This window comes from Rhizobium sp. USDA 4016, from assembly GCF_056279705.1.
Genome location: NZ_JBWCCY010000004.1, coordinates 4151542 through 4209212 on the forward strand (window position 1 = coordinate 4151542; position 57671 = coordinate 4209212).

At 59.2% G+C, this 57671-nt stretch carries 46 protein-coding genes, 1 pseudogene and 2 riboswitches (2 of these 49 only partly in view); of the genes and pseudogenes, 28 read left to right on the forward strand and 19 right to left on the reverse strand.

Annotation, left to right across the window (positions count from 1 at the left end):
* The 6 genes and pseudogenes from ACZ9DP_RS36310 to ACZ9DP_RS36335 all read left to right on the forward strand — a co-directional run.
* Window positions 1–7578, forward strand: partial view of a glycoside hydrolase family 94 protein gene (locus ACZ9DP_RS36310; protein ID WP_476205269.1) — the 3' portion only. It extends 939 nt beyond the left edge of the window; only the last 7578 of its 8517 coding nucleotides appear in the window; its start codon lies off the left edge, out of view; the stop codon is at window positions 7576–7578.
* 98 nt (window positions 7579–7676) lie between these two features.
* Window positions 7677–8906 (forward strand): OpgC family protein, encoded by a 1230-nt coding sequence (locus ACZ9DP_RS36315; RefSeq protein ID WP_074070031.1) that lies wholly within the window; start codon window positions 7677–7679, stop codon window positions 8904–8906.
* A 156-nt stretch (window positions 8907–9062) separates the two neighbouring features.
* Window positions 9063–10376 carry an MFS transporter gene (locus ACZ9DP_RS36320; RefSeq protein WP_476205270.1) on the forward strand — a complete coding sequence of 438 codons (1314 nt, stop codon included), beginning with the start codon at window positions 9063–9065 and terminating at the stop codon, window positions 10374–10376.
* A 50-nt stretch (window positions 10377–10426) separates the two neighbouring features.
* Complete coding sequence (locus ACZ9DP_RS36325) at window positions 10427–10852, forward strand: DUF6074 family protein (protein WP_476205272.1); 426 nt, start codon at window positions 10427–10429, stop codon at window positions 10850–10852.
* A gap of 278 nt (window positions 10853–11130) precedes the next feature.
* A pseudogene (locus ACZ9DP_RS36330) lies at window positions 11131–11401 on the forward strand (helix-turn-helix domain-containing protein).
* The gene (locus tag ACZ9DP_RS36335; protein ID WP_476205273.1) at window positions 11398–11607 is read left to right on the forward strand and encodes a hypothetical protein; all 210 of its coding nucleotides are present in this window, start codon (window positions 11398–11400) and stop codon (window positions 11605–11607) included. The pseudogene ACZ9DP_RS36330 and the gene ACZ9DP_RS36335 overlap by 4 nt, the downstream one beginning before the upstream one ends.
* A 130-nt stretch (window positions 11608–11737) precedes the next feature.
* Here ACZ9DP_RS36335 and ACZ9DP_RS36340 read toward each other — a convergent pair whose 3' ends face one another.
* Window positions 11738–13501, reverse strand: a complete 1764-nt coding sequence (locus tag ACZ9DP_RS36340; RefSeq protein ID WP_194728462.1) for a glucan ABC transporter ATP-binding protein/ permease — start codon at window positions 13499–13501, stop codon at window positions 11738–11740.
* Between the two features lie 305 nt (window positions 13502–13806).
* Between ACZ9DP_RS36340 and ACZ9DP_RS36345 the strand changes: the two genes are divergently transcribed.
* The 3 genes from ACZ9DP_RS36345 to ACZ9DP_RS36355 all read left to right on the forward strand — a co-directional run bounded on the left by ACZ9DP_RS36345 (window position 13807) and on the right by ACZ9DP_RS36355 (window position 18770).
* Window positions 13807–14547, forward strand: a complete 741-nt coding sequence (locus ACZ9DP_RS36345; protein ID WP_476205276.1) for a helix-turn-helix transcriptional regulator — start codon at window positions 13807–13809, stop codon at window positions 14545–14547.
* Between the two features lie 128 nt (window positions 14548–14675).
* Window positions 14676–18140, forward strand: coding sequence for a pyruvate carboxylase (gene pyc, locus ACZ9DP_RS36350; protein WP_476205277.1), 3465 nt, complete (start codon window positions 14676–14678; stop codon window positions 18138–18140).
* A gap of 69 nt (window positions 18141–18209) precedes the next feature.
* Window positions 18210–18770 (forward strand): NADPH-dependent FMN reductase, encoded by a 561-nt coding sequence (locus ACZ9DP_RS36355; RefSeq protein WP_194728459.1) that lies wholly within the window; start codon window positions 18210–18212, stop codon window positions 18768–18770.
* Window positions 18771–18951: 181 nt separating this feature from the next.
* Here the strand turns inward: ACZ9DP_RS36355 and ACZ9DP_RS36360 are convergent, their stop codons facing one another.
* The 4 genes from ACZ9DP_RS36360 to ACZ9DP_RS36375 form a co-directional block, all read right to left on the reverse strand.
* Window positions 18952–19758: a class I SAM-dependent methyltransferase gene (locus ACZ9DP_RS36360; protein ID WP_476205278.1), complete on the reverse strand. Its 807-nt coding sequence runs from the start codon at window positions 19756–19758 to the stop codon at window positions 18952–18954.
* Window positions 19759–20244: 486 nt separating this feature from the next.
* Window positions 20245–21006, reverse strand: a complete 762-nt coding sequence (locus tag ACZ9DP_RS36365; RefSeq protein ID WP_476205279.1) for an amino acid ABC transporter ATP-binding protein — start codon at window positions 21004–21006, stop codon at window positions 20245–20247.
* A complete protein-coding gene (locus ACZ9DP_RS36370) occupies window positions 21003–21683 on the reverse strand; it encodes an amino acid ABC transporter permease (protein WP_476205280.1) in 681 nt (226 codons plus the stop codon). Before ACZ9DP_RS36370 ends, ACZ9DP_RS36365 begins: the two co-directional genes overlap by 4 nt.
* Window positions 21684–21787: 104 nt before the next feature.
* Window positions 21788–22561 (reverse strand): amino acid ABC transporter substrate-binding protein, encoded by a 774-nt coding sequence (locus ACZ9DP_RS36375; RefSeq protein WP_194728457.1) that lies wholly within the window; start codon window positions 22559–22561, stop codon window positions 21788–21790.
* Window positions 22562–22802: 241 nt separating this feature from the next.
* Between ACZ9DP_RS36375 and ACZ9DP_RS36380 the strand changes: the two genes are divergently transcribed.
* From ACZ9DP_RS36380 to ispG, 3 genes are all read left to right on the forward strand, one after another.
* The gene (locus ACZ9DP_RS36380; RefSeq protein WP_476205281.1) at window positions 22803–23585 is read left to right on the forward strand and encodes a DeoR/GlpR family DNA-binding transcription regulator; all 783 of its coding nucleotides are present in this window, start codon (window positions 22803–22805) and stop codon (window positions 23583–23585) included.
* A gap of 55 nt (window positions 23586–23640) precedes the next feature.
* Window positions 23641–24834 carry an MFS transporter gene (locus tag ACZ9DP_RS36385; protein ID WP_476205282.1) on the forward strand — a complete coding sequence of 398 codons (1194 nt, stop codon included), beginning with the start codon at window positions 23641–23643 and terminating at the stop codon, window positions 24832–24834.
* Between the two features lie 94 nt (window positions 24835–24928).
* Window positions 24929–26179: a flavodoxin-dependent (E)-4-hydroxy-3-methylbut-2-enyl-diphosphate synthase gene (ispG, locus tag ACZ9DP_RS36390; RefSeq protein ID WP_476205283.1), complete on the forward strand. Its 1251-nt coding sequence runs from the start codon at window positions 24929–24931 to the stop codon at window positions 26177–26179.
* Window positions 26180–26228: 49 nt separating this feature from the next.
* Here the strand turns inward: ispG and ACZ9DP_RS36395 are convergent, their stop codons facing one another.
* Window positions 26229–27143 (reverse strand): polyprenyl synthetase family protein, encoded by a 915-nt coding sequence (locus tag ACZ9DP_RS36395; RefSeq protein WP_476205284.1) that lies wholly within the window; start codon window positions 27141–27143, stop codon window positions 26229–26231.
* A 136-nt stretch (window positions 27144–27279) separates the two neighbouring features.
* Between ACZ9DP_RS36395 and mtgA the strand changes: the two genes are divergently transcribed.
* The 4 genes from mtgA to ACZ9DP_RS36415 all read left to right on the forward strand — a co-directional run bounded on the left by mtgA (window position 27280) and on the right by ACZ9DP_RS36415 (window position 29644).
* On the forward strand, window positions 27280–28026 hold the full coding sequence (gene mtgA / locus ACZ9DP_RS36400) for a monofunctional biosynthetic peptidoglycan transglycosylase (protein ID WP_283072414.1): 747 nt from the start codon (window positions 27280–27282) through the stop codon (window positions 28024–28026).
* Window positions 28027–28100: 74 nt separating this feature from the next.
* On the forward strand, window positions 28101–28748 hold the full coding sequence (locus ACZ9DP_RS36405) for a glutathione S-transferase family protein (RefSeq protein ID WP_476205285.1): 648 nt from the start codon (window positions 28101–28103) through the stop codon (window positions 28746–28748).
* A 155-nt stretch (window positions 28749–28903) separates the two neighbouring features.
* On the forward strand, window positions 28904–29089 hold the full coding sequence (gene rpmF / locus ACZ9DP_RS36410) for a 50S ribosomal protein L32 (protein WP_003543812.1): 186 nt from the start codon (window positions 28904–28906) through the stop codon (window positions 29087–29089).
* Window positions 29090–29236: 147 nt separating this feature from the next.
* A complete protein-coding gene (locus ACZ9DP_RS36415; protein WP_039846462.1) occupies window positions 29237–29644 on the forward strand; it encodes a hypothetical protein in 408 nt (135 codons plus the stop codon).
* Window positions 29645–29647: 3 nt separating this feature from the next.
* On the opposite strand, the gene phaR is transcribed toward ACZ9DP_RS36415, so the two are convergent.
* A complete protein-coding gene (gene phaR, locus ACZ9DP_RS36420) occupies window positions 29648–30220 on the reverse strand; it encodes a polyhydroxyalkanoate synthesis repressor PhaR (protein WP_074070018.1) in 573 nt (190 codons plus the stop codon).
* A gap of 237 nt (window positions 30221–30457) precedes the next feature.
* On the opposite strand from phaR, the gene ACZ9DP_RS36425 reads away from it, so the two are divergent.
* On the forward strand, window positions 30458–31639 hold the full coding sequence (locus ACZ9DP_RS36425; protein WP_476205286.1) for an acetyl-CoA C-acetyltransferase: 1182 nt from the start codon (window positions 30458–30460) through the stop codon (window positions 31637–31639).
* A 65-nt stretch (window positions 31640–31704) separates the two neighbouring features.
* Window positions 31705–32430 (forward strand): acetoacetyl-CoA reductase, encoded by a 726-nt coding sequence (gene phbB / locus ACZ9DP_RS36430; RefSeq protein WP_039846460.1) that lies wholly within the window; start codon window positions 31705–31707, stop codon window positions 32428–32430.
* Here the strand turns inward: phbB and ACZ9DP_RS36435 are convergent.
* From ACZ9DP_RS36435 to ACZ9DP_RS36445, 3 genes are all read right to left on the reverse strand, one after another.
* A complete protein-coding gene (locus ACZ9DP_RS36435; RefSeq protein WP_476205287.1) occupies window positions 32427–32573 on the reverse strand; it encodes a hypothetical protein in 147 nt (48 codons plus the stop codon). The genes phbB and ACZ9DP_RS36435 overlap by 4 nt on opposite strands.
* Window positions 32574–32746: 173 nt before the next feature.
* Entirely contained in the window at window positions 32747–33013 is a 267-nt protein-coding gene (locus tag ACZ9DP_RS36440; protein WP_074070015.1) for a YMGG-like glycine zipper-containing protein, read from the reverse strand.
* Window positions 33014–33039: 26 nt separating this feature from the next.
* Window positions 33040–33195, reverse strand: coding sequence for a DUF3309 family protein (locus ACZ9DP_RS36445; RefSeq protein ID WP_022717477.1), 156 nt, complete (start codon window positions 33193–33195; stop codon window positions 33040–33042).
* Window positions 33196–33982: 787 nt separating this feature from the next.
* On the opposite strand from ACZ9DP_RS36445, the gene ACZ9DP_RS36450 reads away from it, so the two are divergent.
* From ACZ9DP_RS36450 to ACZ9DP_RS36470, 5 genes are all read left to right on the forward strand, one after another.
* Window positions 33983–37045: a helicase-related protein gene (locus ACZ9DP_RS36450; RefSeq protein WP_074070013.1), complete on the forward strand. Its 3063-nt coding sequence runs from the start codon at window positions 33983–33985 to the stop codon at window positions 37043–37045.
* A gap of 3 nt (window positions 37046–37048) precedes the next feature.
* Window positions 37049–37453 carry an RNA-binding S4 domain-containing protein gene (locus ACZ9DP_RS36455; protein ID WP_476205288.1) on the forward strand — a complete coding sequence of 135 codons (405 nt, stop codon included), beginning with the start codon at window positions 37049–37051 and terminating at the stop codon, window positions 37451–37453.
* Window positions 37454–37647: 194 nt separating this feature from the next.
* Window positions 37648–37986, forward strand: a complete 339-nt coding sequence (gene fdxA / locus ACZ9DP_RS36460; protein ID WP_028739996.1) for a ferredoxin FdxA — start codon at window positions 37648–37650, stop codon at window positions 37984–37986.
* 399 nt (window positions 37987–38385) lie between these two features.
* Entirely contained in the window at window positions 38386–38958 is a 573-nt protein-coding gene (locus ACZ9DP_RS36465; protein ID WP_022717473.1) for a CarD family transcriptional regulator, read from the forward strand.
* A gap of 370 nt (window positions 38959–39328) precedes the next feature.
* Window positions 39329–40192, forward strand: a complete 864-nt coding sequence (locus ACZ9DP_RS36470; RefSeq protein ID WP_022717472.1) for an RNA polymerase factor sigma-32 — start codon at window positions 39329–39331, stop codon at window positions 40190–40192.
* A gap of 51 nt (window positions 40193–40243) precedes the next feature.
* Here ACZ9DP_RS36470 and ACZ9DP_RS36475 read toward each other — a convergent pair whose 3' ends face one another.
* The 4 genes from ACZ9DP_RS36475 to thiB all read right to left on the reverse strand — a co-directional run bounded on the left by ACZ9DP_RS36475 (window position 40244) and on the right by thiB (window position 45406).
* On the reverse strand, window positions 40244–41788 hold the full coding sequence (locus ACZ9DP_RS36475; protein ID WP_092586641.1) for a M48 family metalloprotease: 1545 nt from the start codon (window positions 41786–41788) through the stop codon (window positions 40244–40246).
* 252 nt (window positions 41789–42040) lie between these two features.
* Complete coding sequence (locus ACZ9DP_RS36480) at window positions 42041–42760, reverse strand: thiamine ABC transporter ATP-binding protein (protein WP_194728445.1); 720 nt, start codon at window positions 42758–42760, stop codon at window positions 42041–42043.
* Window positions 42747–44384 carry a thiamine/thiamine pyrophosphate ABC transporter permease ThiP gene (thiP, locus tag ACZ9DP_RS36485; protein ID WP_476205289.1) on the reverse strand — a complete coding sequence of 546 codons (1638 nt, stop codon included), beginning with the start codon at window positions 44382–44384 and terminating at the stop codon, window positions 42747–42749. Before thiP ends, ACZ9DP_RS36480 begins: the two co-directional genes overlap by 14 nt.
* A complete protein-coding gene (thiB, locus tag ACZ9DP_RS36490) occupies window positions 44384–45406 on the reverse strand; it encodes a thiamine ABC transporter substrate binding subunit (protein WP_074070008.1) in 1023 nt (340 codons plus the stop codon). The genes thiP and thiB overlap by 1 nt, the downstream gene beginning before the upstream one ends.
* A 48-nt stretch (window positions 45407–45454) precedes the next feature.
* Window positions 45455–45568: riboswitch (TPP riboswitch) on the reverse strand.
* A gap of 96 nt (window positions 45569–45664) precedes the next feature.
* Here thiB and ACZ9DP_RS36495 point away from each other — a divergent pair.
* Window positions 45665–46315 carry a thiamine diphosphokinase gene (locus ACZ9DP_RS36495; RefSeq protein ID WP_476205290.1) on the forward strand — a complete coding sequence of 217 codons (651 nt, stop codon included), beginning with the start codon at window positions 45665–45667 and terminating at the stop codon, window positions 46313–46315.
* Window positions 46316–46318: 3 nt separating this feature from the next.
* Window positions 46319–48145 (forward strand): ABC-F family ATP-binding cassette domain-containing protein, encoded by a 1827-nt coding sequence (locus tag ACZ9DP_RS36500; RefSeq protein WP_476205291.1) that lies wholly within the window; start codon window positions 46319–46321, stop codon window positions 48143–48145.
* 487 nt (window positions 48146–48632) lie between these two features.
* Here the strand turns inward: ACZ9DP_RS36500 and ACZ9DP_RS36505 are convergent, their stop codons facing one another.
* The 5 genes from ACZ9DP_RS36505 to ACZ9DP_RS36525 all read right to left on the reverse strand — a co-directional run bounded on the left by ACZ9DP_RS36505 (window position 48633) and on the right by ACZ9DP_RS36525 (window position 55034).
* Window positions 48633–49793: an ABC transporter permease gene (locus ACZ9DP_RS36505; RefSeq protein WP_476205292.1), complete on the reverse strand. Its 1161-nt coding sequence runs from the start codon at window positions 49791–49793 to the stop codon at window positions 48633–48635.
* A 55-nt stretch (window positions 49794–49848) separates the two neighbouring features.
* Complete coding sequence (locus tag ACZ9DP_RS36510; protein ID WP_476205293.1) at window positions 49849–50598, reverse strand: ABC transporter ATP-binding protein; 750 nt, start codon at window positions 50596–50598, stop codon at window positions 49849–49851.
* A 1-nt stretch (window position 50599) separates the two neighbouring features.
* Window positions 50600–51940, reverse strand: coding sequence for an efflux RND transporter periplasmic adaptor subunit (locus ACZ9DP_RS36515; protein ID WP_476205294.1), 1341 nt, complete (start codon window positions 51938–51940; stop codon window positions 50600–50602).
* A 268-nt stretch (window positions 51941–52208) separates the two neighbouring features.
* Window positions 52209–52526, reverse strand: a complete 318-nt coding sequence (locus ACZ9DP_RS36520) for a hypothetical protein (RefSeq protein ID WP_476205295.1) — start codon at window positions 52524–52526, stop codon at window positions 52209–52211.
* 672 nt (window positions 52527–53198) lie between these two features.
* A complete protein-coding gene (locus tag ACZ9DP_RS36525; RefSeq protein ID WP_194728441.1) occupies window positions 53199–55034 on the reverse strand; it encodes an ABC transporter ATP-binding protein/permease in 1836 nt (611 codons plus the stop codon).
* 154 nt (window positions 55035–55188) lie between these two features.
* A riboswitch (SAM riboswitch) is annotated at window positions 55189–55266 on the forward strand.
* Window positions 55267–55328: 62 nt separating this feature from the next.
* On the opposite strand from ACZ9DP_RS36525, the gene metA reads away from it, so the two are divergent.
* The 3 genes from metA to ACZ9DP_RS36540 form a co-directional block, all read left to right on the forward strand.
* Window positions 55329–56252: a homoserine O-acetyltransferase MetA gene (metA, locus tag ACZ9DP_RS36530; protein ID WP_039846449.1), complete on the forward strand. Its 924-nt coding sequence runs from the start codon at window positions 55329–55331 to the stop codon at window positions 56250–56252.
* Window positions 56253–56376: 124 nt separating this feature from the next.
* A complete protein-coding gene (locus ACZ9DP_RS36535; RefSeq protein ID WP_476205296.1) occupies window positions 56377–57399 on the forward strand; it encodes an aldose epimerase family protein in 1023 nt (340 codons plus the stop codon).
* Between the two features lie 111 nt (window positions 57400–57510).
* Window positions 57511–57671, forward strand: the start of a protein-coding gene (locus tag ACZ9DP_RS36540) for a GntR family transcriptional regulator (RefSeq protein WP_074070003.1). It continues 613 nt past the right edge of the window; only the first 161 of its 774 coding nucleotides appear in the window; it begins with the start codon at window positions 57511–57513; its stop codon lies beyond the right edge, outside the window.

Consider the following 57671-nt stretch of genomic DNA (forward strand, 5'->3'; position numbering starts at 1 on the left):
CTCTGGGAGAATTCCGATTACGGCATCCTCGATTCGGGATCACGCAACAAATACCGCAAGCAGATCGAAAAGCTCGCCAAGCGCTCGCCGCTGACGGAAATGGAAGTCGCCCAGTTGGCGCTCGACATGACCAGCGAAGCCAGAGCCTCCGAGGAGCCGCAACCGCATGAGCCGAATGTCGGCGGCTTTCTTGCCGGCATGCACCGGCCGAAGCTTGAAGAACGTGCCAATTATCGTCCGACCTTCGTCCAGCATTTTGTTCGAACAGTCCGCAAGTTCAACTGGCTGTCGATTGCCCTCCCCGTCATGCTGCTTACCGTCATTGCGATGGCGATCGTCGGACGCTTCATGGCCAATGCCGGCATGGGCACGTTGGAAATCGCCGTATTGCTGATCATGTTCTCTCTTCCGGCATCGGAGGGCGCGACCGGTCTTTTCAACACCTTGCTGTCCTTCTTCGTGACGCCGTCGCGGCTTGTCGGCTACGAGTTCAAGGAAGGCATTCCGGAAGATGCACGCACGCTGCTTGTCGTGCCCTGCCTGATTTCGAACCGCGACAGCGTCGACGACCTGGTTCGCAATCTCGAGGTTCACTATCTCGCCAATCCGCGCGGCGAAATCTATTTCGCGCTGCTGAGCGACTGGCCCGACAGCGACGTCGAGGAGACGCCGAACGACCTGGAAGTGCTGGACTACGCCCGGCGTGAAATCGCCAATCTTTCGGCACGTTACGCCTATGACGGCAAAACGCGCTTCTATCTCCTGCATCGCCGCCGCCTCTACAACCCGTCAGAGGGCGTCTGGATGGGCTGGGAGCGCAAGCGCGGCAAGCTGCACGAGCTGAACATGCTTTTGCGCGGCGACAGCGACACGACCTATCTGCCGGGCGCCAATATTGTGCCGGCTGGCGTTCAGTATATCATGACGCTCGATTCCGACACGCGCCTGATGCGCGATGCCGTGACCAAGCTTGTCGGCAAACTCTATCATCCGATCAACCGTCCGGTGATAAACCCGAAGACCGGCCGCGTCGAAAGCGGCTATGGCGTGCTGCAGCCGCGCGTGACCCCGTCGCTGACAACCGGCAAGGACGCTTCGGTCTTCCAGCGCGTCTTCTCGATCAACCGCGGCCTCGACCCTTACGTCTTCACGGTTTCCGATGTCTATCAGGACCTCGCCGGCGAAGGCACGTTTACCGGCAAGGGCCTTTATCATGTCGATGCCTTCGAAGCTTCGCTGAGGGATCGCATCGATGAGAATTCGGTGCTGAGCCACGATCTTCTCGAAGGTTCGATGGCGCGCTGCGCACTCGTCACCGATCTCGAGCTCGTCGAAGACTTCCCGATCCGCTACGAAGTCGAGGCCTCGCGCCAGCATCGCTGGGCGCGTGGCGATTGGCAGCTTCTGCCATATATGTTCAATCCAAAATACGGCGTCACCGCTCTCGGGCGCTGGAAGATGTTCGATAACCTGCGCCGCTCGCTGACGCCGATCGCCTGGTTCTTCGCTTCCGTGCTCGGCTGGTATTTTATGGGCCCGCTTGGCGCACTCGTATGGCAGATCCTCCTGATCTTCTGCCTTTTTGTTGCGCCGACGCTGTCGCTCATCCACGGCATCATTCCACGCACCAGCGATATCGTTGCACGGGCACATCTTTATACCGTGTGGTCGGATATCCGCGCTGCGAACGCCCAGGTGGCGCTTCGTATCGTTTTCATTGCCGATACGGCTTGCATGATGGTCGATGCGATCGGCCGCTCGCTCTACCGTCTTCTCGTCAGCCACAAATTGATGCTGCAATGGCGCACTGCTGCCAGCGTCCAAGCGGGCGGGCAGGGAACGATCCTCTCCTACTACGGCGCGATGTGGCACGCCCCGGTGCTCGCGCTGCTCGCACTCGGCTTTGCAGCACTTCCCGGCGACAACGCATTCCTCGTCGGCATCCCGTTTGCCCTGCTGTGGACCCTGTCGCCGCTCGTTGCCTGGTATGTCAGCCAGTCGGCAGAGACCGAAGACCGCCTGGAAGTCGCCGATTCGGTCTCAAGCGAGCTCAGGAAGATCGCGCGCCGCACCTGGCGTTATTTCGACACGTTCACCACGGCGGAACAGAATTACCTGCCGCCGGATAACATTCAGGAGACGCCGCACGTCATCGTCGCGAGCCGCACCTCGCCGACCAATATCGGCGTGTATCTGCTCTCGGTCGTTTCCGGCCGCCAGTTCGGCTGGTTTTCCTTCGAGGAAACGATCGAGCGGCTGGAGCAGACGATCGGCACCATCGACAAGATGGAGAAGTATCGCGGCCACCTCTTTAACTGGTACCACACCGATACGCTTCAGACCCTTGGGCCGCGATACGTTTCGGCTGTCGACAGCGGCAATCTCGCCGGTCACCTGATTGCCGTTTCATCGGCTTGCCGCAATTGGGCCGAGGCCCCGTCGGCGCATATGCAGGGCAATCTCGACGGCGTCGGCGACACTGCCGGCATCCTCGGCGAAGTACTGGCCGACCTTCCGGACGATCGCAAGACGGTCCGTCCGCTCCGCCGTCGCCTGGAAGAACGGATCGTCGGCTTCCAGAACGCGCTCGCCGCCGTTAAGCGCGAGCACGAGTTTGCCTCGATCCGCGTCATCAACCTTGCGGTTCTTGCGCGTGACATCCAGAAGCTTGCGGCAAATCTGGATCACGAAGTGAAGTCGGCACTCAGCGGCGAACTTACCCGTTGGGCCGAAGCACTCGTCAAGATTTGCGAAGCGCATATTTCCGACAGCACATTCGACCTTTCGAATATCGATGCTTTGCGGCCGCGGCTGATTGCCCTTCGCGACAAGGCCCGCGATCTCGCCTTCTCGATGGATTTCAGCTTCCTGTTCCGTCCGGAACGCCGCCTTCTTTCGATCGGCTATCGCGTCGAAAGCGGCGAGCTCGACCAGGCCTGCTACGACCTTTTGGCGTCGGAATGCCGGCTGACCAGTCTCTTCGGCATCGCAAAGGGCGACTTGCCGACGGAGCATTGGTATCGCCTCGGCCGGCAAGTCGTGCCGGTCGGTTCGCGCGGCGCTCTGGTCTCTTGGTCCGGCTCGATGTTCGAATATCTGATGCCGCCGCTCGTCATGCAGGAGCGCGGCGGGGGTATTCTCAATCAGACCAACAACCTGGTCGTGGTCGAGCAGATGAACTACGGACGCAAGCTCGGTATTCCGTGGGGCATTTCGGAAGCTGCCTTCAATGCTCGCGACCATAACCTCAACTATCAGTACACGAACTTCGGCGTGCCTACGCTTGGCCTGAAGCGCGGCCTCGGCCACAATGCCGTCATCGCGCCTTATGCCTCTATCCTCGCCAGCCAATACGACCCGCAAGGGGCACTCGAAAATCTGCAACGCCTGCGCAAGCTCGGTGCGCTCGGCAAATTCGGATTCCACGATGCCGTCGACTTCACGCCGACCCGCGTGCCGGAAGGCAAGAAATGCGCTGTTGTCTATAACTACTATGCGCACCATCACGGCATGTCGATTGCGGCGGTTGCCAATGTTGCTTTCAATGGGCATCTGCGTGAGCTCTTCCACTCCGATCCGGTGATCGAAGCAGCCGAACTGCTGCTGCAGGAAAAGGCGCCGCGCGACATACCCGTCATGAGCGGCAAGCACGAATCGGATACGCCCGCCAGCATTCAGGAAGATCTGCTGCGGCCGGAGCTTCGCAAGATCGCCGATCCGCTTTCGCGCGATCGCGAACTCATGTTCCTGTCCAACGGTCACTATTCGATGATGTTGACGGCGACCGGTGCCGGCTACGCACACTGGAACGGCCAGGCCGTTACCCGCTGGAAAGCCGACCCGACGGAAGACCGCTGGGGAAGCTTCATCTTCCTGCGCGACACGGCGACCAACGAATGGTGGTCGGCCACCGCCGAACCAAAAAGTGTCGAGGGCGAAAAGGTCAATGTGTTCTTCGCCGACGAAAAGGCGGAATTCACCAAGGTTGTTGGCGACCTCAGCAGTGAATTGGAATGCATCGTTGCGACTGAGCATGATGCGGAAGGCCGCAGGCTGACGCTTCTCAACATGGGATCGGAAGACCGCTTCATCGAAGTCACCTCCTATCTGGAGCCGGTGATCACATTGGATGACACGGACAATGCGCATCCGGCTTTCGCCCGCATGTTCGTGAAGACCGAATTCGGCAGGCGCGGCGACGTCATCCGTGCCGAACGCAACAGACGCGATCCGGGCGAACCGAACATGAGCATCGCCCATCTGATCGTCGACAGTGCCGGTCCTTCCCGGCAAACGGAGTTTGAGACCGATCGCCGCAAATTCCTCGGCCGCGGCCGTAGCCTTGCAGATGCCGCAGCCTTTGATCCTGGTGCGACGCTTTCGGGCACCGACGGCTTCACGCTCGATCCGATCCTTTCGCTGCGCCGCACGGTTCGTGTGCCGGCTGGCAAGAAAGTCAGCGTGATCTTCTGGACGATCGCTGCCCCTAGCCGCGACGAGGTGGACAAGGCTGTCGAGCGCTATCGGCACGCCGATGCCTTCAACCATGAGCTTGTTCAGGCCTGGACACGCACGCAGGTGCAGATGCGCCATGTCGGCGTGACGTCGCAGCAGGCTGCCGCCTTCCAGTATCTCGGTCGGCATTTGGTCTATCCGGACATGGACTTGCGCGCCGATGCTGCGGCAGTACGAGCCGGCATGAAGTCACAATCGTCGCTGTGGCCGCTTGCGATCTCCGGCGACTTCCCGATCTTCATGCTGCGCATCGATGACGACATGGATCTCGATATCGTTCGCGAGGCATTGCTGGCGGAGGAATATCTGCGCTCGCGTGGCGTGACGGCCGATCTTGTCATCATGAACGAGCGTGCATCCTCCTATGCGCAGGACATGCAGCATGCCGTGGACCAGATGTGCGAAAACGTGCGCCGCATTGGCCAGGCCGATGGCCTTCGGCAACATATCTTTGCCGTCCGGAGGGATTTGATGGAGGAGGCGACCTATCATGCCCTGATCGCCGCTTCGCGCGTCACCTTCCATGCGAAGAACGGCAAGGTTGTCGATCAGATCAACCGCGCCATCGCCCTTTCTGCGCCGTCCAAGGACGACCTGCCGGAAATGGAACGCGAGCAGCGTAAGACCCCGGTCAAGCGCGTGGCGCGTGTCGTGCAGCCCAGACCGCCGGCGCTCGTGATTGAGGAGGAAGGCGATCTCGACTTCTGGAACGGCTTCGGTGGTTTTGCCCGCGACGGCCGCGAATATGTCGTTCGTCTTGCTGGCGGCACGGCAACACCGCAGCCCTGGATCAACGTGATCTCGAACGAGAAGTTCGGCTTCCATGTGTCTGCGGAAGGCGCGGGTTTCACCTGGAGCGTCAACTCGCGCGACTATCAGCTGACCTCCTGGTCGAACGATGCCGTCGTCAATCGCTCAGGCGAGGCGATTTACGTCACCGACCTGGAAAGTGGCGCGCTGATGACGCCCTTTGCTGGGCTTTCGCAGCGGAGCGATGTCCGCTTTGAGGCACGCCATGGTCTCGGCTACTCAGTCTTCTCCAGCGAGCAGAACGATATCGCGCTCGAAGTTATACAGACGGTCGATCGCCTAAGGCCGGTCAAGCTGCAGCGCGTCCGGTTGCGCAACATGGGCACCACGACGCGCAAACTGCGGCTCTATGGCTATGTCGAGTGGGTTCTCGGCAACAACGCCCAGCGCTCGGTGCCCTTCATCCTCTCATCCCTTGACGAGGAAACCGGCGCACTCCTTGCCGCCAACCAGTACAGCATCGACTTCTCGAACCGGGTATCCTTCTTTGCCGCCAGCGTGAAGCCGTCGAGCTTCACTACAAGCAGGCGCGAGTTCATCGGCAAGGCCGGCACGATCCGGGCTCCGCAGGCACTCAAGCCACCCGTTGCGCTTTCCGGCGCCACGGAACTTGACGGCGACCCGGCAGCGGCTCTCGCAGTCGATATCGAAATCGGTGCTGGAGAAGAGCGTGACGTCACGTTCTTCCTAGGCGACACGGCGTCGAGGCAAGAGGCCCAAACCTTGATCGCCGAGATCCGCAAGACCGCTGTCGAGGACACTGTTCAGGCAAACCGCGATTTCTGGCAGAGCTTTACGGGCAAGGTTCAGATTTCGACGCCGAACCAGGCCATGAACAATCTCGTCAATGCCTGGCTGCCCTATCAGAGCCTTGGCTGCCGCATCATGGCACGGTCGGCCTTCTATCAGGCAAGCGGCGCCTTTGGCTTCCGCGATCAGTTGCAGGATACGCTGGCTTTCGTGCTTCAGGAGCCATCGCTCGCGCGCAACCAGATCGTCAACGCTGCCTCGAGGCAGTTCCGCGAGGGCGATGTCCAGCATTGGTGGCTGCCGGGAACCGGCGCGGGTGTCCGTACGTTGATTTCGGACGACGTGGTCTGGCTCGCCTATGCGATCCATCACTATTGCAGCGCAACGGGCGACAAGAGCGTGCTTGACGAGGAATTGCCGTTCCTCGAGGGCCCGGCGTTGCTCGAAGGCCAGCACGACTCCTTTTATCGTCCGGAAGTCTCGGACGACAAGGCCAGCATCTACGAGCATGCCGCCTTGGCACTTGATCTCGCGATCAAGCGCAAGGGCTCAAACGGCCTGCCGCTGATCATGGGCGGCGACTGGAACGACGGCATGAACCGTGTCGGCATCCAAGGCCAGGGCACAAGCGTCTGGCTTGGCTGGTTCCTGGCAGGCGCGCTGCGGTCCTTCATTCCCTATGCGCAAGAGCGGGGCGACGCTGCTCGCGTCGAGCGCTGGACGAAACATCTCGGTGAACTGAAGGCCGCGCTCGAAAGTGAAGGTTGGGATGGCGGCTATTATCGCCGAGGCACATTCGACGACGGCAGCCTGCTCGGTTCGAAGGAAAGCCTGGAATGCCAGATCGATTCGATCGCGCAATCCTGGAGCGTGCTTTCCGGCGAAGGCAATCCGGATCACGCGGTCAAGGCCATGGACGCTGTTTTGAACCGCCTTGTGGACAAAGAAGCGCGAATCATCCGCCTATTTACCCCGCCTTTTGCCACGTCGGTCAGGGATCCGGGTTATATCAAGGCCTATCCACCCGGTGTTCGCGAGAATGGCGGCCAGTACACGCATGCGGCTACCTGGGTGGTTATGGCGCTTGCTGAGCTCAACCGGGGCGATGATGCATTGGCCTGCTTCGAACTCCTGAACCCGATCACCCATGCGCGCGACAAAGCTTCTGCCGAGCACTATCGAGTCGAGCCCTATACGGTGGCTGCCGACGTCTACGGCGAAGGTGCGCTCAAGGGCCGCGGCGGCTGGACGTGGTATACGGGGTCCGCGGGCTGGCTCTATCGTGCCGCAGTCGAAGGGATTCTGGGTATCCGTTTGAAAAACGGACGGATTTTTGTTCGTCCAGCACTGCCGAGCGGTTGGGACGGCTTTTCGGCGGAGATCGAACATTCAGGTGTGAAATATCGCATTTCGGTCTCAAAATCGTCCCATCCGGACGGCTACACTCTGGTCATCAACGGCAGCGAAGTCGCCAATCCCCATGAGGGATATTCGGTCGGATAGCAGCATTTTCGACGCTCACACTCCGGCGATTCGTTGCAGCCAAAAGGTGAAACTTTTTGGCTGCAACCGCGTTTGCAGATCGAAACAGGAGAAACATCATGGCGGCTACGCCGGAAAACGCCATCGGCGCTGAGCGCTTGCCTCAATCTGCAGTGCGACCGGCGCGCGATACGAGGCTTGATGTTCTGCGTGGCCTTGCCCTCATCACGATTTTCATCAATCACGTTCCCGGCCAGATATTCGAGTATGTGACGACGAAGAATTTTGGCTTCTCCGACGCCGCGGAAGCCTTCGTGCTGATCTCGGGCATTGCGGTCGGACTGGCCTATGGCTCCGGCTTCAAGGTCGGCAGGCGACTAGACATGGCGAAGAAGGCGATCAAGCGCGCCTTCACGCTCTATCTCGCCCATATGATCACGACCTTCATAACGCTCGCGCTGTTCATTTGCGGCGCCTGGCTGTTCCACCGGCCGGGATTGCTGGTCGAAATCAATATCCTCGCCGTCTTGATGAACTTGACGGAGGGAATACCCGCCCTGCTTCTGCTTGGCCACCAGATCGGCTACAACAACATATTGCCGATGTACGGCGCGCTGATGCTCATGGTACCGGTCATCTTGCTTCTTTACTCGGCCCATCCGCTTCTGGCGCTTGGCGTTTCGGGTGCTGTGTGGCTGCTTGCGGGCATCTATCAGATCGCGCCGCACAACATGCTCATCGCCGACTACTGGTTCCTCAATCCACTCTCGTGGCAGTTCTTGTTCACGATCGGCGCCGTCGGCATCATGCATGTCAAGCGTGGTGGCAAGCTGCCGGAACACCCGATTTTGTTCGTGCTGGCTTCCGGCTACGTAGCGCTGTCCTTTGCTTGGGTTGTCGGTCACCTCTGGGACCTCGGCAATGTACTGGCAGCGCTTGGCTTGCCGCCTGTGCTTACCGGTTTCGACAAGACTTTCCTGTCACTGCCGCGGCTGCTGCATGTGTTGGCGCTCAGCTACCTCGTTATCAATATTCCCGTGCTGTCTCGTATCCTGCGCCGTCCGTCGGATCATGCGCTGACCATCATTGGCCGTCACTCGCTGAATATCTTCGTGGCAGGGACAATCCTTGCGATGGCGGGCCAGGTGCTGCTCTACATTACCAATCATGACCAGATGATCGGTGCGCTCTTTGTCGTCGCAGGCATCTCCGGTCAGTTCGCTTATGCCTACCACCTCGAGCGCAAACGCATCGACGGTACCGTGAAGGCCAGGTCGATGGGGCGTGGTGCTTCCGTTCCCGTCGCCGTCCGCGTCGCGGATGGCCGAAAGCTCTATAGCGACAAATAGCTCTCTTTTTTGCGATATCAAAACCGGCTGGCGAACCCGCCAGCCGGTTTTGTCAATCGGCCTTGGCCTGCAGTTCGGCCACCGGCCGACAATTGATGATGGCAAGCTTGCCGTATCTATTCCCCGCCCAGATGCAATTGCCCCGAGGAGAAATTCATGGTCGACGAAAAGCAACTGATTGTCAAAATCACGTGGCGGCTCATGCCGTTCCTAGGCATTCTTTATCTCATCGCCTATATCGATCGCCAAAATGTCAGCTTCGCCAAGCTGGAAATGGTCGGCGCGCTTGGCATGAGCGAATATGCCTACGGCCTCGGCGCCTCGCTCTTCTTCATCGGTTATTTCCTGTTTGAAGTCCCGAGCAATCTGCTGCTCGAGCGGTATGGCGCCAGCAAATGGTTTGCGCGTATTTTGCTCTCGTGGGGCGCAGTTACGATCGCCCTGGCCTACACGCAGAATGCGACGATGTTCTACATTCTCCGATTTCTTCTTGGCGCCTGCGAAGCCGGGTTCTTTCCAGGCGTCCTTTATCTGCTGACACTTTGGTATCCGTCCGCCTATCGCGGCACGATGGTCGGACTGTTCATGATCTTCAGCGCTCTTGCCAATGCCGTCGGCGCGCCGCTGGGCGGCATGCTGCTCGATCTCGACGGGCTTTATGGTATCGCCGGCTGGCAATGGGTGTTCATCGCGACGGGTATTCCCGCCGTCATAGCAGGCGTGGTCACGCTGCTTTACCTCTCGGATCGCCCAGAGAGTGCGAACTTCCTGAGCGATGCGGAGAAGAGCTGGCTAAAACGCAGGATTGAGGCGGAAAATGCAGACATGGACAAGAACGCGGAGAATGGCTTCAAGGCGCTCATTAATCCGAAGGTACTTCTTATGGCATTGTGCTACGTCGGCTTTCCTCTTGCAGCCTACGGCCTCAGCTATTGGCTCCCGACCATCGTCAAGGAATTCGGCGTCGGCAACACGGCCAACGGCTTTCTGAACATCATACCCTGGGTCCTCGTGGCGGTGGCGCTTTACATCGTCCCGTCGATGGCAGACAGGGCAGCTTCGAAGACGCCTTACATCGTCATTCCGGCACTGCTGGGCGCCATATGCCTTGTCCTTTCTGCTGTTATTCCGGACCATGGCGTCCAGTTCGCATTTCTGTGCATCGCTGCAGCGGGCATCTTCGCCGGCCAGCCGGTTTTCTGGAGCCTGCCGTCACGTTTTCTGAGAGGCGCTGGTGCGGCGGCCGGGCTCGCCGCAATCAACTCCGTCGGCAATCTCGGCGGCTTTGTCGCCCAGAACGTCGTGCCCTGGATCAAGGACAGTACGGGAAGCACGATTGCGCCAATGTTCTTTCTTGCCGCGTGCCTGGCTGCCGCCGCGCTGCTGGTGCTCGTGGTCGGACGCGTGATGTCGCGTACACAGATTCCTGCCGAAGAGAGCGGAACTGTGCAACAGCGCGCGCAATCCTAACAATGCCAAGCCAAAGTCCCAGCAGAACAATCGGCTGCTGGGACCTTGGCTTGAGGTCCATTCAGTCGGTCAGCAACGGCATTATTCCGCGAGAGAAGGTAATCGTTAACCAACACAAGCCTAACAGTCTGATGGAAACATGGATTGATTCGATGGCATCTTCTTTCGACACCTCTCTCGCCGCGCTGACCGCAAGCGAAATCGTGATATTTCCAAGCATCCCCCAGCCTGGCGATATCGAGCGCTGCGCCGCGACGCTTGATGATCTGCACGGAGAACCGGCGGTCGCGTTTTGGAAAGCCGAGTGCCGTTTGCTGGCGGACGAGCTTGCGCGATGTGGCTTGCGCGAGGAGAAGATCCGGGAGCGCGTCTTGTCCTTCCAGGCTGCGGTTCAAGCCGCTCTGGTAGAGAGACATCAGCTGCGCGCTTTATCCGAAAGCCGCGCGCGGCAAGGCAGAAGGCGCCGTCGCCTCTGACGCGATAAACTGTCCGCTGCCGCAGCTGTCACGGCATCAAGGCCTTGAGACCCGTCTGAGGTTACTCAGCCCATATCGATTTATAATTCGTCAGCCGTCACTGAACAAAGTCCAAACAAATCAAAGGCCGAAGGCCTCAGCCTCACAGCTTTGCACGGTAAAAACTTCCGATCGGTACGTTTTTATCGCCTCCCTGCCGAATGACTTCCCGCTCGGTAAGAAGCGCATTGAAAATTAAAGAACCTTCCTGAACGGTAAGCCGACACAGGAGATGCTGGATGTTCAAGTCTGCACGTGATTTCGGCTGCCGTCAGAGAAAAACGCAAAGGCCTCGGCTGGACCCAGACCGAGCTTGCCACCCGTTCCGGAACGGGCGAGCGTTTCATTGTCGAACTCGAATCCGGCAAGCCGAGCTGCCAACTCGAAAAGGCGCTGATCGTCGCGCGCACGGTGGGCATTGAGCTCGGCGACCTGACGACAGCCCAAGCGTTACCAGCAGCATCCGAAGATGATCTCGGCTTCCTGCCGAACTTCGGTGATGGTCGATGACGAAGATCTTCTACGAAACCTTCCCCGTCGCACAGATGACTTTCGAAGGCGAATGGCGGCTCGAATACGATCTCCATCCTGGGAAGCGCGCCGCTCCGCCTTCCCCATTTCGTTCATTGGCTCAAGGCGGTCCGCGATTGTTACCAAAAGGCCTGGGCAGTAGCGGACAGGAGCTCAGTACCCCGAAAGCCATAGCGTTATTTTAGCATCGAATTCCACTTCGCGGCGGCGGGAGTCGGCAAAGACCTCACTTGCAGCGCGTCCCGAGTTTCTAACCCCGATAAAAAAGGCCGGAAGGTTTTCCCTCCGGCCTTGCAATTTGGTTTTCGAACCTGGTTAAGCAGCTTCGGTCGTATGAGCCTTGCGGACTTCCTCGTCCGTCAGGATACCGCTGGCGCGAAGCAGCGCTGCAAAGCGGCCGTTGCTGTGGCTGAGTTCATCGAAACTACCCTGTTCGACGATCCGGCCATTGTCGAGGAAGAGCACCTTGTCTGCTTCACGAACCGTCGAGAGGCGGTGCGCGATGATAAAGGTGGTGCGGTTCTGGCGAAGGTTGTCGATTGCAGCCTTCACGCGGTTCTCGGTCTCCACGTCGAGCGCACTGGTCGCCTCGTCGAGAACCAGGATCGGCGCATCCTTGAGGATGGCGCGGGCGATGGCCACACGCTGGCGCTCCCCGCCCGAGAGCCTGTTGCCACGCTCGCCGACATGCGTGTCATACTGTTCCTCGCGCGTCTCAATGAAGTCCGCCGCGGCTGCCGCTTCGGCAGCACGGCGCATCTCTTCTTCGCTGGCACCTTCGCGGCCAAGGCGGATATTGTCGCTGATCGAACGGTTCAGCAGACCCGCATCCTGGAACACGGTGGCGATATAACGGCGCAGCGACCTGCGGGTGACCTTGGTGATGTCGTGGCTATCCACCAGGATCTGGCCGCTGTCCGGATCGTAGACGCGCTGCAGCAGATTGACGAGCGTCGTCTTGCCCGCACCTGTCGGGCCTACGATCGCGACTGTCTGGCCAGCCTTCACCGAGAAGGAGACATTGTGCAGGCCCTGCGACGAGTTGCCGAAGCCGAAGGAGACGTCGCGGAATTCGACTTCGCCCTTGACGTCCTTGATGTCGGCATTGCCCGCCGGTTCCTCGCGCTCGCGAACGGAGTCTTCGAGCGTATAGAAGTCTTCAAGCTTCGCGCGGGCTTCGAAAATCTGCGTGGCGAACTGGCGCATCTGGTCAAGGCGCGAGATCAAAAGGTTTGCAAAGCCAATGAAGGCTATGACGTCACCGATCCGCAGTTCGCCGGCCTGCACCAGAAGCGTGCCGATCACAAGGATGATCATCATGGCGATGGTCGATGCCATTCGGTTCAGAGCACCGGCAAGGGCCCACCAGTCGAGGACCGGGTACTGAGCCTGCAGCAGACGGTCGGCAAAGCCCTTGAGCGCCTTGGTTTCAGCTTCAATGCGGTTGTAGCTGTGCAGCACCGAAACGTTGCTGATCGAGTCGCTCACATGCGAGAAAACGGTGTGATAGTGGTCCTCGACCGAAGCCTGTCCGTCCTTCGTGCGGCTCATGACCAGACGGCCGATCAGCCAGTAGGCAAGACCAAGCACGACCAGCACGCCGGACAATCTCAGGTCCATGGCCATGGCGGTCGGCACCAGAAGCGCAATGGCGACGGCGGTCGAGAGGTGATTACGCATGAATTCGAGCCAGAGGCCGAAGAGCGTTTCGCAAGCGCGCAGCAGGGTATGCAACGCGTTCGACGTGCCGCGCTGGTGATGCCAGGAGAGCGGCATCGAGATGATGCGGCCAAATGCTTCCGTCAGCAAAGTCGCGCGCCGGCCATGGGCCAGCCTGTCCGCCTCGCGGGCGACAAGAACGAAGGCGATCGTATTGAAGACGGCAAATCCAGCCCACATGAACAGAATGGGCTTGACCTCGCCATTGCCTGAAATGGCGTCGATGATGCGACCAAACAGAACAGGCTCCGCAATCGTGATCGCAGCCAGAACAATGTTCGCAACGACCACCAGGGATACGCGGAGCTTGTAAGCGCCAAGGTAGCGCAAAGCTCTTGCATAGACCTTGAATAACGACACGGCGGTACCTCTTGTGTGCATCTGCAAAAAACGGAATGGCGCGATGCTATGAAAAAACACCTGAACCGACGATTAACGGCGCATTCAGGTGAGGTGTTTTCTGCAGGATGCGACAGGACAACCGCAGCGCAAAGCTGCTCAACCGATTGGGAGTGCAACAATTTCCACTTGTATTTAAACCAAGCTTTAGCAATCCATAATCCTTATATGAAGCCAGCTTGTTAATCGAAGACCGTCGTTGCCGCGTTCAGGTGGTCCGACCGACGGACTTCACCGATCGCCCATTGCCGGGCAAGGGGCTTTTTGTGAATATTCATTCTTTGGTTCAATTGCTCGTCGTCATAGAGGAATGCACGAAGCCCGAAACCGTCGTTGAGGAACTCCGGCGGGCCGTTCATTCCTATGGCTTCGAGTATTATGGATTGCTGCGTCACCTGAAGCAGAGCCAAGATCCCTGGGGTCTCGTACTTGCCGGGCATTGGCCCGAGAAGTGGCCGCAAAAATATGTTGCAAAAAAATATGTCCTCATAGATCCAACAGTCCGGTATCTGGCGCAGGCGCAAAGGCCATTTCGATGGAAGGAAAGCCTTGCCGCCTACCGCCGCGATCCGCACCAGCGGCGAATGGAACAGATGATGGCGGATGCCCATGCCCACGGCCTCCGCGACGGTTACATCTTCCCCATTCACGGCAAGAGCGGCGTGCTCGGAAACTTGAGCGTCGGCGGTGGGCCCGTCGAATTGTCGCCGGTCGAGATGTCGTTGTTCGAAACGGTTGCCCGCAAAGCGTTCTGGCGGCTGCTTGATCTCAAGGGCGAAGCGAAGGCACTCGAAAGCGCTTCATTGCTCAATATGCCGCTGACGCGCCGCGAGCTCGAAATCCTGCACTATTTGGCCGACGGCCTGACCTCGATGGAGATCAGCAAGGTGCTCAGCATATCGAACCACACGGTCGATTGGTATATGAATGGGTTGCAGGACAAGCTGAAGGCCAAGAACCGCCAGCAGGCGGTGGCGCTGGCTTTCCGGCACGGGCTCGTTACCTAATTTCGCGCGCGACCCTCGCATTTGGGAAATTCTATTTCGCAAGGGAAATTGAACTTTCTGTAACGGCGCGTTAAGAATTTCCTTCGCGGGTGCAGCATTGCCCGCTTCGATGCCGTGAGGAGAGCGCATTGCCCATATCCAAGATACTCGTTGCCAATCGTTCCGAAATTGCCATCCGCGTGTTCCGCGCGGCCAATGAGCTGGGAATAAAAACGGTCGCGATATGGGCGGAAGAGGACAAACTGGCGCTGCACCGCTTCAAGGCGGACGAAAGCTATCAGGTGGGCCGCGGGCCGCATCTCGACCGCGATCTCGGGCCGATCGAAAGCTACCTTTCGATCGATGAAGTGATCCGCGTTGCCAAGCTATCCGGCGCCGATGCCATCCATCCAGGTTATGGCCTGCTGTCGGAGAGCCCCGAATTCGTGGATGCCTGCAATAAGGCCGGCATCACCTTTATCGGCCCGAAGGCCGATACGATGCGCCAGCTCGGCAACAAGGTGGCCGCGCGCAATCTGGCGATCTCGGTCGGCGTGCCAGTGGTTCCGGCAACCGATCCGCTTCCGGACGACATGCAGGAAGTCGCCCGCATGGCCGAGGAGATTGGCTATCCGGTCATGCTGAAAGCTTCCTGGGGCGGCGGCGGGCGCGGCATGCGCGCCATTCGCGACCCGAAGGATCTTGCCCGTGAGGTGACTGAAGCCAAGCGCGAGGCGATGGCCGCCTTCGGCAAGGATGAAGTCTATCTCGAAAAGCTCGTCGAGCGCGCCCGCCACGTCGAAAGCCAGGTGCTTGGCGATACGCACGGCAATGTCGTGCACCTCTTCGAGCGCGACTGCTCGATCCAGCGCCGCAACCAGAAGGTCGTCGAGCGTGCGCCGGCACCGTATCTTTCGGAAGCGCAGCGCCAGGAGCTCGCCGCCTATTCGCTGAAGATCGCCAAGGCGACGGACTATATCGGCGCCGGCACCGTCGAATATCTGATGGATTCCGATACCGGAAAATTCTACTTCATCGAAGTCAATCCGCGTATCCAGGTCGAGCACACGGTCACCGAAGTCGTGACCGGCATCGATATCGTCAAGGCACAGATCCATATCCTCGATGGCTACGCGATCGGTACACCGGAATCGGGCGTTCCCAAGCAGCAGGATATCAAGCTCAACGGCCACGCGCTGCAGTGCCGCATCACGACGGAAGATCCGGAACATAACTTCATCCCGGACTACGGCCGCATCACTGCCTATCGCTCGGCCTCGGGTTTCGGCATTCGTCTTGATGGCGGCACGTCCTATTCGGGAGCGATCATTACCCGCTATTACGATCCGCTGCTCGTCAAGGTGACGGCCTGGGCCCCGAATCCGCTCGAGGCAATCTCTCGAATGGACCGGGCGCTGCGTGAATTCCGCATTCGCGGTGTGGCAACCAACCTCACCTTCCTTGAAGCGATCATCGGACACCCGAAGTTCAAGGACAACAGCTATACAACCCGGTTTATCGACTCGACGCCGGAGCTTTTCCAGCAGGTTAAGCGTCAGGACCGCGCGACGAAGCTTTTGACCTATCTTGCCGACGTGACCGTCAACGGCCATCCCGAAGCCAAGGACAGGCCGCGGCCGCTGGAAAACGCTGCAGAGCCGGTCGTTCCCTATGCCAACGGCAGCAAGGTCCAGGACGGCACCAAACAGCGTCTCGACAAGCTCGGCCCGAAGAAATTCGGCGAGTGGATGCGAGGCGAAAAGCGCGTGCTGATCACCGATACGACGATGCGCGATGGCCATCAGTCGCTGCTCGCGACGCGCATGCGCACCTACGACATCGCTCGCGTCGCCGGGACCTATGCCCACGCGCTACCGAATCTGCTGTCGCTGGAATGCTGGGGGGGTGCGACTTTCGACGTTTCCATGCGCTTCCTGACGGAAGATCCATGGGAGCGTCTGGCGCTGATCCGTGAAGGCGCACCGAACCTCCTCCTGCAGATGCTGCTGCGCGGCGCCAACGGCGTCGGATACAAGAACTATCCGGACAATGTCGTCAAATACTTCGTCCGGCAGGCCGCAAAGGGCGGCATCGACCTCTTCCGCGTCTTCGACTGCCTGAACTGGGTCGAAAACATGCGCGTGTCGATGGATGCGGTCGCTGAAGAGAACAAGCTCTGCGAAGCGGCGATCTGCTATACCGGCGATATCCTGAACTCGGCGCGCCCGAAATATGATCTGAAATACTATACCGACCTTGCTGTTCAGCTCGAAAAGGCCGGAGCTCACATCATTGCACTGAAGGATATGGCTGGTCTGCTGAAGCCTGCTGCTGCAAAGGTGCTCTTCAAGGCCCTGCGTGACGCGACAAGCCTGCCGATCCATTTCCATACGCACGATACGTCCGGCATTGCGGCTGCGACCGTGCTTGCAGCCGTCGATGCCGGCGTCGACGCGGTCGATGCTGCCATGGATGCGCTTTCCGGCAACACCTCGCAGCCCTGTCTCGGTTCGATCGTCGAAGCGCTGCGCGGTTCCGAGCGCGATCCGGGGCTCGATCCGGAATGGATCCGACGCATCTCCTTCTACTGGGAAGCGGTGCGCAACCAGTACGCAGCCTTCGAAAGCGACCTCAAGGGGCCGGCATCGGAAGTCTATCTGCATGAAATGCCGGGTGGCCAGTTCACCAATCTCAAGGAGCAGGCCCGCTCGCTTGGGCTGGAGACGAAGTGGCACAAGGTGGCGCAGGCCTATGCCGACGCCAACCAGATGTTCGGCGATATCGTCAAGGTGACGCCGTCTTCCAAGGTGGTCGGCGATATGGCGCTGATGATGGTTTCCCAGGACCTCACGGTTGCCGATGTCGTCAGTCCGGAGAAGGAGGTGTCGTTCCCGGATTCGGTCGTCTCGATGCTGAAGGGCGATCTCGGCCAGCCCCCGTCCGGCTGGCCGGAAGCGCTGCAGAAGAAGGCGCTGAAGGGTGATAAGCCCTATACCGTGCGTCCGGGCTCATTGCTCGAGGAAGCGGATCTCGATGCCGAGCGCCGGGAGATCGAGACCAAACTTGAACGCACGGTGAATGATTTCGAATTTGCCTCCTACCTCATGTATCCCAAGGTCTTCACCGACTTTGCACTGGCTTCCGACACCTATGGCCCGGTCTCGGTTCTGCCGACGCCCGCCTATTTCTACGGTCTGGCGGACGGAGAGGAACTCTTTGCCGATATCGAAAAGGGCAAGACGCTGGTCATCGTCAATCAGGCGATGAGCGGCACCGACAGCCAGGGTATGGTGACGGTGTTCTTCGAGCTCAACGGCCAGCCGCGCCGCATCAAGGTGCCGGATCGTGCGCATGGCGCTTCCGGCGCCGCTGCCCGCCGGAAGGCCGAGCCTGGAAACGCCGCCCATGTCGGCGCGCCGATGCCGGGCGTTATTTCTCGCGTCTTTGTTTCACCGGGCCAGGCAGTCAGCGCCGGCGACGTGCTTGTCTCGATCGAGGCCATGAAGATGGAGACGGCGATCCACGCGGAGAAAGACGGCACGATTGCCGAAGTGCTCGTCAAGGCCGGTGACCAGATCGACGCCAAGGACCTGCTGGTAAGCTATGCCGGCTAACCGGAAGCCGAAGGGCTAGGGTGGCCTACCCGGGCCGCCCTTGCGTGTAATGGACAGGAAAGGCCGAAAATGAACAACCTCAAGATTGCAGTTGTCGTTGGAAGCACGCGCATCGGCCGCTTTGCCGATCATCCGGCGAAGTGGATTGCCGAGATTGCCGCGCAGCGGCCGGAGTTTGAGGTCGAGGTGGTCGATCTCCTCGACTACCCCATGGCTTTCTTCGGTGAAGCACGTGCGCTGGAAGCTGAGAGCAAGACGGCGGAGCGCTGGAAGAAGAAGCTGCGCGAGTTTGACGCCTTTATCTTCACCGTTGCCGAATACAATCACGGCCCGACGGCCGTGCTCAAGAATGCCATCGACCTTGGCGAATTCATCCACAAACCGGTTGCCTTCGTTGGGTATGGCGGTGTCGGCGCTGCGCGTGCCGTCGAACAGCTTCGCGTGATCTTCGTAGAAATGGGCGCGGCTTCGGTGAAGACGGGCGTCCATATTTCTCTGCCCGAATATATCGGCGTTGCCAGGGAAGGTAAAAGCCTCAACGACTACCAGCACCTTATCGATGCCGCCGGCAAGCAGCTCGATCAGCTGGCCTGGTGGGGCAATGCGCTGAAAGCGGCGCGATCGAAGTAAACGAGCGCTGCGGCGCGGGGCCGAGTGGTGAAAATCTGACGCTTGAAACCGTAGCCGAAAAATCATTTTCGGGGCCGGCCTTCCAGCGGACAAGCGTTTGAGCTGTCGGAGCTGGATCGCGCACGAAATCCTATCTTTTCATCCCGGAAATGCGCCCCAAACCGGCAGCGCTTGTCTGGAGCTACGCGCGCCGGGCGGTATAGATTGCAGTTGTCATGTTGCGATCTACGCGGCCCGCAAACTGCCCTGTAACAATCTCGGCCAAAGCATCGAGCAGATGGGCCTGCTCTGTTGGAACAAGGGCGGAAACATTAGAGTACGTGGCATAAAGGCTGCGCACGCCGGACGCATCAAGCCTCAATGTCCAGCGGATAAATTCAGGAGGATCGGGTATGAACCCAGCATCCGTCATCTCCCGAATTCGTGCATCCGCATCAAGCGCATAAGGAGAACTGTCGGGCCCGCCCGCTGACAGGCTGGCACAATGGCCAACGAACAAATGCGTGGTGGCATCATGAAAGGGATCGGGCCGACTTTCATCGCCAAAGACGTTCCACCAAAGGGCGACGGCGCCGCCCGGTCGCAGCAATCCATGAATTCGTTTCAGAGCAGGCGCAGCGTCCAGCCAGTGAAAAGCCGTCGCACTTGCAACCAGGTCGAACGAGGCAGGCTCCAGATTTGCGTCTTCAAATGGCAGCGCGAGCACCCGCAAGCAGTCAACCGCGATCAAGGTTCGCAGGAAGTCTGCCAGCCTCATGTCAGGTTCAACCGCTGCCAGCAGCCGCGGCTTGTGCGCCAGCAATTCTGCCGTTGCATGCCCAGTACCAGCGCCGATCTCCAAAATATCAATGCCGGGTCCAAGGTCAGAACGCTCGCGCAACAGCTGCCATGTTTCTTCAGGATAGCGCGGTCGGGCAGCATGATAATTGGACGGATCGGCCCCGAAAGCCACACGGCCAAACACACGATCCAGTGTTGGAACTGTCATCGCGTCTCCAAGGGCACAGACCACTCAGACCTTTTTCGCCCGTGATGTGCATATTATTCAAGTAGCATGAGGGCGGCTATTGGTGGACAGAGCCGAAAATAATCACGGTTTCGAGGGTTTGAACCGAGCGGGACAGGAAAAGATGCGCCATCCATGCTCGCTAGCTAGATTTTGGTTCCTCAATAGCGAACTTGTTCGGGGCGTGGTGCTGGGGCTGCTATTTTTCACAGAGCCGCCGCTCGCAATAGTACGCGTCCAACGACACTTATGAAACGGTCAGGTGCCATCGACTCCACCTGACTTATTGGGTGGAAATGGATGGATGAATGGATGAACGCGCTCGATACCTCCACGATACGGATCACCCAAGAAATCCTATACCCCATCGCGGAGATCGATGAATTCAAGGGGCTCTGTGCGAGGATAGCTCACGCAATCCTCGATACCTGCATATTGTGAAACGGGTCACCCGGCCTTAGGCGTAGTCTAGATATCGTAGGTATGTGCGGCGTTGATCGTCGAGATGAAGCGTTTGGTGCGCTCGCGTTCCGGCGCCGTGAAGATGGACTTCGCCGTGCCGGTTTCGACGACGTTTCCTGCTTCCAGGAACACGACGTTGTGGGCGATCTTCGAGGCGAGCCGCAGATCATGTGTCGCCATGACCATGGTCGTGCCTTCGCTGGCCAGCCGGCCGAGAACATCGACGACTTCCGCCGAAAGTTCTGGATCGAGTGCCGAAGTCGGCTCGTCACAGAGAAGGACGCGCGGCGACGGAGCCAATGCACGGGCGATCGCGACGCGCTGCTGCTGGCCGCCGGAAAGTGTCGAGGGCCAGGCATCCGCCTTATGCGCCATATCGACCTTGGTCAGCAGTGCCATAGCGCGGGCGTGCGCCCTTTCTTTCGGCCATTTCAGGACCGTCACCAGGCCTTCCATGACGTTTTCGATCGCGGTTTGATGCGGGAAGAGCTGGAAATTCTGGAAGACCATGCCTGTCTGGCGGCGGATCTTCTGGATCGCTTGCCAACCAACCCGCCTTCCCGGCACAAGATCCAGCGTCTCTTCGCCAATCCTGATCGAGCCAGCTGTTGGAATCTCAAGCAGGTTGATGCAGCGAAGCAGCGTGCTCTTGCCGCCGCCGGAGGGACCCACGAGAGCAGTGACGGTGCCTTCCGGGATGCGGATGCTGATATCCTTTAGGATGATGGCATCGCCGAAGCGCTTTTCGATGTTGGAAAGCTCGATCATGCATTGGCCTCCAGCATGCCACCGTAGCGCGCGAAGCGGCGCTCGAGCCGTACCTGCAGCGCTGAGAGAACGGAGCTCAAAACGAGGTAGATCAGCGCTGCCTCGATATAAAGGATCAGCGGCTCATAAGTTGTCGCAACGATGCGCTGTGCAGCCTGGAAGAGCTCCGGCACGGTGATTGCTGCCGCCAGCGACGTATCCTTGACCAATGAAATGAAGGTATTTGAAAGCGGCGGCACGGCGACACGACCGGCCTGCGGCAAGATCGTGCGGCTCATCGCCTGCCGCCAGTTCATGCCGATCGAATAGGCAGCTTCCCATTGTCCCTTCGAAACGGAGGAGATGACCGCCCGGATGATTTCGGAGCTGTAAGCGCCGATGTTCAGCGTGAAGCCGATCAGAGCCGCCGGAAAAGCATCGAGCAGAATGCCGAGGCTCGGCAGGCCATAGAAGATGACGAAGAGCTGCACGATCAGCGGCGTGCCGCGGATGACCCAGACGTAGAACCGCGCGATTGAGGCGATGGGAGCCGGGCCGAAGAGGCGTGCCACGGCAGTCACCAGCCCGAGCGCCAGGCCGAAGACGAAGGAGAGCAGGGTCAGCGGTATGGTGAAGATCAGTCCGGCCCACAAAAGCGTGGGGAGCGATTCCGCCATCAGTTGAAGCCAGTGCGGCACGGGTGTGTTTCCTTAATGAAAGGGCGTCCAGCGGGTTTTCGCTGGACGCTCTTCAGCAGATATAGAGGATGTGCCAGCGGCAGGAAACCGCCCATTCGAAGCGCTTACTTCGATACGTCCTGGCCGAAATATTTATCGGCGATCTTCTTGTAGGTGCCGTCTGCCTTGATGTCTGCCAGTGCCTTGTTGATCGCCTCGAGAAGTTCCGGCTCTTTCTTGCGGATGATGATGCCGGAGTAGTCGGCGTTTTCCTGCTCGGCCGCAATCTTCACATTTGCGTCCGGCTTGTGCTTCTTGAAGTCCAGGAAAGAGAGGCTGTCATTGATCGTTGCATCGGCGCGGCCGGTCAGCACGAGCTGGATCGATTGGTCGAAGCCTTCGGTACCGACGAGCTCTGCGCCGGACTGCTCGGCGAGCTTGCCGAAGTTGCTCGTCAAGGACTGGGCAGATTTCTTGCCCTTCAGGTCGGCGAAGCTCTTGATGCTGTCGTCGTCTGCACGGGCGATGAGCACCGCCTTGGAGGCGATATAGGGCTCGGAGAAGTCGTATTTCTGCTTGCGGGCTTCGGTGATGCCGACCTGGTTGATGACGGTGTCGTAGCGCTTGGCGTCGAGGCCGGCAATCAGGCCGTCCCACTTGCCTTCAACGAACTCGGCCTTGACGCCGAGCTTGGCGGCAACCGCTTCGCCGATCTCGACGTCGAAGCCCACGAGCTTGCCGCTTTCGTCATGGTAGGTGAATGGCGCATAGGTGCCTTCCGTACCGATCTTGAAAACGCCTGCGGACTTGATGGCGTTGAGATTTTCGCCGGCCTGGGCGGAGACGGAGGCAGCAGCCGAGATAAAGGCTGCGGCAGCGATGGTCTTGAGGAGTTTCATGTTTTGCGGGTCCATGTGGGAGGAATTCGATGACAGATAGATCGCAGAAAATAGAGCGTGGTGAAGCGTAGAAAACTGCAAAGAGATTGGGCAACTGCGAATATTTTTCTCATTTATCTGGCTTTTGACGCGGCTTGTTTCAAGGCGTCAGGAAATGTGTGGCCAATGCCTATTGTGTGCACGTTCATATACGTTTATGCACGTTTTTCAGGAACTGGCGCCAATTGCGAGCTAAACAGGCATGAATACGACCGAGATGCTGTTGAAGGAGCGGCAGAACATCATATCCGGCAAGCTTCAGGCGAACGGCCGTGTGCTTGCGGCTGAACTCGCGCTGGAATTCGGGGTTTCCGAAGATACGATCCGCCGCGATCTGCGCGAGATGGCAGCTGCCGGCCTCTGTGAGCGGGTCTATGGCGGTGCGTTGCCGGTTTCGCCTGCCGGCGGGAGCCTCAAGCAGCGAATGGGCATTGCCCTCGATCGCAAACAACTGCTGGCCCAAGCCGCCGTCTCGCAGATTGCGTCCGGGTCGACGGTATTTTTTGATGCCGGAAGCACCAATCTGGCGATTGCCAAAGCCCTTCCATCAGACATGACGCTGACGGCTGCGACGAATGCTCCGGCAATTGCCGCAGCGCTGATAGACAACGGCGGCATCGATGTCATCCTGATCGGCGGAATGGTCGACCGGCAGGTGGGCGGCGCGCTCGGCGCCAAGGCGATGCGGGACATGGAGCAGATCTCGCCGGACCTTTGCATTCTCGGCGCCTGCGGCATCGATCTGGAAGCGGGCGTCACGACATTCGGTTTCGAGGACGCGGAGTTCAAGCGGTTCGCGACGTCGCGAAGCCGGAAGGTGCTGGTTGCGGTGACCTCGGATAAATTCGGTACAGCGGCGCCGCACGGCGTCCTGCCCGTCGCGCATTGCGAATGCCTCGTCGTGGAGCACGACGCCGACGAGGCGCTGCTTGCGGCCTATCGCGAGCGGGGCTGCCGCACTGTCAAGGCGCGCAAGGCGCGATGAATAATCTTTGAGTCGGATCCTAAAGGGGCCGACTGCAGGAGGAGACGGGAATACAATGGATAATCCGATGAATGTGGCCCAGGGGGTCCGGCGTGGCTTCCTGCCGAAGAGCAGGGTTGCGGTGTCGCTGCTCTTCTTGATGAACGGCTTTGTCGTCGGTTGCTGGGCTCCGAAGATTCCGGATTTCGCGGAGCGTCTGGAACTGACGAAATTCCAGCTCGGGCTGATGATCCTGGTGTTCGGCCTTGGGTCGTTGACATTGATGCCGATTGCCGGCGCGCAGATCGCCAAGCATGGCTCGCACGTAGTGTCGCGGGCAACTGCGGCCTGCGTACTGCCAATTCTTCTGGCGCTGACGCTGGCGCCGAATATTGTTACCGGCGCAATCGCGCTCTTCCTGTTTGGGGGGGTCATCGGCGCAATGGACGTCGCAATGAACGCCAACGCGGTTGCCGTCGAGAAGTCGATGCGCCGGGCGATCATGTCGTCCTGCCATGCCTTCTGGAGCCTTGGCGGCCTGATCGGTTCGGGCCTTGGCGGCTTCGTCATCGCCAAGCTCGGCGTTCTTGGCCATGCGCAGCTCGCCACCGTGCTCACGTTGATTTTCCTCGTGATCGCCTGGCCGATGATCCTTGCCGATCCGCCGCATCCCGATGAGAAGAAAGAAAAAACACGCCTGCCGATGACGCCTCTGCCATGGTTGCTTGGGCTCATGGCGCTCTTTTCGATGGTTCCGGAAGGTGCTGTGCTCGACTGGGGTGCGCTCTATCTCCGCCAGGAAATGAATGCATCCGTGGCTCTTTCCGGTTTCGGGTTTGCGGCCTTCTCGCTGACGATGGCAATCATGCGTTTCGCCGGCGATCTGGTGCGCGACAAGCTCGGCGGCGTCAAGACGCTGCGCGTCTGCACCCTCTTTGCCATCGCCGGCATGCTGATCGCAGCCCTTGCGCCGAATGCCGAGCTTGCCATTGTCGGCTTTGCGTTCTGCGGCATCGGCATTTCGAACATGGTGCCGATCGCCTTTTCCGCGGCAGGCAATGTCCCTGGTCTGAAGGCCGGGATCGGCCTTTCGGTCGTGACGACCATGGGCTATTCCGGCATGCTGGTTGCACCCTCTGCAATCGGCTTTGCAGCCGAGCATGTCGGCTTTAGCGCCGTCTTCATGGCGCTGCCCGTCCTGCTGGTCGTGGTGCTGATCTTTTCGAAGCTTGCCCGCTACGCGGACGGCATCTCGGGCGGCGGCCACTAGCTCAGCCAAGCAAAAGTGATGCTTTGGGCGTTGACAAGAAAGCGGGTATGATCCACCTGAAAGGCACGAATTCAAGGGTTCAAGAGCTCTGTCTATGTCTTCACCTACCGATTTTGATCCGAAACCGCGCCGCGCTTCCGTCGCGGTCGACGTGGGCGGCGTCGTCGTCGGCGGCGGTGCGCCGGTTGTCGTGCAGTCGATGACAAATACGGATACGGCGGATATCGATTCCACTGTTGCGCAGGTTGCCGCCCTCTTCAAGGCGGGGTCGGAGCTCGTGCGCATCACCGTCGATCGTGACGAAAGCGCTGCTGCCGTTCCGAAGATTCGCGAGCGGCTCCTGCGCCTCGGCATGGATGTGCCGCTCGTCGGCGATTTCCACTATATCGGCCACAAGCTGCTTGCCGATCATCCGGCCTGCGCCGAAGCATTGGCGAAATACCGCATCAATCCTGGCAATGTCGGTTTCAAGGACAAGAAGGACAAGCAGTTCGCCGAAATCATCGAGACAGCGGTCCGCTATGACAAGCCGGTGCGTATCGGCGTCAACTGGGGTTCGCTCGACCAGGACCTGCTGACGGCGCTGATGGACAAGAATGCCGAGGCGGGTTCGCCGCTTTCGGCACGTCAGGTGACGCGCGAGGCGATCGTGCAATCGGCGTTGATCTCGGCCACCCTTGCCGAAGAAATCGGCCTGCCGCGAAACCGCGTCATCCTGTCGGCCAAGGTCAGCCAGGTCCAGGATCTGATCGCTGTCTATTCCATGCTTTCCGAGCGCTCGGACCATGCGCTGCATCTCGGACTCACCGAAGCAGGAATGGGCACCAAGGGCATCGTCGCCTCGTCGGCTGCCATGGGCTACGTTCTGCAGCACGGCATCGGCGATACGATCCGCGTTTCGCTGACGCCGGAGCCGAATGGCGATCGTACACGCGAAGTGCAGGTGGCACAGGAACTGCTGCAGGTTATGGGTTTCCGACAGTTCGTGCCGGTGGTCGCCGCCTGTCCCGGCTGCGGCCGCACGACATCGACGGTTTTCCAGGAACTGGCGCAGAATATCCAGAACGATATCCGCAAGAACATGCCGGTCTGGCGGGAGAAATATCCGGGCGTGGAAGCCCTGAACGTCGCCGTGATGGGCTGCATCGTCAACGGGCCGGGCGAAAGCAAGCATGCCGATATCGGCATTTCGCTGCCTGGCACCGGCGAGACGCCGGCCGCTCCCGTTTTCATTGATGGCAAGAAGGCGCTGACGTTGCGCGGGCCGAACATTGCTGCGGATTTCGAGGCGCTTGTCATCGACTATATCGAAAGGCGCTTCGGTCAGAAGACCGCTGCTGAATAAGCTCATCAGCCGCTAGATGCCAAGAGGTATCTCGCCTGCCGCTGCTGCGTCAGCTTTTTCGAGCGGCAACAAAATGCGCGGTGGCGGCGAGCGTCACAGCGGCATCGCCGTAAGGCGCCAACAGCCGTGTCGCATCCTCGACGTGCCGCCGGAGCTCGGTTTCGGCCCATCCGATACCACGCAGAGAGACGAGGGTACCTTTGCCGCGGCCCACGTCCTTGCCGGTCGCCTTGCCCATGGTGGCGGCGTCTGATGTGACATCAAGAAGATCGTCGGCGAGCTGGAAGGCAAGACCGATCTTTTCGCCGAAAGCGCGCAGGCGCTTGCGATCACCGCTCGAAGCGCCGGCGATCATTGCGCCTGCTTCGCAAGCAAAGCGGATTAACGCTCCCGTCTTCATAGCCTGCAATGTAACGATGCCGCGTTCATCCGGTGTGTTTTTTTCCGCAGCGAGATCGAGTGCCTGTCCGCCAGCCATTCCGCCCAGGCCAGCGCTGCGCGCAAGCGCAAGGATCAGCCCCACCTTGCTTTGCTCCGGAAGTCTCGTCTCGTCGGCGGCGATAATGTCGAAGGCGTAGGTCAGAAGGCTGTCGCCTGCAAGGATCGCGGTCGCCTCGTCGAAAGCTATGTGCACCGTCGGTTTGCCGCGGCGTAGCTTGTCATCGTCCATCGCTGGAAGATCGTCATGAACGAGCGAATAGCAGTGAATGCATTCAAGTGCTGCACCCACTCTCAAGGCCGCCTCTTTGTCTCCGCCGAGGAGCAGCGCGCTCTCCACGACGAGAAACGGGCGAAGCCGCTTGCCACCGTTCAGCACCGCATAGTGCATCGCCGCCCTCAGGCTATCAGGACGGGCTATCTCATCTTCTCGCATGTCATCGGAAAGCAGCGCGTCCAGCAACGCCTCGATCTCTTGGGCGTTGGTCTTCAAACGGATATCGAAGGCTTCGGAGCTCGCGACCATGCGCGCTCTTTGGCATGAGCAGTGGCGCCGTTGCAACGGAATTGTCAATGATCACAGCAAGATTTCCTTTGCATCTGGCCTTCACGACCAGCAAACGCTATGAGAGCGAAGGGAACAGGTGTTGGGCTTACACGTATTGGACATATCGCCGGAAAGAGAGGACAGCATTGCGATGCCGGCTCATCGCCGTTTGTTCGCTTGGCTGCGCAGCCGGTCGATCATGACGCGCATCGTCCTTGCGACCGCCGGATTTCTAGTCCTGCCCTATGTTCTGATCTTTGTTTATCTGATCCCTTTTATTCATCCCGTCTCGACGCTGATGCTGCGCGACATCGTGCTCCTGCGCGGCTACGACCGGCAATGGGTCTCTTTGGACGACATCTCGCCGGTTCTCGTTCAGTCCGTGATGATGTCCGAGGATGGTCAATACTGTTTCCACGGCGGGGTCGACTGGGGTGAAATGCAGGAGCTGGTCGCAGAGACCCTCGACGGCGAAGCGACCCGCGGCGGCAGCACAATCCCCATGCAGACGGCCAAGAACCTGTTTCTGTGGAATGGCCGCTCCTTTGTGCGCAAGGCACTTGAACTGCCGCTGGCGGTCGCCTCTGACCTCGTCTGGACCAAACGCCGGCTGATGGAGATCTATCTCAACATCGCCGAGTGGGGACCGGGTATCTACGGCATCGAGGCGGCGGCGCGCTATCATTTCAAGGTACCGGCTTCCAAGCTCTCGCGACGCCAAGCAGCGCTTTTGGCCGTTTCTCTTCCGAACCCGATCGACCGGAACGCCGCAAAGCCCCGCCGCGGCCTTCGCACGCTTGCCTCGGTCATCGAGCGCCGGGCTCAAGGTTCCGGCGATTACATCAGATGTCTTTATGATTGAGGCATGAATTATTCATTGGTCGCTTTAGCCGGGCGCCGCTAAATTCGGCTGCGAAATCAATTTGCGGATGCTTCATGGATAGCCTTACCCTCTATATCGGAAACAAGAATTACTCCTCGTGGTCGTTCCGGCCATGGATTGCGATGGAAGCAACGGGCATTCCGTTCGAAGAAATTCTGATCCCCTTTGATTTTCCCGCAGGCAATCCGCGCATCAGGGAAATCTCTCCCACGGGCAGGGTGCCGGTTCTACTCCATGGCAGCCTGCGAGTATGGGAATCGCTCTCGATCATCGACTACCTCTCCGACCTTTATCCCGAGGCGGGGCTTTGGCCCAAGGATCGCGCACAGCGCGCGGTGGCGCGTTCGGTCTCGATGGAGATGCTTTCGGGTTTCGGAGCGCTGAGAGGCGCCTGTCCGATGAATATCCGGCGCGAGCGAGGCAAGATCGCACTTGCGGATGGCGTGATGGCCGATGTCGTGCGCATCGAAACCATTTTTCGCGAGTTGCGCGGCCGCTCGGGCGGACCGTTTCTGTTTGGCGGATTTTCGGCAGCCGACGCGATGTTTGCGCCCGTCGTCAGCCGCTTCGATACCTATGACCTTGTAACTGCCAGCAATACGTTGAGTTATATGTCGGCGCTAAAGGCGCATCCTGCCTGGCTGAAGTGGGAAGCTGCGGCTCGGGCCGAACCCTGGAGCGTGCCGAAAGACGAGGTCTGAGGTTGAATTCACGAGAATCGCAAAAAATCTGTTTGGGGACTGGTCAACGACCTTCAGGGCATGTATAAGCGCGCAAAATTTCCGAAATCGCGATACGTCCGTTTCGGCCGCCAGCTTGGCCGGGAATGTGTTGCCTGTGAATTGGAGTACGTAAAATGGCTGTACCGAAGAGAAAAACGAGCCCGTCCAAGCGCGGTATGCGCCGTTCTGCAGACGCCCTGAAGGCTCCGACCTACGTGGAAGACAAGAATTCCGGCGAACTGCGCCGCCCGCACCATATCGATCTGAAGACCGGTATGTATCGTGGCCGCCAGGTTCTGACGCCGAAGGAAAGCGCATAAGCTTCCAAATTCTGGCACAGCCAGGATTCGAAAAGGCCGGCTTCAAACGCCGGCCTTTTTGCTTTTGAGCATTATTGTATTTCCGATGCCTTGAAGTGGTGCTGTGATCTGCTGCAGTATTCCCGTCGAAATAGGGGACATGGCTCAATGATCGCTGTAATGCCGCTGATGGTAATCCCGTTTATTCTTTACAACATGACGATGGCCGGTTTGATGGGTGGCGGAGGCATTCCCGCGCTCCAGCATGACATCATGGTGCTTTCGATGATCTCCGGTGCGATCTGGAGCATGGCGCTCGGCGATCTCTTCATCGTCGTGGCGCTGGTCATCCTGTTCTTCGAGATATTGAAGGCCACCCGCAACGGATCCGGCAGCCTTGTCAATCACATGCTGTCGATGCTGGTCTTCATCGCTTTCCTGGTCGAGTTCCTTCTCGTCCAGGATGCGGCAACACAGGTCTTCTTCATCTTGATGACGATTGCGCTGATCGACGTGATCGGCGGGTTTGCAGTCTCGATCCGCAGTGCCGGCCGCGATGTTTCGATCGGGCTTTGAACCTTAGAGATTGTCGAGCTTGTTCTGCAGGGCGCGCAGCTGTTCCTTCAACTCGTCGATATCCTTCGCCTCGGCCTTCTTCGATTCCTTGGCGGGAGGGGTCATGAAGGGAGAGAACATCTGCATGGCCTTCTGAAACATCTCGGTGTTGCGGCGGACCTGGTCCTCGACCATCTGCATCGGCAGCTGCAGGTTCTTGCCGAGCGGTGACTCGCCGAAGGCGCGGTTCACCTGTTCGCGCATCTGCGCCTGCTGTTCGGTGAAGGCGCGCATGGAATGTTCGAGGAAGCTCGGAACGACCATCTGCATCTGATCGCCGTAATAGCTGATGAGCTGGCGCAGGAAGGAAATCGGCAGCAGCGTGTTTCCGGTTTTTGATTCCTGCTCGAAAATGATCTGGGTCAAAACGGAATGTGTGATGTCATCACCGCTCTTTGCGTCCTGTACCGTAAAATCCTCTCCCTTCTTCACCATCTCCGCCAGATCTTCCAGCGTCACATAGGTGCTGGTGCCTGTATTGTAGAGGCGGCGGTTGGCGTATTTCTTGATGACTATTTGACCCTCGTTCTTCGCCATATCAGTCTCCTGAACCCCGTCTGATTGTCATGGATATTCCTCCGTAACAGACTGTAGACGCAAAAGAAGCCTGGTGACAATCTCTTTGTGCGATGCGGCAACCCCTTTGAGAAAAGGGATAATTGGCATGTTCGCAAGCCGCAGCGAAAATTGCCGCAATCGCCTTCTCGTTTGACTTAGGGCTGAAGCTTTGCCAGTTTCGACCTATGTATGCTGAAGGAAAACGAGGAGGCCTTTATGAGCAGTTCATCCATCGTCATCGCCAGCGCGGCCCGTACAGCGGTCGGCTCTTTCAATGGTGCATTCGCCACGGTTCCGGCGCATGAGCTTGGGGCTGCCGCCCTCAAAGCTGTGCTCGAACGCGCAGGCGTCGACGCAGCCGAGGTCGACGAGGTTATCCTTGGCCAGGTGCTTCAAGCAGGCGAGGGCCAAAATCCAGCGCGCCAGGCGGCCATAAAAGCGGGCGTTCCGAACGAGGCTACCGCCTGGAGCGTCAACCAGCTTTGCGGTTCGGGCCTTCGGGCAGTCGCCCTCGGAATGCAGCAGATCGCGCTGGGGGATGCGAAGATCATCGTCGCCGGCGGCCAGGAATCAATGTCGATGGCTCCGCATGCCGCGCATCTGCGTGGCGGTACGAAGATGGGCGACATGAAGATGGTCGACACCATGATCAAGGACGGCCTGACAGACGCTTTTTACGGCTACCACATGGGCACCACCGCCGAGAACGTCGCCCGCCAGTGGCAACTTTCCCGCGACGACCAGGATCAGTTTGCGGTTTCATCTCAGAACAAGGCGGAAGCGGCACAGAAGGAAGGCCGCTTCAAGGATGAGATCGTTCCCTTCGTCATCCAGACACGCAAGGGCGATGTGACGGTGGATGCGGACGAGTACATCCGTCACGGTGCAACACTCGATGCGATGGGCAAGCTTCGTCCGGCTTTCGACAAAGAGGGCACGGTGACGGCTGGCAATGCATCGGGCCTCAATGACGGCGCGGCAGCCGCGATCCTGATGACGGAAGCGGAGGCCGCCAGGCGCGGCATCCAGCCGCTGGCGCGCATCGTTTCCTGGGCGACGGCTGGTGTGGATCCTCAGGTCATGGGTACTGGCCCGATCCCTGCGTCGCGCAGGGCGCTCGAGAAGGCTGGCTGGTCCGTCGGCGATCTCGACCTGGTCGAGGCGAACGAGGCCTTTGCCGCTCAAGCTTGCGCTGTGAACAAGGATCTTGGCTGGGATCCGGCGATCGTCAACGTCAATGGCGGCGCAATCGCGATCGGTCATCCGATCGGTGCGTCCGGAGCGCGGGTTCTCAACACGCTGCTGTTCGAAATGAAGCGGCGCAGTGCCAAGAAGGGTCTTGCGACACTTTGCATCGGTGGCGGCATGGGTGTCGCCATGTGCTTCGAGGCACTTTGAATAGTATGCGATTGATGATTCGAGAACGCCTGATCAAAGGCGAATGACCGAGAGGGGAGCGAAGCATGAGCAGAGTGGTTTTGGTCACCGGTGGCACGCGCGGCATCGGTGCCGCCATTTCGATGGCACTTAGGAATGCGGGCTATAAGGTCGCCGCCAGTTATGCCGGCAACGACGAGAAGGCGAGGGCCTTCCATGACGTGACCGGCATCCCGGTCTTCAAGTGGGATGTTTCCGATTACGTCGCTTGCGGCGAAGGGGTCGCAAAGGTGGAGGCAGAACTCGGCGGCATCGAGGTGCTGGTCAACAATGCGGGCATTACGCGCGACGCAATGTTTCACAAGATGACGCCGCAGCAATGGCATGAGGTCATCAATACAAACCTTACCGGCCTCTTCAACATGACGCACCACGTCTGGGGCGGGATGCGCGACCGCAGCTTCGGACGCATCGTCAACATCTCGTCCATCAATGGCCAAAAGGGCCAGATGGGGCAGGTGAACTATTCGGCTGCCAAGGCGGGTGATCTCGGCTTTACGAAAGCACTTGCCCAGGAGGGGGCAGCGAAGAACATTACGGTGAACGCCGTCTGCCCTGGCTATATCGGCACGGAAATGGTCCTCGCCGTTCCGGAGAAAGTGCTCAACGAGCGGATCATTCCCCAGATTCCGGTCGGGCGCCTTGGTGAGCCGGAGGAAGTCGCGCGCTGCGTTGCCTTTCTCATCTCCGACGATGCCGGCTTTATCACCGGCTCGACGCTTTCGGCGAACGGCGGGCAGTTCTTCGTTTAGTTGCCGCGCGGACGCCTGATATTTGCCCTGACTGCTACTCTTTGCGTACGGCTGTCACCGCCGCAAAGCGCAGCAGAGGCTGTCGTGAGAAACGCTGCCGCAACAAGAACGGCGACAGCGGCATTCAAAATGATCTGAACCATGGAAGCATTCCTTGCCTAAGCGGCAATTGTTGCCGTGTTATGGAAGGAATATGCGCCTCATCCCTATGGTAGAGTAGATTTGACTTTCGCGACCGATCGTCAACATGCTGTTGACGACACGCAACAAAAAACGGGCGCCGAGGCGCCCGTTGCATTCATTTAAACGGCAATACTTAGTAACTGCGCGGGCAGCGTGCTTCGTAGCGGCGGCCGTAGCGGTCGCGATAGACGCAGTAGCCGCGGCGTTCCACGGACTGGCCGATAAGAGCACCAGCAAGGCCGCCAGCAACTGCACCGACTGCAGCGCCACCCCAGCTGTCGCTAACAGCACCGCCAATGATTGCGCCGGTACCAGCGCCAATGGCCGTTCCTCTTTCCGTCGGCGTGCAGGATGCAAGGGCGCCTACAAGGGCGGCTACAATCGCAATTTTTTTCATCATGACTTTCACTCCCAGTTACCTAACCGTTAAATCCGGCCCATTAAGACAAGGATAATTATGATGATGAGGACTAGCCCCAAACCCCCGGAAGGTCCATAGCCCCAACCACGGCTGTATCCCCAATTCGGGAGAGCACCAATCAAAAGCAGAATAAGGATAATGAGAAGTATCGTTCCGAGCATGTTGCGATTCCTTCAACTCATCGTGAGTCCGAATGGACAATAAACACGCATCCGCGATTTTTGTTCCCGGCTAAGCTCCGCAATATGCAAGCGGCGGCGGTTTTCTGCTTAGGACGAGGATCAAGAACGGTGATCAAGAGAAGCGACGATCGTTAAAAGGACCGCCGATGGCCGTGCCGAGCGACCAACGCTTCGGAGTGGTTTTATGGTTAAAATTCGATTTCAATACAATATGTTGCGGTGAACGAACCGGGAAAATCGCGATGTCGCTGATTCGTCAGCGATTCGTTCCGGATTTGATCGAAATGTTAATGCGATCGCGTGAAGCGTTAGTCGAATATGAATCCGGCTTCCGAAACCGGAGGCAACGTTGCCTTTGCGGTTCGCCGCCGATCGTTCCGGCTTCGGGCCGCAGCATCAATTCCGGGCAGTTTTCCCAGCTGTTTCTCGTCCATGTTCGCTCTCGGCAATGAACGTTAACGCGAGCGGCATTTCGAGCTATCCAGCGCCTGATGCCGATTCAGCATCTAGTAGGAAAAACCGATTCAAAACCAATACGTAGCCGTGAACAAAAGCTGAATCACCGCGAGTCACCGATTCGTCGCTGATTCGTTCTCGCGCTGTTCCGAATCTTAAAACAGTCACTTAGCGGCATTTCCTGAATCAAGTTTGCAGCTGATTTTAGAAGACGGCTCTTGCGTTTAGCCGGCCGGCTGTCCATGTGTTGTCTGCTTCGGGAACGGAGCGCACTTGACCCCGAGGCTCCCCCGCCTCACTTGCATGGACAATGACACTGACATCGCAGCCCATGATACTGAGCGGGCGCGGCGTGACCGCGGTGCTCGGCCCTACCAATACCGGCAAGACCCATTACGCCATCGAGCGCATGGTAGCCCACGGCACCGGCGTGATCGGCCTGCCGCTGCGTTTGCTGGCACGTGAAGTCTATACGCGTGTCGTCGAAAAGGTGGGCGTGCAGAATGTCGCCCTCGTGACCGGCGAGGAGAAGATCTCGCCGCCGACTGCGCGCTTTTCGGTTTGCACGGTCGAAGCCATGCCGCGCGAAACCAAGGCCGCCTTTGTCGCGATCGATGAGGTCCAGCTTGCAGGAGACCTTGAGCGCGGCCACATCTTCACCGACCGTATTTTCCATTTGCGGGGCCGCGACGAAACGCTGCTTCTAGGCGCCGACACGATGCGGCCGATCCTGCAGCAGCTCCTGCCGGGCATCACGGTCGTTGAGAGGCCGCGGCTTTCGCACCTCTTCTACGCGGGTCAAAAGAAGATCACCCGTCTTCCTCAGCGCTCGGTGATCGTCGCCTTTTCGGCAGATGAGGTCTACGCCATTGCCGAATTGATCCGCCGCCAGCGAGGGGGTGCTGCGGTTGTTCTCGGTGCCCTCAGTCCCCGCACCCGAAATTCTCAAGTTGCGCTTTATCAGGCCGGCGATGTTGAATATCTCGTCGCAACCGATGCGATCGGCATGGGCCTCAATCTCGATGTCGATCACGTGGCGTTCGCGCAGGACCGCAAGTTCGACGGCTATCAGTTCCGCAATCTCAATCCTGCCGAACTCGGCCAGGTTGCCGGACGTGCCGGCCGCCACGTGCGTGACGGTACATTCGGGGTAACAGGCCAAGTGCAGCCGTTCGATGAGGAATTGGCGCAGCGGATAGAAGCGCACGAGTTCGACAATGTCAGGGTCTTGCAGTGGCGCACGAAAGAGCTTGATTTCTCGTCGATACAATCATTGCGGGCGAGTCTTGAACGTCCGCCGAGCGCTGAAGGTTTGACGCGGGCTTTGCCCGCCGTCGACCAGCAAGCGCTTGAGCATCTGACGCGCTATCCCGAAATCATAGATCTGGCTACAAATCCGCAGCGCGTGGAGAAGCTTTGGGAAACTTGCGCACTGCCTGATTATCGGCGTATCACCCCTGCACAGCATGCTGACCTGATCTCGACGCTCTTTTCCGATCTTGTGCGCTATGGCACGGTGAACGAGCAGTTTCTCGCGGAGCAGGTGCAGAGAGCCGATCGCACGGATGGCGAAATTGACACGCTTTCGGCGCGAATCGCGCAGATAAGAACATGGACTTATGTGTCGAATCGGCCCGGATGGCTTGCCGATCCGACACACTGGCAGGAAAAGACGCGGGAAATCGAGGATCGATTGTCCGATGCGTTACATGAAAGGTTGACGAAACGCTTTGTTGATCGCAGGACATCTGTGCTCATGAAGCGCCTGAGAGAGAATGCGATGCTGGAAGCTGAAATCAGTGTGAATGGCGATGTCTTTGTTGAAGGACATCATGTGGGGCAGTTGTCCGGGTTCCGGTTTACCCCAATTTCGGGTGCGGACGGATCGGACGCCAAGGCGATCCAAACGGCATCGCAAAAGGCGCTTGCCCTGGAATTCGAGGCACGCGCCGCGCGCCTCCATGCTGCGGGCAACAGCGATCTGGCGATCAGCGCCGACGGCCTCATCCGGTGGATCGGCGATCCGGTTGCGCGCCTTGCGGGCAGCGAGCACGTCATGCGTCCTCGCGTCATCCTGCTTGCCGACGAACAGCTGACGGGCAACGCGCGCGAGCACGTTGCAGCCCGCGTCGAACGCTTCGTCAATCACCATATCAGCACGGTTTTGAAGCCGCTCGATGATCTTTCGCGTGCTGAAGACCTACAGGGCCTTGCCAAGGGCCTCGCCTTCCAGCTCGTCGAAAATCTCGGCGTGCTCTTCCGCCGCGATGTGACGGAAGAGGTGAAGTCGCTGGATCAGGACGCGCGCGCCTCCATGCGCCGTTATGGTGTTCGCTTCGGCGCCTACCACATTTTCGTCCCTGCGCTTTTGAAGCCGGCTCCGGCTGAACTCATCACGCTGCTCTGGGCCTTGAAAAATGACGGCCTCGAAAAACCGGGCTATGGCGACCTCATTCCGGTGCTGGCTGCCGGCCGCACGTCCGTCGTGACCGATCCGGGCTTCGAGCGCACGTTCTATAAGCTCGCCGGCTTCCGTTTTCTCGGCAAGCGTGCCGTTCGCATCGATATTCTCGAGCGGCTTGCAGATATCATCCGCCCGTTGCTGCAGTGGAAGCCGGGTCAGGCGAACCGGCCGGAAGGCGCTTATGATGGCCGCCGCTTCACGACCACCACTGCGATGCTTTCGATCCTCGGCGCGACGCTGGAGGACATGGAAGAGATCCTCAAGGGCCTCGGCTATCGCGCCGATGCCGTGACGGCCGAGGATGCGGCAGCTCATCTTGCTGCCCACGATGCTTCCGCTGCCCCGGCAGCCGAAACCTCTGGGGAAGAGGCCGCCGAGAAAGCCGATCATGACGATGCCGACAGCACATCGGAAGAAGCTGCTTCCGTGGCGCCGGCTGCAGAAGAAAAACCTGCTGTCGAGCCCGCGGCGAGCGAAGCATCCGCGACTGAATCTGCGGAAGCCGCTGAACCTGTCGAACCGAAACCTGTCCTTTTGTGGCGTCTTGGCGGACGCAACGACAATCATCGCCAAGCACGCGGTCCGGGGGAACGCCGCGGTGGTGACCGTCAGCAGCAGGGCAACCGCCGCCACGGCGGGGGTGAAGGCGCAGAAGGCAATCGTGGCGAAGGCCGGGACGGCAAACGCCGCGACGGCGGCAAGCCGCACCAGGCTCGGGGCGATCGCAACGAGCAGCGGGGCGATCGTCAGGATCGCGGCGACCGCAAGGATCGCAACGACCGCAACAACAATCGCAACGGCTCGCAGCCGTTGCGCTTCGAGGCAAAGGCGCCGCGCAAGGAAAAGCCGATCGATCCGGATTCTCCTTTCGCAAAGCTCGCTGCCTTGAAGGAGCAGATGAAGAAGTAGCCGATGAGCGGGGAGACACAGCCAGGAAGCGGTTCGCGTCAGCGCATCGACAAGTGGCTGTTTTTCACGCGCATGGTGAAATCTCGCTCTCTGGCGCAAGGCCACATCCAGTCAGGCCACGTTCGCATCAATGGCGAGCGCGTCCAACAACCCAGCCAGACCGTGAAGGCGGGTGACCGTGTCGATCTTAAGCTGGATCGCCGGGATGTGGTTCTGATCGTGAAGGCATCAGGCGAGAGGCGTGGGCCCTTCGAAGAGGCAAAACTGCTTTACGATGATCTGACGCCGCCCCAGGGTGAGACAAAACGTCTCACGCCCTACGAGCAGGCCATCCGTTCGACGGGCGCCGGCCGGCCGACGAAAAAGGAGCGGCGCGCAGTCGATAGGCTGATGTCGGACGAGGATTAGAAAACTCTGTCCATCAGGCCCTGATCGACAGATCGTTTATTCTTGAAATTCGACCACAAAGCCGATACGTGACAGTCAACTTGCCGGACAGTGTGCTTGCCTCCCAAGCCTGTCCACGCTGTCCTCCGGCCAGGGGAAAGGCGCGACGTTCCAGGTTGCCCGGCCCCGCTTGCGTGAAAATCCTGGAGTTCTTCATGACCTATGTCGTGACCGACAATTGCATTCGCTGCAAATATACCGACTGCGTGGAAGTCTGCCCTGTCGACTGCTTCTATGAGGGCGAAAATTTCCTCGTCATCCACCCGGATGAGTGCATCGACTGCGGTGTCTGCGAACCGGAATGTCCCGCCGAGGCCATCAAGCCGGATACCGAGCCTGGGCTCGACAAGTGGCTCAAGATCAATGCTGAATACGCCAGCAGCTGGCCCAACATCACCGTCAAGAAAGAACCGATGGCGGAAGCCAAGGAAATGGACGGAGAGGCCGGCAAGTTCGAGAAGTACTTCAGCGAAAAACCCGGTTCCGGCGATTGATGATCATTTTGCCGGCGTAGCCTCGAAATCGGAGCCGAAGGCGGGCGTAAACGTTTATAAGATGCTCTGCTCATATGGGTGCCATGTGTTGCCCACATGACTCACGTTAAGCAAATTATTGATTTCCTCATATTTTTATGATAGGTTTGCCACACTGATCCATTTGAGGCACGAAGCGTGCCCAAAACCATCACGAAAGCAAAAGAAATCCGTACGCGGTTCCCCGTGAGATATCAACGCCTTGAGCTGTTCGATCATTGATCGCGCGCAAGGAGATCTTTTGCTTCTGTCTGGTGGGACCAGAGTGAAGTCACCCGACGGAGCTGATCCGTCTCATCCGGGCCTGACTGACCCGGCTCCGGCCGCTGCCGGACGCGTAACAGGGAGTTTTTGATTAGTATGACGACCCAGCAGAAAAAACCTTCAGCAGCACGCCATGGCTTCAAGACCGGTGAATCGATCGTATACCCCGCTCACGGCGTCGGTAACATCACTGCTATCGAAGAGCAAGAAGTCGCCGGCATGAAGCTCGAGCTTTTCGTTATCGATTTCGAGAAGGACAAGATGCGCTTGAAAGTTCCGGTTGCCAAGGCAATGAGCATCGGCATGCGCAAGCTCTCGGAAACCGATTTCGTCGAGCGCGCCCTGAAGGTCGTGCAGGGTAAGGCACGTGTCAAGCGTACCATGTGGTCCCGCCGTGCGCAGGAGTATGATGCCAAGATCAACTCCGGTGACCTGATTTCCATCGCAGAGGTCGTTCGCGACCTCTATCGCGCTGAAAATCAGCCCGAGCAATCCTATTCCGAGCGTCAGCTCTATGAAGCGGCGCTCGATCGCATGGCGCGCGAAATCGCCGCAGTGAACAAGATGTCGGAAACCGAAGCCGTCCGTCTCGTCGAGATGAATCTCAACAAGGGTCCGAAGCGCGGCAAGGCAATCGAAGAAGACGATTCGCAGGACGAAGCCGCTTAATACTGCATTGTTTTCCTTAACAAAAAGCCCGGCCTGCGAGCCGGGTTTTTTTGTGGAACTTTTTCCGGCCAGCCGCGTTTAGACACTGTACGTGCGGATTGCATCGGGAAATATCTGCCTGATCGAACGTTCGCATTCCTGTCAACGTTCGATGAGGAGCGGATCATGCCTTCCACAATTTGCCAGGCCGGCAACTTGAAGAAACGGGTCCAACCTTACCTGCGACAAAGAGATAGGGCCTCCTCCTGAAAAATCCAGGAGCGGGGCCTTTATGCATTCACACGCTGGATTGATCCGGGCAGCTTTGGTCCGGGAGTAACCTGATTGTTTTCTTTCAAGGGCACGAGGCCTGATTTTTAGGAGACCGATTATGAAGAACATGTCTGCAGACCGGCGCATGATCAAAATCGCCATGGCGGCTCCCTATCTTGCTCGCGAAGAAGAACATGATCTCGCTATTCGCTGGAAGGACAATGAGGATCGCGGTGCCCGCAACCAGATCGCGATGGCTCACATGCGCCTCGTCATTTCGATGGCGGGCAAGTTTCGCAATTTCGGTCTGCCGATGAGCGATCTTGTCCAGGAAGGTTATGTTGGCCTGCTGGAAGCGGCCGCCCGCTTTGAGCCGGAGCGCGAGGTGCGCTTCTCTACCTACGCAAGCTGGTGGATTCGCGCGTCGATCCAGGATTACATCCTGCGCAACTGGTCGATTGTCCGCGGCGGTACGAGCTCCGCCCAAAAGGCTCTCTTCTTCAATCTGCGTCGCCTGCGCGCCAAACTTGCCAGAGGCGACTCGCATCTCACCCTTCAATCCATCCATCAGGAGATCGCGGCTGCCCTCGGTGTCAGCCTCGCCGACGTCCAGACGATGGATGCGCGCCTTTCCGGCAATGACGCCTCGCTGCAGGCGCCTTCGGTTTCCGGCGATGCCGACAGCGCCGAGAAGATGGATTTCCTTGTCAGCGACGATCCGTTGCCGGATGAGCAGGTTTCCAACATGATTGATGGCGAACGTCGCCGTATCTGGCTGACATCGGCGCTGAAACATCTCAATGAGCGCGAGATGAAGATCATTGCGGCACGCCGCCTTGCCGAAGAAGGTGCGACGCTCGAGGAACTCGGCGCCGATCTCGGAATTTCGAAGGAACGCGTTCGCCAGATCGAAAGCCGCGCCATGGAAAAGTTGCGCAGCGCGCTGGTGAGCGCAGATCCCCATATGGCGGCTCACGCCTAAAAACTCTTACTTCCAGCAGCACAAACTGGCCCGGCGAAAGCCGGGTTCTTTTTATTCGGAAATGATTTTCACGCGGTCGCCGGGCGAGACCGTGCCGCCAGTTGGCAGGGCATTGATCAGTTTGAAGAGGTCGAGCTTACGATCCGTGCCCAGCATTCGGGCCGCCAGCGTTGCGACGTTTTCGCCGGGACGGACGCTGATGACGCGGATTCTCAGAGGCTTCAGCGTTGCCGCTTCCTGCGGTGTCATGCGGCGGAAGCTGGCGCGCAGCACGTCTGCTGTCTGCTGCAGGACGGCACTGCCCTTTGGAACGGCGGTCAGGAAGCGGAAGATCTGCGAATTGTTGCGCACCACGGTCACGTCGAAATCCCAGCGATCCGCGGTTGCACGGGCCGTTGCCGCTTCCATGCCGTTGACGGTGATCGGCCGGATCGTCGAAGGATCGAGGCCGGTGACCCAGCCGCTCGATATGTAGTTCGTCAAGCTTTGGTTGTCGTTGTCGGCAACCCCGTCGAAGCGGATCGCCACGTCTCCCGGACCGGTTGCCATGACGGCTTCGACTTTATTGTCGATGCTGAAATCCGGCGGCACGTCGAAGCGAATGCCGAGACCACCGTGCAGGAAGGTCTGGCCACGAACATAGCCTTCCTCCGGACTGTCGCCATAGAGAAGACCGTCGATGCCATCGAGATAATAGCCCCGGCCCTTGTCTCCGACCGTCCCCTCCTGGCCGAAGGCGCGGGCGTGATCGCGCGCAAGCTCGATACGCTGCACCGAGTTCGGGTGGCTCGAAAGGAAGTCCAGGCTTTGGTCGGCCTCAGGATCGGCGGACATGAAGCGGCTATAGGCCGCCATGGAATCGAGGAAGCGAGTGGCGGCGTAAGGATCGTAGCCCGCTTCACCGAGCATGCGCACGCCGATCACATCGGCCTGCAGTTCCTGCTGGCGCGAGAAGGCGGCGAGACGCAGCTTGCCGCGGGCAAGCGCCTGCTTGCCGGCGATGTCGCTCGACAAAACTTCGGCGACGACGCGGCTTGCGATGACCTCCGCCTCTTCGCGCTTCTGGCGTTCGATGCCGTGATTGGCCGTAACGTGACCCATTTCATGCGAAAGAACAGCCGCGACTTCGGAAGCGTCGTTGGCAAGCGCCAGCAGACCACGGGTCACATAGAGATAGCCGCCCGGCAGCGCGAAAGCGTTGATTGCCGGCGAATTCAAAATCGTGATTCGGTAGGACTGGCTCGGATTCTCCGAAACCGCCGTTAGCGCACCGGCAATGCGCGCAACGAGGCGTTCAGTCTTGGCGTCCTTGTATTCGCCGCCGTAGCTTGCAACGATACGCGGATGTTCGCGCGCGCCCATGGCGGCACGCGGATCGTTCTTCTGGACTTCATCGACGATCTGCGGGCTGGCAGAGGGCGAGACCGTCGGCTGATAGGATTGCTCGAGAATCGACTGGCAGCCATTGAGCGCGACCGCGGCCGCAGACACCAGCAGCGCATGGCGGCTCCACCGGTATGGCGCAGAAAGCACGTTACTGGAGGGCGCGGGGCGTTTCCACGTCGTCATGCTGTCCAGTCTGGCTCTCCGAGTCATCTTGCTTTTCGGCCGGTTTACCGCATGTCCGATCCGGCCGCTTCCAACGGGGTTCAACAGTCGTCCATCCCGGTTCTCGCACTGCACAGCGGGAAGACACAAGCCATTGCTGTAACTGATTTCCGCATCGGTTGCATAGCGAGACTCTGTTTAATTGTAGCGCCGTTGTATTTTAGCAAGCGTGGCGTCGTTAGGGCGATCTTTCGCTCGGATGAAATTGTGGCGAAAGTGCCATCGCAAGTATGAGATTCGTCAACCGTGCAGAAATCGCCTTAGCGCGGGCATATCTTCCCGCGCGAGATACTCGGTGAGTGGCGCGGCAAGAACGATCGCGCCTTTATCGATAAAGACACCGTAATCGGCGATCCGGCGCACCTCGTCGGGATCGTGCGAAACCATGATCACCGTGTTTTCGGTTTCCATGTGCAAACCAAGCAGCAGTTCGGCCATGCCTGCGCGCAAGCCCGGGTCAAGTGCTGCAAAAGGTTCATCCAAAAGCAGAACGGCGCGCTTTCGCACCAGCGCCCGCGCAAATGCGGCTCGCTGCCGCTCTCCACCGGAAAGCGTTGCGGGCATGCGCCTTTCGAAATTGGCGAGGCCGACCTTCTCAAGCGCTTGGGAAATTTTTCTCCGGTCTTCGGCGGCAAGCTTCAACGCCGGATCGATCCCCAGGCCGACATTGGTGAAGATATCAAGATGGGCAAAGAGATTGTTGTCCTGGAAGACGACAGAGATCGGACGTTCCGCCGGATAGGCGGCCGTCACATCGGCGCCGTGCATCAGAATGCGGCCGCTGTCGGGTCTTTCAAAACCGGCAAGCAGGTTGAGAAAGGTTGACTTCCCGGCGCCGGAAGGGCCGCTCACCGCGACGACCCGGCCAGCCGGCAGGCGGCAATCGAAATGGAAAGCGTGCGTGCCGAGCATCAGGCGCACGTCCTGCATTTCGATCTCGTCTTGATCAGCGATCGCCATCGCCATTCTCCCGTGTCGGCTGGCCCGCTGTTCCGGCGATTGTCAGCAGCAGGCAAATGATGCCGAGGATCAGCGCAAGGCCGTCGGCATCATTCGTCCGGTAGCTGCCCATGCGGCTGTAGACGAGCCAGGGCAATGTGACAAAACCTTCAGAGCCGAAGAGAGCAACGGCCCCGAGATCGCCGAGCGAGAGCGCCATGGCGAACGACAAGGCGGTGAGCAGCGGCTTCTTCAAGCCCGGCCAATCGATCAATCTCAATCGAGCCGCGCGCGCAATACCCAGGCTTGCGGCCAGTTTCTGCGTCCGGCGCTGATGCACAATATAGGCCGGCTCCAGTACGCGCATGACAAAGGGAAGTGCCATGAGCATATTGATGAGAACGACGAGTACGGCTGCAAAGCGCGTCGCATCGCCGAAAGGCCGCAGTGCCATGAACCACCCGGTTGCGAGTACGATTGGAGGCACGAGCAGGACCATCGATGAAGCACCGCCCATGGCTGTGAAAAAGGACCTGTCGGTAACTCCGCGCCGCCGCTTCGATAAGATTGCATGCCGGGCACGAATCATGGCCATCGAAAGGACGATCGAGAGCAGAGCGGCCGAAAGCGAGATCGCCAAGCTCATCCCGGCTGACTGCCAGAAGATCGGCTCCTGCAGCAGCTTTATGAGATCGGCGTGCAACCCGGCGGCGATGATCGACACAAGCGGGAGGCCGAGGAAGAGCACGGCGATCAGCAAGAGCAGACTGTCGGCCAATCTGGCACATTGCCTTTTGCCATCAAGCCGCTTGATGTCTCTGCCTTCGGTCAGGCCCTCGTCTCCGGCAGGCGGAAAAAGTGCCATCGCGCCGAGAATCATCGCCGTCAGCGCGATCTGCAGGAGCGACAACGCGATTGCGCGGCCGGGGTCGAAATCGAAACGGAGCGACTGGTAGATCGCGACCTCGATCGTGGTTGCTGCCGGGCCGCCACCGAGGGTTAGCACCAACGTGAAGCTGGTGGCGCAGAGCATGAAGATCAATCCGGCTATCCCAGGAATGAGCGGGCGGATCGCCGGCCATTCAATGAAGCGGAAGACCGAGCGGGGCCGCATGCCGAGGCCGCTTGCCATCAGCCAGTATTCGGCGGGCACGCGTTCGAGACCTGCAAGCATCAGGCGGCAGGCAAGCGGCAGGTTGAAGAAGACATGGGCGAGAAGAATGCCGGTTAGCCCATAGATGCTCACCGGTTCGTCAAGCCCGATCTTCATCATAAGCGAGTTCAACAACCCCTGCCTGCCCCATATCCCGATCAAGCCGAGTGCGCCGATCAGAACCGGCAGCCCCATAGGAACCGCCATCAGGCGGATGATCCAGATGCGCCCTAGAAAATGCGGCTGGCGAGCGAGCGCGCGTGCGACCGAAATCGCGAAGACGATGGAAAGTGCGGTCGAAAGCAGCGCCTGCAGCAGCGTGAAGCGCAGCACACGCAGAATATAAGGATCGAAAAGAATGCCGACGATGGCAGCGCCGCCTCCGGCAAAAAGCAACGAGAACGCTGCAAGTCCGACAAACAACGTGACGGCGGCGAGGCTGATCGCCCCGCCGGTCAATGCACGCTGCCGTTCGGCTGCGGTCTGCAGCATCAGTTCATGCTCATCGCCGCAAGCCACTCGTCGATCCAGGCCTTGCGGCTTCTGGCGACCTCGTCGGAGCTCATCAGGAAGGTCTTGGCCGGATTGACGAGCTTGCTAAAGGCATCCGGCAGCGGCTTGGAGGTTGCGGAAACGGGCATCATCCAGTTGTTCGTCGGGATGGTATCCTGGAAGCCGGGCGTTATCATGAATTTCAGGAAGTCGCGGGCAAGATCCTTGTCCTGCGCATTCTTCAAAAGGCCCGCGACTTCGATCTGGATATAGTGGCCTTCCGAGAAGGCTGCGGCCTGGTAGCGATCGGTATTCTCAGTCACCATGTGATAGGCAGGGGATGTGGTATAAGACAGCACCATCGGCGCCTCGCCCTTGGTGAACAGGCCATAGGCCTCGGACCAGCCGGGCGTGACCGTCAGGATGCGGTTCTTGAGTTTGCCCCAGGCTTCCGGCGCCTTGTCGCCGTAAATGGATTTGACCCAGAGCAGCAGGCCGAGGCCCGGCGTCGAGGTTCGCGGATCTTCGATGACGATCTTCTGCGAAGGATCACCTTCGACCAGATCCTTCATGCTCTGAGGCGGGTCCTTGATCGTTTGCGTATCATAGATGATCGCGAAGTGACCGTAGTCGTAGGGAACGAAGACATCGTCCACGAAGCCGCCCGGCACCTTCAGCGCGCCGACATCGACGCCACTTGCGTCGAACAGGCCGGTCTCCTTGGCTTCGGTGACGAGGTTCGTGTCGATACCGAGGACGACGTCAGCCTTGGTGGAAGCTCCCTCGAGCTTCAAGCGCGAAAGCAGGGCGACGCCATCGGCGACGCTGACGAAATTGACCGTGCAGCCGCATGTCTTCTCGAAAGCGTCCTTGACCTTCGGCCCGGGTCCCCATTCGGACGTGAAACTTTCGTAAGTGTATATGGTGAGCGTCTTTTCCGCGCCGTGCGCGGCAGACAAGCCGAGCGTCGCGGCGAAAAATGCTGCGGTCAGCGAAGAGATGATCGATGTGCGGCCGGACATGGTGCGCCTCCTTCTTGAGTTTCTTTTGAAGGGGAAAAGGGCGTTGCCGAATGTCACGCGTCTAATCCCTCCGCCGGTGTTAACCGGATCAGGTTCCGCGGGTTGGCTCGATGCCTCTCAGCCGGTATCCTTGCGGACATCCAGGCACCCCGTTAGAGCGTCGGCAGATGTATCGCCATGAAGGCTTTATGACAAGGGCGAAGCGCGCTGACCGTAGCCCCTTTCCCTTGGCCCCTGCTTTGCGCTATGGGCAATGCCATGAGCCAATCCACTTTCACGATCCTGCTCGGCGGCGAACTCGCCCTGACCGAGCGCCTGCGTTCTGCCGTTTCAGGCAGCCGCTTCATCGCCGCCGACGGCGGTATGCGGCATGCAGCAGCGCTTGGCGTGGTGCCGGAGCTTTGGGTCGGGGATTTCGACTCGACGCCGCCGGATCTGGAGGACGCATTTCCGCATGTCCCGAAACAGCCCTACCCGGCCGCCAAGGCCGCAACGGATGGTGAAATCGCCGTGTCGGAGGCGATTGCGCGCGGCGCACGGCGACTTGTCCTTGCCGGTGCGCTCAGTGGCGAGCGCTCGGACCACGCGCTGCAGCTCCTGCTTTACGCCGTCAGCCTTGCCGAACAGGGTTTCGACATTCTGTTGACTTCCGGAACGGAGGAGGCCGTGCCGCTTCTCGCTGGTAAAATTGAGCTCGATTTACCGAGGAACAGCCTGTTTTCGGTGTCCGGCTTCAGCGAACTGCATGGTCTTTACATCGAGAATGCCCGGTATCCGCTCATCGATTTTCATTTGCCCTTCGGCTCCTCGCGCACCATTTCCAACGTCGCGGAAGGCAAGGTTCGTTTTACGCTCGGCAGCGGCCGGGCGATTGTCCTGGCCCGCCCTTATGATTTTTCCGGAGTCTGATTTTTGGCCCCTCCCATCCTGAAACTCGACGATATCTTCCTAAGCTTCGGCGGAACGCCTCTCTTGGCCGGCGCGGCCCTGCAGGTCGAGCCGGGCGATAAGATCTGTCTGGTCGGCCGTAACGGGTCGGGCAAATCGACCCTTCTGAAGATTGCGGCCGGCATCGTTGAAGCGCAATCGGGCGAGGTTTTCCGCCATCCATCCTCGACGGTGCGCTATTTGGAGCAGGCTCCGGATTTCGCCGGTTTCAAGACGGTGCAGGCTTATGCGGAAGCCGGTCTTGGGCCGGGCGATGATCCTTATCGCGTGAGCTACCTCCTCTCGCATCTCGGCCTTACTGGCGAAGAGGACCCGAAGAACCTCTCCGGCGGCGAAGCGCGACGCGCAGCGCTTGCCCGCGTGCTGGCGCCTGAACCGGATATTCTCCTGCTTGATGAGCCGACGAACCATCTCGACCTTCCGACCATTGAATGGCTGGAAGGCGAACTTCAGAAAAGCCGCAGCGCGCTGGTCCTGATTTCCCACGACCGCCGTTTCCTCGAAAAGGTGTCCACGGCGACCGTCTGGCTCGACCGGGGTATGTCGCGGCGGCTCGACCGTGGCTTTGCCCATTTCGAAGCCTGGCGCGATCAGGTGCTCGAGGCGGAAGAACTGGAGCAGCACAAGCTCGGCAAGGCGATCGAACGCGAGGAGCACTGGCTGCGCTATGGCGTAACCGCTCGGCGCAAGCGCAACATGCGCCGCCTCGGCGAGTTGCAGACCATGCGCTCGCAGCATCGTGGCCACAAGGGGCCGCAGGGGACCGTGCAGGCTGCGGTGTCCGATGCGCAGGAATCCGGCAAGCTGGTGATCGAAGCGGAAAAGATCACCAAGACTTTCGATGACCGTCAAATTGTTGAGCCGTTCTCAATCCGCGTCCATCGCGGCGATTGCATCGGTCTGGTCGGACCAAACGGCGCGGGCAAGACGACGATTCTGAAGATGCTGACGGGACAGCTTTCGCCGGACAGTGGCACGGTGAAGCTCGGGACCAATCTCGAGATTGCAACGCTCGACCAGAAGCGCGAAGATCTCAATCTGGAGGATACGCTCGCGCACTACCTGACCGACGGGCGCGGCGAGAATCTGCTGGTGAACGGGGAGCAACGGCACGTCACCGGCTACATGAAGGAGTTCCTCTTCCAGCCGGAGCAGGCGCGCACGCCGATCAGGAACCTGTCAGGCGGTGAGCGCGCGCGGCTGATGCTGGCGCGCATCCTCGCGCGCCCGACCAACCTTCTGATCCTCGATGAACCAACCAACGACCTCGATCTCGAGACGCTGGACCTGCTGCAGGAAATCGTCGTCGGCTTCCCGGGCACGGTTATCCTCGTGAGCCACGACCGCGACTTCCTCGACCGCACGGTGACCTCGACAATCGCGCCCGCCGTCCCCGACGCGCCTGATGGGCGCTGGATCGAATATGCCGGCGGCTATTCCGATATGCTTGCCCAGCGCAAGGGCGCAATGGAGGAGCGGAAGAAGATCGAAAAGGCCGCGGAGAAGCCGAAAGCTGAGTCGGCTGCATCTGTGGCAGATGCCTCGAAGGGCAAAGGCAAGCTCTCTTACAAGCAGAAATTCGCGCTCGAAACCCTGCCCAAGGAAATGGCCAAGGCAGAAGCTGAAATCGCCAGGCGCGAAGAAAAGATGGCCGATCCCGATCTCTTCAGCAAAGATACTGCCACCTTCAACCGGCTTGCGGCGGAGATGGAAAAGCTGCGCGACAGCCTGACGAAGATGGAGGAAGAATGGTTGGAGCTTGAGATGCTGCGCGAAGAGCTGGAGGGCTAGGCGGTGTGGACGGATTTGATCAAGATGAAGCCTGCGGCGATTGCGAGGAAAGAGGCGAAATTTATTGCCGTCTTCTCACATCGTAGTGAGATACGTTTGACGCGCTTCAGCTTTTCCAACGGTCTGTTCGACTGGGCCTTTGTAGAGGGATTTCGGGAAGAACGCCGGCTTTGGTTTCGCGGTTGAACGATAACGTGAATGCCCAACCCGCCCCCATAACATCTCAGTCCCGCATATTCCTACAGCATTCATTCACGTCGCCCGTTAAATCCGACGTCAACCCCGCCAGAAATTCAGTGAAATTGTCGGGGACAGCAGAGTCTCCGACGAAGATGACAGAAGCACTGGGTTGTTGCGCTGACGTTTTTCGCGCCTTGCTTCCGCGGCGGGGCGACAATCGATGACCGGCTGTTTTTTAAAGGCACTGCACCTTCTGGACAATCTGCAGGATAAAATCCAGCGTTCGTCGGCGCAGTCAGCTGTGGTGTCACGCCGCACGCAGTGCCTCGACCGGTTGCAGCCGTGCGGCTTTGCGAGCGGGGTAGTAGCCGAAGAAGATACCGACTCCGCCGGCAAAGCTGACGGCGAGTAGAACCGCGCTGAGGTCGATAACAACGGGCCATTGGGCAAGGGCGCCGATAGCCGTTGCTGCCACGATCCCGGCAAGCGAACCAAGGATACCGCCTAGCAGCGCGAGCGTTAATGCCTCCACGAGAAACTGGGCGAGGATGTCACCTCGGCGGGCGCCGACCGCAAGCCGCAGTCCGATCTCGCGGGTTCGCTCCGTCACCGTGACAAGCATGATGTTCATGATGCCGATGCCGCCAACGACCAACGACACAGAGGCCACGGCCGAAAGCAGCAACGATACGACCCGTGTGGTGGTGCCTTCGACGTCGGCTGCCTCGGCGAGATTGCTGACCATGAAGCTGTCTTCTTGACCCTTCTGCAGCCGGTGGCGTTGCCACAGCAGCTCGCGCACCGCATCCATGGTCTCCTCGGCAGAGGCCCAGTCTGCGAACTTGACGGTGATGTTGTGCACGAGAGTGGGATTGGCACGACTCGTTCCGACAAACTGCCGTCGCGCCGTCCTCAATGGTACCATCGCAATATCATCCTGATCGTCGCCCCATACGCTTTGGCCCTTGCGCTCAAGCAGTCCGATCACGGTGAACGGTACATCGCGGATGCGGATCGTCGCGCCCAACGGGTCTGTTTCGCCAAACAGCTTTTCGCGCATCGTCACCCCGAGGAGCGCTACGTTGGCGGCACGCTTGTTGTCCTCCGGCGTCATCTCTCGCCCGCCGCTCACGCGCCATTCGCGTGCGACGAAGTATTCCGGCGTGATGCCGCGAAGCGCGCCTTGCCAATTGGATGCACCGATCGTGAACTGCACTCTGGCATTAAGCAGCGGCGCCGCGGCCAGCACGCCGGGAATTTCCTCAGCGACTGCATCGGCATCCTCTTCGCTCAATCGTGGCGCCGCGCCGCTGCCAAGTCGAACGCTGCCCATTTTTGCGCTGCCTGGGCTAATGCTAATGAGATTGGCGCCGAGGCTACGAATTTGGGCTTCGATGCGCTGACGGGCGCCGCTGCCGATGGCAATCATCACGACGACAGCAGCGACGCCGATAATGATGCCTAACATGGTAAGTACACTGCGCGAGCGATGCGCGCGCAAGGATCGAAGCGCGGTTCTCGTGCTACCTGACATAACGACCATCCATCGATAGACGTTGTGCGGCAAGCGAATGCCTGTTTTGCTGCATGACGGCCCGGTCGGAGACAACCCGACCGTCGCGAAATGCCACGATGCGATCGGCGTGGGCAGCAACGTCCGCTTCGTGCGTGACGAGCACAATGGTCAGGCCTTCGTCGTTGAGGCGGCGGAAGATCGTGATGATCTCCTGTCCTGTCTGGCTATCAAGCGCACCGGTTGGTTCATCGGCAAGCAGCAGCAAAGGCTCGGATACCAGTGCCCGGGCGATGGCAACGCGTTGTTGCTGCCCACCCGACAATTCCGCCGGCCTGTGCCCGGCCCGCTCAGTAAGCCCGAGCTTGGCCAGCATGGCGAGCGCGCAGCGCCGCCGCTTGCTTGCCCACATGCGGCGATAGACAAGGGGCAATTCCACGTTCTCAAGCGCGCTGGCGCGCGGCAGCAGATTGAACGACTGAAAAACAAAACCGATCTTGCAATTGCGGATCGCTGCAAGTGCGTCGTGATGCATGTCGCTGACATCTGCCCCGTCAAGACGGTATAGACCTTCGGTTGCGCTGTCCAGGCAACCAAGAATGTTCATGAAAGTCGACTTGCCCGATCCGGAGGGGCCCATGATTGCCACGAATTCGCCTCGCCCGACTGTCAGGCTCACACCATCAAGCGCCCAGACCAGCCCATTCCCCACGCCGTAGCCGTGGCGCAGTCCCTCGACCTCGATCAGTGCGGCGGCCATCTCACTGCAACCGAAACTTGATCAGGACGGAAGAGGTACGATCTTCCCCGCCTGGCGTTTTGGCGAGCTCGGTGATGACCTGCTGCCCTTCGCTGAGATTGCCTGCCAAAACCTCGGTTACGCGTCCATCGGTCGTACCGAGACCGAGCGGAATTAATTCGGGCTTGCCGTCAGGGGCCAGGACAAATACGTGCCCGGGAACGCCTGGCTCCGCAGTGCCTTCAACGCGTTCCGCTATCACGGCTGCGCCGTCTTGCCCCGCCGTCTCACTCCTTGGCCGGAAGCGCAGGGCGGCATTGGGCACGGTCAATACATTTTGCCGTTTCGCCACCACGACGCGCAGATTGGCAGTCATGCCGGGCAGAAGCAGCTCTTGCGGGTTCGCGGCGGCGATAACGGCGATGTAAGTAACGACGTTCTGGACGATCTGCGGTGCCTTGCGGATCTGTTTCACCGCTCCGGTAAAGGTTCGGTCCGGATAAGCGTCAACGGTGAACGTGACGGGCTGCCCGACAGCGAAGCGGCTGATATCCGCTTCGACGACGGAGGCCTCCACCTGCATCTGTGTCAGGTCCTTGGCGATGGTGAAAAGGACGGGCGTTTGCAAGCTCGCGGCCAGAGTCTGGCCGCCACTGACAGCGCGATTGACCACGGTACCGGTAACGGGCGCGCGAATATAGGTGCGGTCGAGATCGATTCGAGCTTGGCGCATTACCGCCTCCCTCTGCTTCACCTGCGCCAGCGTGTTGGCAAGGTGCGCATCAGCCATGCTGAGCGCCGCCTGCGCTGCACGAACGGCTGCAGCTTGCGAAAGTTCATCCGCACGCGCCGCACTCGCCAGCGCCATGGAAGACTTATAGATGGTGTTATCGCGCAGCCATTCGCCTGCCGCGATGATCTTGCGCTCGGCCAAGGGGCGCTTGCGCTCCACTTCCTGCGCCGCACCGTCCTGCGTGACTTGGGCGCTCGTCGTCTGTGCAGTGGCGGAATCGTATCTTGCCGACGCAGTCTCGAGTTCGGCTTGAACCCGTTCGATCTGTGCATGCTGTATTGCAACCTGGGTCTCGGCCATTTCTAGCTCGGCCTCAGCCTGCGCCAATTTGGCTTCGTAGATTTCCGGCTCGACCCGCGCGATGACCTGGCCCTGGAAAACCCTGGAATTGAAATCCGCGTACAGCTCCTTGACGCGTCCGGAGACTTGGGAGCCGACTTCCACCACCACCAGCGCATTAAGCGTACCTGCCGCTTGAACGGTCGTCGTGATGTCGCCACGCTCAACGGCTTGCATGCGGTAGACGGGTGTAACGTTCTTGTCCGACGCGGATTTCACCAGCGTCGACATGTGGCTGAGGCTCGCAGAAATCTGGGAGAAGGCCGATGATGGCGATGGCACGACCACATCGCTCGGCATCGCTGTCGCGCCGAGGACTGCCGTCGTAAACAAAACGCTGCGCATCATGTTCAGACCTGCCTCGGAGCCGGGAAAGCCCCGGCCCTTTGTCTGGTTCGGAAAAACGAGCGACGCGGGGAGGCCACTTGCATGGGTTATGGCCTGGCCATGGAACCCGCTCGTATGCTGCTCCCGAGTTGACCTTGCTCCTCGCCTGCCTTTACTTCTTGCACTGACCGGGGTTGCCCGTGCAGCTTTCTTCCGTCTTGTTGCCTATGTTGCCCTGTCCCTGAGCCGTGTCCTGCGTTGCCGTACCGAAGGCATTGCCGTTAACGTCCTTAGTGGCCTCGTTGCACTGGCAGTCCGGAGTCGAGCCTGTCTTCGTGCAAGAGGCGACGCCAGCATCCCCGCAAAAATCAGTGCATTGGGTTGCCGATACGCCGGGACATAGGTTCTGTGCGTGTGCGCTGCCGAACATCATCATTCCGCTGATGAATGCTGCGGCTGCGCTTGCCACCAACAAATCATGCCTTGACATCGGGGTCTCCCTCATAAGCCAGAGTGTTCGGTTCACCATACGCGCTGATCAAGTCATCTCTGGCGCTGACCTTCGGCGTGATGAAGTAGCGGTCCGATCCTGGATGATCGGCCGAACTCTGATTTCATAATTTGGCTGCATTCGTCGCTCAGAGGGCGATGGTGACATGGCTCTCTGAGAAAATAAGACAGCACGACTTCGTTCGGGGGAAGAAGGATTCTATCCTTCGCGAGTTCAAACTTCTCGACACGGCCGCTATTCGCCGCCGAATCTAAGTTGTTCCCCATGAAGTACTGTCATTGAAGCGCAACATTATAGACTATTATGAAATTTAATCAATTAATACATATGGTAGTATCCGTACTTCCTTCGAGCTACGCTTCGAAACTTCACCAGAAGATTTTAAATGATTAGATAATTGTGCAGTCGGTCGCGATGGTAGTCGACAGCCGATGGCTCGCAACGAGCCGATGGAAGAAGACGGGTGGGGGCGTATGAGGTCATCCAGGCAGACGACGAATAGCTGTGCTCATGCTCTCTTAGTTCGATCGCAGAAATTAGACCGGTGGCAACACCGCCTGGGTTCCGTCCTGACGAGGAAAAACGTCCGCCCTTTGTCAGATCGCGCAGGTCTTGTCTGTCCTTGGTTCGAACGCATGGTACTGCGACTGTTCAAATGACCGGTGCAGGTGCGTGCGCCGTGCCAGTTCCTGCTGCCGGAAAGGCCGACTGCTCGATCTTCGCTGCCAGTGGATGCAAATGCAACTCGCGCGGATTGAAGGTTTCGAGGTAGGCCTCGGACCGTCCGATATAAACCATGGTGGAATCGGATAGCGTCGCCAGCAGCGCCATCAGGGTTGATTGCCATTCCGGCTCAAGGCCCTCCAGCACTTCGTCGAAGATGATCCAGCGCGGCCGGGCCAGCAGCAAGCGGGCAAAGCCGATCCCCTTCTGCTCATCGGAGTCGAGCATCTTATCCCAGCGGGCCCGCGTATCGAGACGCGCAATAAGGTGGCTAAGGCCGGCTTTCTGGAGCGCTGCTTCGACGTCCTCGCTGTTGTAGGTGTCCACCGGTTCCGGGAAGGACAGCGCTTCGCGCAACGTGCCACCGGGCACATAGGCGACTTCTGGAACGAAAACCATGCCGTCGGCGGGCGGCAGCCCTATCTTGCCGCTGCCGCAGGGCCAGAGCCCTGCAAGCGCCTGGAACAGCAGCTTGCGGTTCACATTATGATCGCCGTTGATCATGACCTTCTCGCCGGCTCTGATCGTGACATCCGTCTCGCGGACGGCAAAGCCGCCGCACAGATCGATCTCTTCGCCGAGCTTGGCGGCGATCATGAGGTTCTTGAGGGTCAGCGTATCTGCGTTATCCTCGTAGGTGATCGCATTCTTCGGATTGATGGGTTCGTCCATGCCGTGCAAGGCATGGCGGAAATCGGTCACGCGCATCAGCGTGGCGCGCCACTCGGCGATCGCGGCGAAATTGGCAACATACCAGCGCAGGGCGGTATTCACCTGGTTGAAGGCGCCGACGGACATCATCAGTTCGCCGAAGGTCAGGCTGCCTGAAAAATAGGCGGGAGCCGCGACGATGATCGGGACGACGATGACCAGCCAGCCGTAACCGGCCGAAACCCAGGTGAGGTTGGTGCTAGCCATGGTCAGCCGCTTCAGGATGGCAAGTACCGAAGTGATATCCTCATTGATCCGCCGGCGTTCGTTTTCCTCGCCGCGGGCCACGGTAATCGCCGGCATGTTCTCGTTGGCATGCATCAGCGAAAAGCGAAGCTCCGCTTCCTTGGAGAAGCGGTCGGCATTCAAGATCACCAGCTTGCGGCCGACGATCTGGCTGAGGATCGACGCGGATGCCGCATAGAAGATCGCGGCCCAGACCATATAGCCCGGAATGGCAAAGGCGTAGGTGCGAAAATGGAAGACGAAGCCGCTCGAAAGCTCCCAGAGAACGCCGATGAAACTGACGAGCAGGATTGTCGACTGGATGAGGCCGAGCGTGAGGCCGGTCGTGCTTTCTGCAAGGTTGCGGGCGTCTTCATGCAGCCGCTGATCCGGGTTGACCCCGATCAGGCCGGTTGAGGCGAGACGCAGCGCACGCTTGCGCTTCAGCCAGTGATCCACGAGGTCGCGGGTCAGCCCTTCGCGCATATAAAGCGCGGTCATCTGGTTGAGCCACGCCTGGCCGACGTTCATGAGCAATAGCGAACCGGCAATCAACGCGAAGACCTGGAGCTGATGGAAGAATTCGCCGACGTCGCGGCGCTGCAGGGAATCGTAGAACGGCGCGTTCCAGCGGTTCAGAATGACCTGGCCATAGGCCGTCGCCAGGATCACCGCGAGCAAGATCGAGGCGAGAAGCAGAATCTTTCCGCGGACCTTGGAATCCCAGAATGCCGCAAACATCAGTTTCAGGCGGTATCCGAGGCTCAGATCGTAACCTACTCTATCCTGCCCTTGAATGCTCGGCCTGCCTTCGACGTCGTCTGCCATTATGTCCTTCCATGCGGACCATGATGATGCTTGATTAACATGGTGACGCGCCCTGTCCATCAACAGATTCTACCAGTCATTAACGCGTGAGTTACCTTGGTTCAACGCGCCCCTTCAGAATTGCGATTGATTCGCGTGGGCTCCGGCGCTATTTAGTGTTCTCCGTGGTGATTTGGCCGGCCGGCTTGCAGCCACGTTAAATAAGTCGCTAAAGGGCCGCGTGCGGACCGGTAGCGATTCTTTCGCCGCCGGTTTTTTATTTGCCGGTACCTTTTGTTTTGTTGAGTGACCGCAATGCCCATCAAGATCCCCGATACTCTGCCCGCTTTCGAGACCCTCGTTCATGAGGGCGTGCGGGTGATGACCGAAACGGCGGCGATCCGTCAGGATATCCGCCCTTTGCAGATCGGGCTTCTCAATCTCATGCCGAACAAGGTCAAGACGGAGTTGCAGATGGCGCGCCTTGTGGGCGCCTCGCCGCTTCAGGTGGAGCTCTCGCTGATCCGCATTGGCAACCATAGGGCCAAGAACACGTCCGAAGACCACCTGCTTGCTTTCTACCAGACCTGGGAGGAGGTAAGGCATCGCAAATTCGACGGCTTCATCATTACTGGCGCACCGATCGAAACTCTGCCTTACGAGGACGTGACCTATTGGACGGAGATGAAGAAGATCTTGGATTGGACCGAGACGAACGTTCATTCGAGCATGAATGTCTGCTGGGGCGCAATGGCGGCGATCTACCATTTCCACAAGGTTCCGAAATACGAGCTGAAGGAAAAGGCGTTCGGCGTCTATCGCCATAAGAACCTCAAGCCTTCATCCGTCTACCTCAATGGCTTTTCCGATAACTTCGAAGTGCCGGTTTCGCGCTGGACCGAGGTCCGGCGCGCCGATATCGACAAGTCCTCAAGCCTCGAAATCCTCATGGAATCCGACGAGATGGGCGTGTGTCTCGTGCACGAGAAAAAAGGCAAGCGGCTCTACATGTTCAATCATGTGGAATACGATTCCACATCGCTTTCCGACGAATATTTCCGCGACGTGAATGCCGGAGTGCCGATCAAGATGCCGCATAACTATTTCCCGCATAACGATCCGTCGCTCGCACCGCAGAACCGCTGGCGCAGCCATGCGCATCTGCTCTTTGGCAATTGGATCAACGAAATCTACCAGACGACGCCCTATAATCTCGACGAAATCGGTACAAAAATCTGAACTGCAGCCGCCGCTGACCTCGTTGCGGCGGCGTTTCTTTTTTGGTGTTTTGACGGTTGCGGTCCTCAACAAATGGAGGCAGGTTCGCGGGCCTGAAACGAACACAGATTTGGGATGGCGAACTATGTCGGAAAAGCTCGAACGGGAAGTTTTCGGGACGACGAAAGACGGCGAAACCGTCTATCGCGTCGAGATCAAGGGCGGCGGCCTTACAGCCAAGATCATGACTTGGGGGGCAGTCATCCAGGATCTGCGGCTCGACGGCCATGATGCGCCTCTCCTGCTCGGCTTCGACGACTTTGCCAGCTATCCCTCCCATTCCTCCTATTTTGGTGCAACGCCCGGCCGCTGTGCCAACCGCATCGGCGGTGGCAAGTTTACCCTCGACGGCAAGGCCTATCAGCTCGAGCTCAATGAAAAGGGCGTTTCGCATCTGCACGGCGGCAGCGACAATATCGCCAAGCGCAACTGGACGATTGTCGAGCACGATACCGACCGTGTCGTCTTGAAGATCGTCGACCCGGACGGTCGCGCAGGCTATCCAGGCAACTGCACGGTCCAGGCGACTTACCGTGTGCATGGCCATGGCGAATTCTCGGTCGTCTACGAGACGACCACCGACCAGCCGACGCTCGCCAATCTTTGCCAGCACGCCTATTTCAATCTCGACGGCCGCGAAGATGCGCTCGGCCACGATATCATGATCGCTGCCGATCATTATCTACCGACTGACGAGAAACAAATCCCGACCGGCGAGATCCGCCAGGTCGAAGGCACGGTCTTCGACTTCCGCGAAATGGCCCCGATGAAGCGGTTCGATGACGGCGAGCAGGCGTTTTACGACCACAATTTCTGCCTTTCGACGGAACGCACGGCCAAGCGCTCCGTCGTACTGGCACGCAGCGTCAACTCCGGTGTCTCGCTGGAGGTTAGAACCACCGAACCGGGCATACAGTTCTATGCCGGTTTCAAGCTCGACGTTGCGGTCGCGGGCATCGGGGGGCGGAAATACGGGCCCTTCGCCGGCTTCTGCCTCGAAACGCAGGTTTGGCCGGATGCGATCAATCACGAGGGCTTTCCGAATGCGGTGCTGCGCCCAGGCGAGGTGCTGCGGCAGGAAACGGATTACATCTTCACGAAAAGCTGATCTTCGCGGACATTCGATCACTCATAAACCTTCGTGCGCCACGAGGGTTTTTATCTTTGCGGCAGAGATTCAGCTTGAAAAGTGGTTCTAAATAGGTTCTATGGTTAATCCATGGATAGAACCAGTCTGGTAGCGGAGCTCAATGCCCGCGGTCTGCGCGACGAAACGATGACGGGACCGCTCTACAAGCGGCTGGCACTGGCGTTGACCGGCCTCATTCAGGAAGGCCTTCTCAAGCCGGGTGCAGCCCTTCCCGGAGAGCGCGATCTCGC

What these genes read in the sequence shown, in the direction of transcription:
- fdxA (WP_028739996.1), top strand. Translation starts at nt 37,648, where the DNA reads ATGACCTATGTCGTGACCGACAATTGCATTCGCTGCAAATATACCGAC.
- ACZ9DP_RS36495 (WP_476205290.1), top strand. Translation starts at nt 45,665, where the DNA reads ATGAGCCAATCCACTTTCACGATCCTGCTCGGCGGCGAACTCGCCCTG.
- thiB (WP_074070008.1), bottom strand. Translation starts at nt 45,406, where the DNA reads ATGTCCGGCCGCACATCGATCATCTCTTCGCTGACCGCAGCATTTTTC.
- ACZ9DP_RS36380 (WP_476205281.1), top strand. Translation starts at nt 22,803, where the DNA reads ATGAATACGACCGAGATGCTGTTGAAGGAGCGGCAGAACATCATATCC.
- ACZ9DP_RS36535 (WP_476205296.1), top strand. Translation starts at nt 56,377, where the DNA reads ATGTCGGAAAAGCTCGAACGGGAAGTTTTCGGGACGACGAAAGACGGC.
- thiP (WP_476205289.1), bottom strand. Translation starts at nt 44,384, where the DNA reads ATGCTGCAGACCGCAGCCGAACGGCAGCGTGCATTGACCGGCGGGGCG.
- ACZ9DP_RS36520 (WP_476205295.1), bottom strand. Translation starts at nt 52,526, where the DNA reads ATGTCAAGGCATGATTTGTTGGTGGCAAGCGCAGCCGCAGCATTCATC.
- rpmF (WP_003543812.1), top strand. Translation starts at nt 28,904, where the DNA reads ATGGCTGTACCGAAGAGAAAAACGAGCCCGTCCAAGCGCGGTATGCGC.
- ACZ9DP_RS36510 (WP_476205293.1), bottom strand. Translation starts at nt 50,598, where the DNA reads ATGGCCGCCGCACTGATCGAGGTCGAGGGACTGCGCCACGGCTACGGC.
- ACZ9DP_RS36375 (WP_194728457.1), bottom strand. Translation starts at nt 22,561, where the DNA reads ATGAAACTCCTCAAGACCATCGCTGCCGCAGCCTTTATCTCGGCTGCT.
- ACZ9DP_RS36470 (WP_022717472.1), top strand. Translation starts at nt 39,329, where the DNA reads ATGAAGAACATGTCTGCAGACCGGCGCATGATCAAAATCGCCATGGCG.
- ACZ9DP_RS36415 (WP_039846462.1), top strand. Translation starts at nt 29,237, where the DNA reads ATGATCGCTGTAATGCCGCTGATGGTAATCCCGTTTATTCTTTACAAC.
- ACZ9DP_RS36320 (WP_476205270.1), top strand. Translation starts at nt 9,063, where the DNA reads ATGGTCGACGAAAAGCAACTGATTGTCAAAATCACGTGGCGGCTCATG.
- ACZ9DP_RS36480 (WP_194728445.1), bottom strand. Translation starts at nt 42,760, where the DNA reads ATGGCGATCGCTGATCAAGACGAGATCGAAATGCAGGACGTGCGCCTG.
- ACZ9DP_RS36385 (WP_476205282.1), top strand. Translation starts at nt 23,641, where the DNA reads ATGGATAATCCGATGAATGTGGCCCAGGGGGTCCGGCGTGGCTTCCTG.
- ACZ9DP_RS36315 (WP_074070031.1), top strand. Translation starts at nt 7,677, where the DNA reads ATGGCGGCTACGCCGGAAAACGCCATCGGCGCTGAGCGCTTGCCTCAA.
- ACZ9DP_RS36440 (WP_074070015.1), bottom strand. Translation starts at nt 33,013, where the DNA reads ATGATGAAAAAAATTGCGATTGTAGCCGCCCTTGTAGGCGCCCTTGCA.
- ACZ9DP_RS36475 (WP_092586641.1), bottom strand. Translation starts at nt 41,788, where the DNA reads ATGACTCGGAGAGCCAGACTGGACAGCATGACGACGTGGAAACGCCCC.
- ACZ9DP_RS36425 (WP_476205286.1), top strand. Translation starts at nt 30,458, where the DNA reads ATGAGCAGTTCATCCATCGTCATCGCCAGCGCGGCCCGTACAGCGGTC.
- ACZ9DP_RS36405 (WP_476205285.1), top strand. Translation starts at nt 28,101, where the DNA reads ATGGATAGCCTTACCCTCTATATCGGAAACAAGAATTACTCCTCGTGG.
- ACZ9DP_RS36505 (WP_476205292.1), bottom strand. Translation starts at nt 49,793, where the DNA reads ATGTTAGGCATCATTATCGGCGTCGCTGCTGTCGTCGTGATGATTGCC.
- ACZ9DP_RS36450 (WP_074070013.1), top strand. Translation starts at nt 33,983, where the DNA reads ATGACACTGACATCGCAGCCCATGATACTGAGCGGGCGCGGCGTGACC.
- ACZ9DP_RS36395 (WP_476205284.1), bottom strand. Translation starts at nt 27,143, where the DNA reads ATGGTCGCGAGCTCCGAAGCCTTCGATATCCGTTTGAAGACCAACGCC.
- ACZ9DP_RS36515 (WP_476205294.1), bottom strand. Translation starts at nt 51,940, where the DNA reads ATGTCGACGCTGGTGAAATCCGCGTCGGACAAGAACGTTACACCCGTC.
- ACZ9DP_RS36525 (WP_194728441.1), bottom strand. Translation starts at nt 55,034, where the DNA reads ATGGCAGACGACGTCGAAGGCAGGCCGAGCATTCAAGGGCAGGATAGA.
- ACZ9DP_RS36335 (WP_476205273.1), top strand. Translation starts at nt 11,398, where the DNA reads ATGACGAAGATCTTCTACGAAACCTTCCCCGTCGCACAGATGACTTTC.
- ACZ9DP_RS36365 (WP_476205279.1), bottom strand. Translation starts at nt 21,006, where the DNA reads ATGATCGAGCTTTCCAACATCGAAAAGCGCTTCGGCGATGCCATCATC.
- ACZ9DP_RS36465 (WP_022717473.1), top strand. Translation starts at nt 38,386, where the DNA reads ATGACGACCCAGCAGAAAAAACCTTCAGCAGCACGCCATGGCTTCAAG.
- ACZ9DP_RS36355 (WP_194728459.1), top strand. Translation starts at nt 18,210, where the DNA reads ATGAACAACCTCAAGATTGCAGTTGTCGTTGGAAGCACGCGCATCGGC.
- metA (WP_039846449.1), top strand. Translation starts at nt 55,329, where the DNA reads ATGCCCATCAAGATCCCCGATACTCTGCCCGCTTTCGAGACCCTCGTT.
- ACZ9DP_RS36360 (WP_476205278.1), bottom strand. Translation starts at nt 19,758, where the DNA reads ATGACAGTTCCAACACTGGATCGTGTGTTTGGCCGTGTGGCTTTCGGG.
- ACZ9DP_RS36435 (WP_476205287.1), bottom strand. Translation starts at nt 32,573, where the DNA reads ATGGTTCAGATCATTTTGAATGCCGCTGTCGCCGTTCTTGTTGCGGCA.
- ACZ9DP_RS36455 (WP_476205288.1), top strand. Translation starts at nt 37,049, where the DNA reads ATGAGCGGGGAGACACAGCCAGGAAGCGGTTCGCGTCAGCGCATCGAC.
- phbB (WP_039846460.1), top strand. Translation starts at nt 31,705, where the DNA reads ATGAGCAGAGTGGTTTTGGTCACCGGTGGCACGCGCGGCATCGGTGCC.
- ACZ9DP_RS36445 (WP_022717477.1), bottom strand. Translation starts at nt 33,195, where the DNA reads ATGCTCGGAACGATACTTCTCATTATCCTTATTCTGCTTTTGATTGGT.
- phaR (WP_074070018.1), bottom strand. Translation starts at nt 30,220, where the DNA reads ATGGCGAAGAACGAGGGTCAAATAGTCATCAAGAAATACGCCAACCGC.
- ispG (WP_476205283.1), top strand. Translation starts at nt 24,929, where the DNA reads ATGTCTTCACCTACCGATTTTGATCCGAAACCGCGCCGCGCTTCCGTC.